The sequence below is a fragment of the Caulobacter sp. CCG-8 genome (assembly GCF_037402475.1).
Taxonomy (GTDB): Bacteria; Pseudomonadota; Alphaproteobacteria; order Caulobacterales; family Caulobacteraceae; genus Caulobacter.
Window position 1 is genome coordinate 223,895 of record NZ_JBBEUD010000003.1, and the last position, 57,671, is coordinate 281,565.

Consider the following 57,671-nt stretch of genomic DNA (forward strand, 5'->3'; position numbering starts at 1 on the left):
GCGGCCAAACGCAGGATCTTCATCGTCGTGTCCCCGAATTGCCGGGGGAGGTTAGTGGGGGAGCGCTGGAGAGGGAAGGGCAGTAAGGGGTTTGTGGCTAACCCACTTTGCCCCCGCCTGGCGGCTTCGCCGCCTGTCCGCCCCCGTAGGGGGCGGAGCCTTGCGCTCTTCCCCCTCCGGGGGAAGACGACCGCGTAGCGGTCCGTAGGGGGCAAGTATTCACCGGCACGAAGGCGCTACTTCCGCGCCAGCCAGCGATTCACCTTGGCGTACAGCACCTCGCGCTGCACCGGCTTGGCGACGTGATCGACCATGCCGGCGGCGTAGCAGCGCTCGACCTGCTGGGGCAGGGCGTCGGCGCTCATGGCGATGATCGGCACCTCGCCGGCCCCGCCGTCCAGCGCCTTGATGGCCCGGGTGGCGGCCAGGCCGTCCATCTCGGGCATGTGGATGTCCATCAGGATGATGTCGAAGCCGCCGCGCGCGGCCTTGGCCACGGCCTGCTCGCCGTTGTCGGCGGTCTCGACCTCGCACCCGACCAGGGTCAGCAGGGCCGCGCCGATCTCGCGGTTCATCGGGTGATCGTCGACCAGCAGGATGCGCGCTGCGCCCGGCGCGGCGGCGGGCTCGGGCTGGCCGGCGTCATAGGACTCGACCTGGGGCGCCTGCAGTTCCACCCAGAAGGCCGAGCCGTGGCCCTGGGCGCTGTCGACGCCGATCCGGCCGCCCATCAGCTCGACCAGCGCCTTGCTGATCGCCAGCCCCAGGCCCGCGCCGCCGTAGGGGCGGCTGGCCGAGCTGTCGACCTGGCTGAAGCGCTGGAACAGCCGGCCCTGGTGTTCGATGGGAATCCCGACACCGGTGTCGATGATCTCGAATTTCAGCCGGTCCTCCAGCTCGCCGGGCTCCACGGTCAGGCAGGCGCGGATGCGGCCGGCCTCGGTGAACTTCACGGCGTTGTTCAGCAGGTTCAGCAGCACCTGGCGCAGGCGCAGGCCGTCCAGGTCGTGCAGGCCGCCCACCGGGGCGTTGACCTCGACCTCCAGGGTCAGCCGCTTGTTCTCGGCCTCGGGGCGGATGATGCCGACCGCGTCATGCAACACCGCCGCCGCCGAAGTCGGCTGGAACAGCAGCTCCACCTGGCCCGCCTCGACCCGCGAGAAGTCGAGGATGTCGTTGACGACGGTCAGCAGGGCGGTGCCGGCGCTGTCGATCAGGCCCAGCTGGCGGCGGACGTCGGGCGGCAGGTCCTTGCGTTCGACCAGCAGCTGCGAGAAGCCCAGCATGCTGTTCAGGGGCGTGCGGATCTCGTGGCTCATGGTGGCCAGGAACTCGGTCTTGGCCTCGTTGGCGGCCAGGGCCCGGGCGCGGGCGGCGCGGGTCAGCTGCTCGCGGCGCACCAGCAGCCGGCGCAGGCGCTCCTGCTGAGCCAGGGCCAGGCCGGTGGCCAGGCTGGTGACGAACAGCACCCCGACGAAGATCTGCACCAGGCGGTTCTGGTGGGCCTGGGACCAGTCGGTCGAGATCTGCGGTCCCCACAGGCCGTGGACCGTCAGCGGGATGGCGACGCAGGCGACGATCAGCGAGGCCTGGGCCGCGCCGCGCGGGCCCAGGCGGAAGGCCGTCAGCAGGGCGACGGGGAACAGCAGGAACGGCGCGGGGATGCCCCGGGCGTGGAACACCAGCGCGGTCAGGGCGGCCATCAGCAGGCCCAGGCCCCACGGCTCCAGCGGCGAGCGCTGGAAGGTGCGGCGGTGCTCGCTGTCCAGCAGGACCAGCACGGCCGGCAGCACGATCGACATGCCCAGCACGCCGCACAGGAACCAGTCGGTCAGGACGGACACGAACGGCATGCCGTAGCCCAGGGCCAGCACCGCGGCGGCGACCGCGGCCATCAGCAGCGTCACGGGCGCGGTCAGGGTGGTCAGCAGGGCCAGCTGCCGCATGGTCCGCACGCGCGGCGTTCCGCCGAAGAAGCGTCGGGTCACGCGCCAGACCAGCAGGGCCTCGCCGACGTCGACCACGGTGGAGAGGATCGAGCGGCCGATCCCGTCGCCGACCAGCAGGTCGATGATCATGTGGCCGACCACGGCGATGACCGTCAGGAGGGTCCGCCGCCGCGGGTTCAGCACCAGCAGGCCGCCGGCCAGCAGGGCGTTGGTCGGCCAGAGGGTGGCGACGCCGAGCGCGTTGCGGGTCAGGAAGTCGCTGAAGGCCTGGCTGGCCAGCAACGCCACGGCCAGGACGAACAGGATCCGGTCCTGCCGCCGCTGTTCCTGATGGGCGACGTTAGCCTGCATGGTTTTCCCGTTCCCCGGACGGGAGGAATACGCGAACAGGGCCTTTGCGTTTCCTCGATACGAGGCGCTGTGACGCTTTGCCGCATCCTAAGGTGAAGTTCAATCCCGTTGAGGTTGCGGGTCGTCCCGATGCAAGACTTCTCGCCGCCGCCAGGCGTCGATGCGGGTCATCAGCGGGGTGGCGGTGACGCCGTGGACCAGGATCGAACACAGCACCACGAAGCCGGTGATCGCCCACAGCCGGTCCCAGCCGTGGAAGTCGCCGTGGTTGAGGCCGTAGGCCAGGTAGTAGAACGACCCGATCCCGCGGATGCCGAAGAAGGCCACGACCGCGCGCTCGCGCATGGAGTGGGGCGCGCCGATCAGGCCGATCCAGCCGGCCAGCGGCCGGATCACGAACACCAGCGCCAGGCCGAAGGCCGCCTCCTTCCAGGTCAGGCCGTCCAGCAGGCCGCCCGCCACCGCCCCGCCCAGCAGCACCAGGACCAGCATCATCAGCAGGCGCTCCACCTGCTCGGCGAAGTCGTGCATGGCCTCGTGGAATTCGTGGTCGCGCTCGGTCGCCCTCAGGGCCAGGGCGGCGACGAACACGGCCAGGAAGCCGTAGCCGTGGGCGGCCTCGGCGACGCCGTAGGCCACCAGGGTCGCGCCCAGGGCCACCAGCCCGTCGCCGGTGCCCGAGATCCGGGCGTGCGGCGCCTTGAAGGTGGCCCAGCCCAGGACCTTGCCGACCGCCCAGCCCACGCCCGCCCCGGCCGCCACGCGCCACAGCACGTCGACGGCCAGCCACTGGGTCAGCAGGGGCGCGCCGACCGTTCCTCCGGCCAGGGCGATGGCCACGGCCAGGTGCACGAAGGGGAAGGCGAAGCCGTCGTTGAGCCCGGCCTCCGAGGTCAGGGCGAAGCGGGCCTCGCCGTCCTCGCCCGAGCGCGGCGGCCCCACCTGGACGTCGGAGGCCAGCACCGGGTCGGTGGGGGCCAGGGCGCCGCCCAGCAACAGGGCCGAGGCCAGGCCGAGGCCCAGGCCGTGCACGCCCATCAGGGTCACCGCCACGATGCTCAGCGGCATGGTGATCGCGATCAGCCGCCAGGACGAGCCCCAGCGCCGCCAGCCGATCCGCCGATCGATCTTCAACCCGGCCCCCATCAGCGAGACGATGACCACGACCTCGGTCAGCCGCTGGGTCAGGGTCGAGAACCGTACGGGATCGGAACGGAACGGCAGGACGCCGCCGTGGAACACCGCCACCCCGATCAGCACGCAGAGGATGGCCAGGGACAAGGGCAGGCGGCTCAGCGCCATCGGCAGCCAGGCGACCAGCAGAACGACGACGCCCAGGCCCAGCAGGAACAGCAGATACGGATCGAACATCCGTCCCTAACGCGTGGGGCGGGGAACCGGGGCCGTCGCCGTCCGAACCCAGCGGCGCCGTCGGGCGTTATGACCTCGGGCCCTCGCGCCTGAAAGCTGGGAGCGTCATGGACAAGCTGTTCGCCAAATTCGCCAACGCCACGGCGCGGATCACCGGCAGCCCGCCGGCCTTCATCGTCTGCGTGGCGCTGGTCGTCGCCTGGGCCGCCAGCGGGCCGATCTTCAAGTTCTCCGAGACCTGGCAGCTGGTGATCAACACCGGCACCACGATCATCACCTTCCTGATGGTGTTCCTGATCCAGAACACCCAGAACCGCGACGGCGCGGCGGTCCAGACCAAGCTGGACGAGCTGATCCTGACCTCGGCCGCCGAGAACGACTTCATGGGCATCGAGAAGCTGACCGAGAAGGAGTTGGCGGCCATGCACGCGCGCTGCACCGAGCACGCCCAGATCGCCCGGGACCGTCTGGACAAGATCGAAGCCGAACGCGAGGCCCGCAAGGGCGCCAAGGCGTCGCCCAAGGCCAAGGCCTCGCCCAAGACCAAGCGCGCCCGGGCCAAGCGTCCGCCGGCCAAGAACGCCCCGCCGCGGCGGGTGAGGGCCTAGCCTCGAAGCCGCTCATCCCGGCGAATGCCGGGACCCAGATGCAAGGGCTTTGAGGCTGACGCCAAGAACTCAGAGCTTATCCAGTCATCCACACCGTTATGGGATCTGGGTCCCGGCGTTCGCCGGGATGAGCGGATGTTGGGGAGCGTGACCGCTACTTCTTCTCCAGCAGCAACTGGCCCTGCTTCTTCACCGCCCCGGTGATCTTGCCGGCGATCATGCCCAGCAGGCCGGGCAGGACGATCTCCATCCGCACCGAGTCCGCGAACACCGTCAGCACGCCCGAGATCGGCTGGCCCATGGCCTGGGCCGAGAAGGTCAGGGCGTCGCCGGCCCAGCTCTTGTTGACGTCCTTGACCATGCCGCCGGTCTGGCTGAGCAGCTGGCCGAACCCTTCGTCGATCCGGCGGCGCGCCTCGGCGACGCCCAGCTGGTGGGGCAGGGTGATGGTGACCGGCTTGCTCATGCGCGGGATGCTCCTTGGCTACGGGGTCTAACGCCCGTCGGCGACATATGGTGGCGAGCGGCTTTCGATCATACGTCCGGATTTGACGCATCGCCCGGCGAAGGTCTCCTCATCCACGGAGGACGCCATGACCGACATCGCCATGCCCAGCCTGTTCCAGCCCCAGCCCCGCTCGGTCCGTTTCACGCGTCCGGGCCGTCCGGCGGGCGTGCTGGGCGCCCTCAACTACGCCGGGGTGCTGCTGGTGTGGGCCGGGCTGTTCGTGTGGGACCCGCGCCTGGCCATGCAGGTCTTCCGCGAGCGCCGCGCCGACTCGCCGATCCGTCGTCGCCCCTAGCCAAATCCCGCTGACGGTGGGATGGCAGGGACATGCAGCGCACCGTCTCGATCGCCCATGTCAGCCACCGCCTGAAGGCCCCGTTCCGCATCTCGCGCGGGGTCAAGACCGCCGCCGAGGTGGTGGTCGTCGAGATCGTCGAGGATGGGCTGATCGGGCGGGGCGAGAGCGTGCCCTACGCCCGCTACGATGAGACCGTCGACAGCGTGATCGCCCAGCTCCAGCCCGCCGCCCAGGCCCTGCGCGACGGCGCCCGGCCGCATGACGCCGTGGCGCTGCTGACGGCCGGCGCGGCCCGCAACGCGCTGGACTGCGCCCTGTGGGACCTGCGGGCCAAGCGCGAGGGCCTCAGCGTCGAGGCCCTGACCGCCCTGCGCGTCCCCGACAGCCTGGTCACCGCCGTCACCGTCAGCCTGGACAGCCCCGAGGCGATGGGCCTGGCCGCCCAGGCCGTGGCCTCCGCCCCGCTGATCAAGGTCAAGCTGTCGGCCGAGGACCCCGCCGCCCGCCTGCTGGCCGTGGCCAAGGCCGCGCCGCGCGCCCGGCTGATCGTCGACCCCAACGAGGGCTGGGACTTCGCCATCCTCGACGGCCTCAAGCCCATTCTGTCGGACCTCAACATCGCCCTGGTCGAACAGCCCCTGCCGGCCGGCGCGGACCAGGCGCTGGAGGGCTACGACCCGCCGTATCCGATCTGCGCCGACGAGTCGGTGCACGTGGCCGAGGACCTGGCCGGGCTGAAGGGCCGCTACCGCGCCGTGAACCTCAAGCTCGACAAGGCCGGCGGCCTGTCCGAGGCCCTGCTGATGCTGGAGGAGGCCCGCAACCACGGCTTCGAACTGATGGTCGGCTGCATGGTGGCCTCGTCCCTGGCCATCGCCCCGGCCCTGCACCTGGCTGGCTCGTGCGCCTTCGCCGACCTGGACGGGCCGTGGTGGCTGGCCGAAGACCATCCGGGCGGCTGCCGCGTGGCGGACGGGCGGATGACGCGTCCGGCCGAAGGGTTCTGGGGCGACGGCGTGACGGCGACGGGGCTGTGGCTCTAGGCGGGAAGCCGCGTCGACTTCACGTCCACCGCCCCGTGGCACGCCTCGCAGCGCGCCTTCGTCTCCAGCGGCGATCCGCAGGGCTTGTGGATCAGCACCTCCGGCGGCCCGGCCTCGCCTGACAGCCAGCGGTCGCCCCAGGCCATCAGGGCCACGATCAGCGGGAACAGGTCGCGGGCCTCTTCCGTCAGCCGGTATTCCCAGCGCTCGGGCCGGGCCTGGTAGAGCCGCTTCTCCAGCATGCCCAGGGCGGTCAGCCGCGCCAGCCGGTCGGCCAGGATGTTGGTCGCCGCGCCCAGCTCGGCCTGCAGGTCGTTGAACCGCCGCCGGCCGTAGAAGCACGCCGCCAGCAGGTGGGCCGTCCAGCGGTCGCCCAGCACGGCGATCGAGCGCTCCAGCATCGGCGTCAGCGGCTGGGCGGCCTCGGCGGTCGAGCGGCGCTGCAGGCGGGCGCGGGGCGCGGGCTCCAGGCCGGCGCCCGGACCGGGAACCAGCTCGACGTCGCGCGCCTCGACCGGCCGCTCGCAGGCCTTGCAGACCAGCTCGGCCACCAGCGGCTCGCCGCAGGTGGCGTGCCGGATCCGGTGCGAGGGGCTGGTCTCGTCATAGTGCCAGCGGGTCTCCCAGCGCAGGATCATCAGGGCCGCGTCGTAGAGATCCTTGCCCATGGCCGTCAGGTGATAGCCGTGGCGGACGGGGCGCTCCTGGTAGGGCCGCTTCTCCAGCACCCCGGCCGTCTCCAGCCGGCCCAGCCGGTCGGCCAGCAGCGAGCGGGCCATGCCGGTCAGCTTCACGAAGCCGTCGAACCGGGTCTGGCCCATGAAGGCGGCGTACAGGGTCAGCAGGGTCCAGCGGTCGCCGATCAGGTTCAGGGCCCGCGCGGCCGAGCTGGCGCGGACCATCTGAGGGGCGGCGACGACCTGGCTGGGAGCCTCTGGGATCATGACCTCTGGTTCGGATGTTTCGCGGCGGGCTGTCAACGCGGAGCATTGCCTCGCGACAAGTCACTTGTATAGTCGGACTGACTAAGCCGGGGCACATCGGCGAGGACGGCGAGCGGGAGGGAAACGGCGATGGTCTACATCCTGGGCGGCTGGCAGAGCGACTATTCGGCCAACTGGGCGCGGCAGGGCATGGACCTGGCGGGCGCCTTCGCCGAGGCGGTGGGCGAGGGCCTGGCCGCCGTCGACCTGGACCCCGCGGACATCGAGACCGGCCATGTCGGCAATTTCGCCGGCGAGCTGTTCGCCGGGCAGGGGCTGCTGGGCGGCTTCTTCGGCCAGGTGCATCCGGCCCTGGACGGCCTGCCCACGGCGCGCCACGAGGCAGCCTGCGCCTCGGGCAGCGTGGCGATCCTGGCGGCCACCGCCGAGATCGAGGCCGGCCGCTACGACCTGGCCTGCGTGGTCGGGATAGAGCAGATGCGCAACGTCGCCGGCCAGGTCGCCGCCGAGAACCTGGGCTCGGCCGCGTGGGTCGGGCACGAGTTCCAGGACGCCCGCTTCCTGTGGCCGCGCGCCTTCTCCGACCTCGCCGACGAGTACGACCGGCGGCACGGCCTGAAGTACGAGCACCTGATGGCGATCGCCGAGAACAACTTCAACAATGCTCGCCGCAACCCCGACGCCCAGACCCGCGACTGGCGGTTCGGGCCGGGGGCCTTCACCGCCGACGACGTGGCCAATCCCGTGGTCGAGGGCCGCACGCGCAAGCAGGACTGCGGCCAGGTGACGGACGGGACGGCGGTGGTGTTCCTGGCTTCGGAGCGCCGGGCCAAGGCCTACGCCTTCCTCCGCGGCGTGCCGCTGGAGAGCCTGCCGCGCATCAAGGGCTGGGGCCATCGCTCGGCCCCGATCAGCTACGCCCGCAAGGTCGAGGTCAGCCGCGACCAGCCCTACGTCTTCCCGCAGGTGCGCCGGGCCATCGAGGACGCCCGGGCCCGGGCCGGCATCACGGACGTCTCCCAGATCGACGCCGTCGAGGTCCACGACTGCTTCACCGCCACCGAATACATGGCCATCGACCATCTGGGCCTGACCGCGCCGGGCGAGAGCTGGAAGGCGGTCGAGGACGGCTCCATCGCGATGGGCGGCCGCCTGCCGGTCAACCCCTCCGGCGGCCTGATCGGCGCCGGCCACCCGGTGGGCGCCACCGGCGTGCGCATGGCCCTGGACGCCTTCAAGCAGGTGACCGGCGCGGCCGGCGACTGCCAGGTCGAGGGGGCCCGGACGGTGCAGACCCTGAACATCGGCGGCTCGACCACCACGACGGTCAGCCTGGTGGTGGGGGTGTAGATCCTACCCCCTCGGGGGAGGGGGCCTGAAAGGCCGGAGGGGGCAGCTCCGCCGGCTCGGAAGTCCCCCTCCGTCGGCTTCGCCGACACCTCCCCCAGAGGGGGAGGATTTTCTGTTCGACATCTCCAAGGCTTCGCGATGCCCCTCCTGACCCTCCTCCTGATCAACGCCGCCGTCTCCGCCGTCGCCTTCGTGGCCCTGTGGCTGATCGGGCTTCGCCTGAAGGACGTCAGCTTCGTCGACGCCTGGTGGGGCGTGGGCATGGCGCTGATCGCCTGGGCGACGCTGGTCCAGTCCGGCGCCACCCCGCACGGCGTGCTGCTGACCGGCCTCTGCACCGTCTGGGCCGCGCGGCTGGGCGGCTACCTGCTGTGGCGCTGGCGCAGGCAGGGACCCGACCGGCGCTACGTCACGATGATGCACTACGCCGAGACCCAGCGCGGCTGGGGCTTCGCCAAGGCCTCGGCCCTGCTGGTGTTCGCCCTGCAGTACCTGCTGCAGTTCGTGGTGGCCCTGCCGGTGCAGCTGGGCCAGCCGATCGCCGCGCCGCTGGGCGGGCTGGCGATCGCCGGGACCGTGCTGGCCCTGGTCGGGATCGGCTTCGAGAGCCTGGGCGACTGGCAGCTGGTCCGCTTCAAGGCCCAGCCCGCCAACGCCGGCAAGGTGCTGGACACGGGCCTGTGGCGCTACACCCGCCACCCGAACTATTTCGGCGACGCCTGCGTATGGTGGGGCCTCTACCTGATCGCCGCCGAGACGGGCCTGGGCGCCTGGGCCCTGCCGGGGCCGGTGCTGATCACCGTGCTGCTGACCCGCTGGAGCGGCGTGCCGACGGTCGAGGGGCGCATGCGCCGGAAACGTCCGGACTACGAGGCCTATGTCGCCCGCACCTCGGGCTTCGTCCCGTGGTTCCCCAAGGCCTGAGCCGCCGCTGTACTTTGGCGCGCGCGGGCGTAACCTTCGATTGAAAAATCATGGAGGTCGCGTCATGCGTAAGCGTTCGGCAGCTTTGGCGGTCGTCGCCGCTTCGATCCTGTTCGCGCCCCAGGCGCTGGTCCCCCAGGCCCAGGCCTTCGGCACCATCCGCAGCTTCGGCCAGAACGCCGAGCATGAGCGCATCACCCGCAGCGGCCTGGCCGGGTTCGGCTTCGGTCCGGATTCCCTCAGCGAGATCGCCGGCAAGAACGGCACCTGGGGCGCGGTCGGGGCGCCCGACAACCCGACCCGGGGTCTTGGCGGCAACAAGGCGGCCCATTGCGACGGCGGCGACTTCTTCGCCAGCCCCGGCTATCCCCAGAGCTCGGTCGCCGCCGCGACCGAACTGACCCGCTGCCGCAACTACATCTACAACAACATCAACGCCGCGGTGACCGACGCCGCGGGCCTGGTGAAGGCGAACCTGGCGCTGGACAGCACCAGCACCTTCGGCGGCTGCAACTACAACGGCGCCAAGGGCCGGGCCAAGTGCAACGTGTTCGAGGACATGGGCATGGCCTTCCACGCGGCCCAGGACTTCTATTCCCACACCAACTGGATCGACGCGCCGCGCGCCACGCCCTCGATCGCCAATCCCCAGGGGCTGAACAACACCGTGCCCGCGACCTGGCTGTCGCCGACGCCGGTGACCTTCCCGACCGGCCTGATCAGCGGCTGCTACGACGGCTTCCCGGAGGCGTTCCATTGCGGCGGGCGGATCAAGCACGCGACGCTGAACAAGGACACCGCCGGCGCCGCGCGCGGCGGGGGCGGGGCCTATGCCCGCGCCATGAATGTCGCCGCCCTCGATACGCGGGCCAAGTGGGCCTATTTCGAAAGCCGCCTGATCGCGGTGTACGGCGCCCCGCGCGGCAACAAGATGATCTGCGTGCTGAAGCGGGACAATCCGGGTAGTTGCTAGGCGCCGAGCGCCGCCCGTCCCGCCCACACCGCATGCGTGCCGCTGCTGATCTTGTGGGGCAGGGCGATGCGGCAGGCCGGCTGCATGGTCTTGGCGTCGACCACCAGGCACTCGGACGTCCCCCGGTTCTCGTCGATGATGAAGCTGACCAGGTAGCCGTCGTCCTCGTCGACCGCGCCCACGCGCGGCGCGAACGGGGCCTCGCTGGCGTAGCGGCCGGGCTCCAGCGGCAGGGTCCAGCTGACGCCGGTCTCCAGGTCGTGCTTGACGAAGCCGTTGAACAGGAACCAGCCCGGCTTGGCGGTGGTGGAATAGGCGTAGCGGTAGGGCCGCCCGGCATAGGCCTGGTTGAACATGCCGAACTCCAGGATGCGGTCGTCCAGCCGCTGTTCGACGGTCTCGCCGGTGGCCAGGTTGAAGCGCCAGCGGTGCAGCTTCGGCCGGAAGCTGTGCTCGTCCAGATAGGCCATCAGGTGGCCGTGGCCCTCGGGCGCGTCCTCCAGCGGGCGCGGCGTGGGGTTCTCCTGGAAGTAGCCGTCCAGCACGATCTCGTCGCCGTCCTCGTACGCATTGAGCCAGTGCAGGACGTAGGTCGGCGCGGCCTCGAACCAGCGGACCTCGCCGCCGTGGCGCGGCACGATCCCGAACCGCGACGGCACGCCCTTGTGCAGGCGCACGGCGTGGATGTCGCGCTCCAGCAGGGCCTGGTCCCAGAACACCGGCAGGTCGTTGAGGATCGAGTAGTTGGCCGTGAACGCCATGTCGTGCGGCAGGCGCGGGCCGGGCAGGTCGATGGCCTGGTAGACGGTCCGCTTCCCCGACGCGTCGACCACGCCGTAGTGCATATAGGGCGCGTGCTTGGAGTAGTTGAAGAACATCAACTCGCCCGTGGCCTCGTCCACCTTCGGGTGGGCCGACACGCCGTCCAGCGGCGCCCATGACGCCACGCCCAGGTTCTCCAGGGTCAGGGGATCCAGGCGATAGGCCTCGCCGCACTGGTAGAAGGTGGCGATCGCCTCGCCGCGATGGACCAGGATGTCGGTGCTGGCGGTGTCCTTCAGGCTTCCGTGCGCGCCGAAGCCGGGGCGCTTGCTGGTGCCTGGTCCGTCGGCCAGCCCGCCCCAGAGGCTCTCGCCCGCCTCCTGCTCGGCCTCGAAGCCGCGGGTGCGGATGAAGCGATTGCGGTAGCTGGCCGCCCCGTTCCTGAACTCGATCTGGTGGACCATGCCGTCGCCGTCGAACGGATGGTAGCGGCCCAGCGGCTGGTGGACGGGGTTCTCGGTGTTGCGCAGGTAGACGCCGTCCAGGTCGGCCGGGATCGCACCCTCCAGCACCTCCAGGTCGACCGCGTCCACCTCCTCGTGCAGCGGCGTCCAGGCCCCAGTCATGTACGGATGGTTGGTCGGCTGGAGCGAGGTGCGGACCGGCGGCAGGCGCCTAATCTGCGTGGCGATCTTCATGACGGGCTCCCTGGCGTCTTGGCGCGAGCTTAGGAATGTAAGTCTCGTTGTGCAAGTGACCGAAAAGGGGATTGCGCCGACGCGGGCCGCCGTTCTTTCGTCACGCCGGCGGTCCAGCTGATACAAGACGCCGCCGAGTGAGATTGACCATGCCCCTGGACGCCCCGCCCGCCCTTGAAGCGCCCGCCCCCGAAGCGCCCGCCGTCGAGCAGGTGATCGTCACCGCCGCCCGCCTGCCGCCCGCCGCCGCCGAGGCGGCCTTCTCGTCGGTGCATCTGGGCGAGCGCGACCTAGCCCGGACCCAGCGGGTGGACGAGGCGGTGGGCCAGACGCCGGGCGTCTCGCTGTTCCGCCGCACCTCCAGCCTGTCGGCCAATCCGACCACCCAGGGGATCAGCCTGCGCGCCATCGCCCCGTCGGGCGCGGGGCGGGCCCTGGTCACCCTGGACGGCGTGCCGCTGAACGACCCGTTCGGCGGCTGGGTGATCTGGTCGCAGCTGGCGCCGGAGTCGCTGAGCGGCGTGGACATCGTGCGCGGGGCGGGGGCGGGGCCCTACGGCGCCGGCGCCCTGACCGGCGTCATCGACCTGAAGGAGCGCGACGCGGGCATCGCCGGCGACGTCTCGCTGGGCGAGCTGGGCAGCCAGCGCGCCTCGGCCGCCGCCACCTCGACCTTCGGACGGTTCGAGTTCACGGGCGCGGCCTTCTACGACAAGTCCGACGGCTACGTGCCTGTGCGCGGGCCCCAGCGGGGCGCGGCCGACACCCGGACCGACCTGGAGGCCAAGAGCATCTCCGGCCGTATCGACCTGGCCACCGGCCTGGGCCTGCTGTCGCTGCGCGGCGGCTTCTTCGAGGAGGACCGCGGGGCGGGCCTCGCGGGAGCGCGGGCCAACGCCTCGGGCAACGTGTTCAGCGCCACCCTGGTGCAGGCCCCGCGCGGCGAGGCCCTGGGCTGGAAGCTGCAGGCCTGGCGGCGGACCAGCGACCTGTTCAACAGCTCGGTCGCCGTGGCGGCCGACCGCTCGTCCACCACGCCGGCCAACAGCCAGGACAAGACCCCGGCCACCGGCTGGGGCCTGAACGGCGCCCTGCGCCAGAAGGTCGGCGGGCTGGAGTGGGAGCTGGGCGCCGACGCCCGCCTGAACGACGGCGAGGAGCGCGAGCGCTACAGCTATTCGGGCGGGACCTACACCCGCAACCGCGTGGCGGGCGGCAAGACCTCGGTGGTCGGCGCCTATGCCGACGGCTCGTGGACCACCGGCCCGTGGCTGGTGGCCGGCGGCCTGCGGCTGGACCACTGGGAGACCACCGACGGCTTCCGCGTCGAGCGCAACGCCCTGACCGGCGCGGTGCTGCTGGACCAGCGCCCGGCCGACCGCGACGGCGAGGTGGTCAGCGGGCGCCTGGGCGTGACGCGCGACCTGGGCCACGACGTGACGGCGCGCGTGGCCGGCTACACCGGCTTCCGCCCGGCCAGCCTGAACGAGCTCTACCGCCCCTTCCGAGTGGGCAACGACGTTACCGAGGCCAATGCCGGCCTCAAGCCCGAGCGGCTGGGGGGGCTGGAGGCGGGCCTGTCGCGCAAGGGCGCAAAAGGCTTGATCGAGGCCACGGCGTTCTGGAACCGGATCGACGACCCGATCGTCAATGTCACCCTGGGCGTGGGGCCGGGGACCTTCCCGATCGGCGGCTTCATCCCGGCCGGCGGCGTGCTGCGCCAGCGCCAGAACGCCGGCTCGATCGACGCCGTCGGGCTGGAGGGCCGGGCCGAACGCAAGGTCGGGGTCGTGACCCTGACCTCGGCCTTGTCGGTCACCGACGCCCGGGTGGACGGCGGTTCGACCGCGCCCCAGCTGACCGGCAAGCGCCCGGCCCAGGCCCCGGTCTGGAGCGCCACGGCGGGCCTCTCGGCCGACCTGACCGAGACCCTGGTCCTGGCCACCGACCTGACCTGGGAGGGCAAGCGCTTCGAGGACGACCTCAACAGCCGCGTGCTCGACCCGGCCTACCGCCTGGACGCGCGTCTGGACTGGCGCGTGCGGCCGCTGGTGACGGCCTACGTCGCGGGCGACAACCTGCTGGACGCGGATATCCAGACCTCGCGGACGGCCGACGGGGTCCCAGGCTATGCGGCGCCGCGGATCGTGCGGGTGGGGCTGCGGGTGGCGATCTGAGGCTCACCCACTTGCCCCCACCTGACCGCTACGCGGTCTGTCCGCCCCCATAGGGGGCGGAGCCTCGCGCGGCGCCGGCTACAGCGCTCTTCCCCCTCTGGGGGAAGACGACCGCGAAGCGGTCCGTAGGGGGGCAAGTATTCAGCGCACCGGCTTGCCCCGGAACACCACCTTCGCCCCTTTCTGCACGGCCGCGCCCAGCTCCGCCGCGTCCCAGTTCGTCAGCCGCACGCAGCCGTGCGAGGCCCGCTTGTTGACCAGGCGCGGGTCGGGCGTGCCGTGGATGCCGTAGGTGTCCTTGGTCAGGTCGATCCAGGTGGAGCCCACCGGATTGTTCGGCCCGGCCTTGATGGTCAGCTTGCCCGTCGGCTTGCCGAAGGTCAGGCGGGTGGGGTCGTAGGTGTAGGTCGGGCGCGGGGCCACGGTGTTGACCGCCCATTCGCCGACCGGGGCCGGGCGCTCGGTGCTGCCCACCGTGGCCGGATAGACCGCCAGCAGCTGGTCGCCGTCGGCATAGGCCTTCAGCGTGCCCTTGGCGTTGTCGATCTCGATGCGGGTGACCTTGCCGTCCAGGCCGTCGGGACCCAGGGCCGCGACGACGATGGTGGTCCCGGCCTTCGCGAAGTCCACGCCGGGATTGAGGGCCTGCAGCAGCGGCTCGTCCATGTGGAACTTCTCGGCCAGCAGCTCCAGCGGCGTGCCGTAGCCGAGGGCCGGCAGCTTGGCCATGGCCTCGTAGTCGTCCTTGGGGATGTCGGGCGTGAACGGGCCGGCCACGTCCTCGGCGGTGATCACATAGTCGGTCAGGGCCGGCGCGCTGTCGGCGACCAGGGCGTCCCAGGTGGCGGGGCTCAGCTTGCCGTCGACCGTCAGGCGGTGGGCCTCCTGGAAGGCGCTGAGCGCCAGGGTCAGGTTGCCGCCCTCCTGGCCGTCGATGACGCCGGGCGAGAAGTGGGCGCGGTCCAGCAGCACCTGGGCGCGGGCCAGATAGGCCTGCTTGGCCTCCGGCGTCGTGGCGGCGGGGTCGAAGGCGGCGGCGTTCACGGCCTGGGCCAGGGGCGAGGGGGCGGCCGGGGCCGGGGCGGACGGGGCGGCCACCAGCGGCGGCGGCGTCTGCGGCGCGGGCGCGGCGGCGGGCTTGGATGCGGCCGGCTTCTGCTGCTGCGGGGCGGGGTCGGAACAGGCCGTCGTGGCCGCCAGGCAGCCGATCAGAAGGACGACGGGACGCAAGGGCAGGGGCATGTAACAACTCCGAGGCGGGAACGCCTTGCCCCTCTCAAGCCTTGAGCCATGGCGAAGTTCCACTGCTGCCCCACCGGGGCGAGGAGCCCCGATTGAAGATTCTGCGTCGGCTGATCTGGGTGCTGGGCGTCCTGCTGGTGCTGGTCGTCGCCTTCTCGGTGTGGGTGATGTGGCCCAATCAGCGGCCCGCGCCCGCCATGCCGCCGCCGTCGGTATCGGCCGCCCGCGAGCCTCTGCAGTACGAGCCGCCGACCTACCTGCCGTCCAACGATCCGCCGGCCAGCCCGAGTTTCGCGCCGACCGGCGGGACGCCCGAGGCCTGCGACGCCGGCGGCGCCTCGGCCAGCGCCGCCCCGGTCAACGCCGCCTCGCTGACCACGCTGGCCTGGACGCCGTTCGGCCGTCCCGAGACCGGCTGGGAGATCTACGCCCCCCGCGTCGCCCACGAGATCCAGACGGGCTGCGCGCCCGGCTCGCCCCGCTTCGCCGCCGCCCTGGCGCGCTGGCAGGGCGGCCATGGCCTGAAGTCGACCGGGACGTTCGATCCGGAAACCTTCCAGGCGATGCTGGTGCGCTGGCACCGGGCGCGGCCGTTCGTGAAGGTCAACGGCGAGGGGATCTGCCCCGGCGCGCCGGCCGTGAGCCTGCTGTCCACCGCCGGTCCCCAGGAGAGCTACGGCGGCAAGACGATCCAGCTGCGCCCCGGCGCGTTGGACGCCTATCGCCGGATGGTCGCCGAGGCCAAGGCGGCGGGCGTGGCCCGCGACCCGCGCGCCCTGACCATCTTCTCGGGCTTCCGCGACCCGCTGGCCGACGCCGCCCGCTGCGCCCGCGACAACAATTGCCAGGGCGTGTCGCGCACCATCTGCTCGGCCCACCGCACGGGCCTGGCCCTGGACATGTTCATCGCCGCCGCCCCGGGTTTCGGACCGGACTCCAGCGCCGACGCCAACCGCCTGGCGATGGCCCGGTCGGACCTCTATCGCTGGCTGGTGGCCAACGCGGGGCGGTTCGGCTTCGTCAACTATGCGTTCGAGCCCTGGCACTGGGAATGGACGGGCGAGCCGATGCTGCCGGGCGTGCCGATCGCCAGCCTGCCCCTGGCCGGTTCGGGCCGTCCGGGCGATCCGCTGCTGACGCCGCCCGCGCCGACGCCGCCGCCCGCGACGGCGCCCAAGCCGCCGCCGAAAGGGTCTCCGCCGTCCAAGACCCCGAAACAGGGCGCGGCGAAACCCCGGTCATGAAACCTCCCGAATTCGTGGACATTGTCTGGACGACAGCCAGCGTACACAGGGAGTCATGAGCTTCACCGCACCGCGTTTGCCCGATCGCCGCGCGTTCCTGGCCGGCCTGCTGCTGGCCGGCCAGGCCGCTGCCGCGCCGCGAATCCAGCCGAGGCTGCCGCCGAAGCCCCCGGTCGTGACGGTGCTGGGCGACTCCATCACCTCGGGGTTGGGCGTTCCGGCCCAGGCCGCCATGCCGGCCCAGCTGCAGGCGGCCCTGACCCGGATGGGCGTGGTCGCCCAAGTGCGCGCCGCCGGCGTGCCGGGCGACACCAGCGGCGGCGGCCTGGCGCGGGTCAACCGCAGCGTCCCGCCGGACACCGCCCTGTGCGTCGTGGCCCTGGGCGGCAACGACCTGTTGCAGGGGATCGAGCCCCGGGTGACCAAGGCCAATCTGCGCGCCATCCTGCAGAGCCTGCGCGACCGGCGGATCGGGGTGGTGCTGGTCGGCGTCGGCGCCCCGACCCTGTTCGGCGCGGGCTACGCGCGCGAGTTCAACGCCGTCTATCCGGCCCTGGCGCGGGAGTTCTCGGCGCCGCTCTATCCCAACATCCTGGCCGGGGTGGGCGGCTCGCGGCAGCTGATGCAGGGCGACGGCATCCACCCCAACGCCGCGGGCGCGCGGGTCATCGGCGACCGGCTGGCGCCGCTGGTGGCCCAGGCGCTGCGGTCGATCCAGACCGCCGCTAGGTGAAGAACTCCACCGCCGCCAGCACCACGCCGGCGATCCACACCGTCTCCAACACCATCAGGGCCACGGGCCGCCAGCCGGCGGTCATCAGGTCCTTGAACGAGGTCTTCATGCCCAGGCCCGCGATGGCGGTGACCAGGCACCAGCGCGAGACCTCGTTGGCGGCGTCGGTGACCGGCTTGGCCAGCCAGCCCAGGCTGTTGATGACGACCAGGGCCGCGAAGCCGATCAGGAACAGCGGCACGGTCGGCTTGGCGCCGCCGCTCGCGCCGGGACCCATCCGCGCCACGACGAAGGCGATGGTGAAGACCACCGGCAGCAGCATGGTCACCCGCAGCAGCTTCACATAGGTGGCCACGTCGCCGGTGTGCGGCGAGATCATGTAGCCGGCGCCGACCACCTGGGCCACGTCGTGGATCGTGCCGCCCAGGAAGACCCCCGCCCGGGTGTGGTCCAGATGCAGGGCCGCCGTCAGCAGCGGATAGGTGATCATGGCGATGGTCGACAGGGCCGTGACCGTGACGACCGCCAGGATGGTGTCGCGTTCGGCGTCCTTGCCGCGCGGCAGGACCGAGGCGATGGCCAGGGCCGCCGAGGCCCCGCAGATGCCGACGGCCCCGCCCGACAGCACGCCGAAGCTGGAGCGCAGGCCCATGCGCTTGGCCACGAACGCGCCCAGGGCGATGGTCGAGCCGATGCCGACGATGACCATGATGATCGGGGTCAGGCCCAGGCCCAGGATCTGGCTGGCGGTGATCCGCGCGCCCAGCAGGGCCACGCCGAAGCGCAGGACGGCCTTGGACGAGAACTCGATGCCGGGGATGCAGCGGCCTTCCTGGTGCAGGAAGTGGAAGGTCATGCCGAACAGCAGGGCGAACAGCATGACCGGCGCGCCGTAGTGCTGGGCCAGCCACTGCGAGGCCAGGGCGATGGTCACCGCCACCAGCACGCCGGGATAGAGCTTCAGCAAGGCCGCCTGGCCGGGGAAGCCGGCCTTGGTCTTCGTCGCGACGGCGGGCTCGGGCCGCGACAGCCCCTCCATGCCTTCGAGCGACTGGAAGAGCGCCCGCGCCGCGGCGGTGTCGGTGTCGAGGTCGGAATTCATCGTCTGGCCCTGGAGCGGCGAGTCGCGCCGGTCGGATGATCGAGACCACGATGCGGAAGACGGGTACAGGCCAAAAATAAACCCCTCGCCGCTGGGGCGAGGGGTTTGGCTTGGCCTTCAAGGGCGAAGACGAGGGTTAAAGCTCCCGCCCGCCGCTGACGATCGGTTCCGGCTGGTGGCCGTGACCGGGGACCGCGTGGCTGGGCGCGCGCTTCTGGTGCTGGAACAGCTTGTCGATGATCTTGCCCGACCAGTTCTTCAGCATGTCCATGAACACGAACACCACGGGGATGTAGAGCAGGGACAGGAAGGTCGAGGTGATCAGGCCGCCGATCACCGCGATGGCCATCGGGGCCCGGAACTCGACGTCGGCGCCGAAGCCGACCGCCACCGGCATCATGCCCGCGCCCATGGCGACGGTGGTCATGATGATCGGCCGGGCCCGCTTGTGGGCAGCGTCCAGCAGGGCCTCGCGGCGGGTCATGCCGCCCTTCATCGCCATGATCGCGTACTCGACCAGCAGGATCGAGTTCTTCGCGGCGATGCCCATCAGCATCAGGATGCCGATCAGGGTCGACATCGAGAAGCTGGAGTGCGCCAGGACCAGCAGGGCGAAGGCGCCGCCGATGGCCAGGGGCAGGGCGGCCATGATGGTCACCGGATGGGCGAAGCTGCGGAACAGCAGCACCAGCACGACGTACATCAGCAGGATGCCGGTGATGAAGGCGGCGGCGAAGCCGGTCAGCATCTCGGCGATGAACTCGGCGTCGCCGGCCGGAGCCTCCTTCACGCCGGGCGACAGGTTCTTGACCGACGGCAGGGCGTGGACGGCCTTGGCCGCGTCGCCGACGACGATGCCGTCCAGCTCGGCGGTGATCTCGGCCACCCGCGAGCGGTCCTGGCGCGAGATCTGCGACGGACCGGCGCCGAAGCGCACGTCCGCCACCGCGTTCAGCGGCACGGCGCCGCCGTGGCTGGACGGGACCTTGAGGGTCTCCAGCACCGACATGTTCTCGCGCGCGTCGTCGGTCAGGCGCAGACGGATCGGCACCTGGCGGTCGCCCAGATTGTACTTGGGCAGGGACTGGTCGATGTCGCCGATCGTGGCCACGCGCACGGCCTGCGAGATCGCGCCGGCCGAGACCCCGGCCCGGGCGGCCTGGTCGGGCTTGGGCGTGACGATGATCTCGGGACGGGCGATGGCCGCGGTGTTGACCACGTTGGCCAGGCCCTTGACGCCGCGCATCTGGGCCTCGACGGCGCGGGCCGCCGCTTCGAGCTGCGGGCCGTTGTCGCCGATCAGGCGCAGGGTGTAGCTGGAGCCGTCGCTGGGACCGCCGCCGTTGTTGCTGCCCGCGCCAATCCGCGCGCCGGGGATGGCCTTGAACTGGTCGACCATCTGGCGGCTGAAGTCGCGCTGGCTGATCCGCTGGCCTTTCGGCACCAGGTCGGCCGTGACGCGGGCCTGGTTGACGCCGTCGCTGCCGACCGAGGCGTAGACCCCGGTCACTTCGGGACGGGCCTCCAGCTCGCGGGTCATCTGCATGACGACCGCGTCGGTCTCGTCCAGGGTCGCGCCCGGGGGCAGCTCGACGCTGAACGGCGCGCGGCCGCGGTCGGCCGCCGGCTGGAACTCGAACGGCAGCTTCCCGGCCAGCAGGAACGAGCCGACCAGGATCGGCAGGGCCAGCAGGGCCACCTTGATCTTGTTGCCCAGGGCCCAGTTCAGGGCCTTGAGGTAGGGCGCCATCCAGAACGGATCGGTGTCGGGCTTGTTGTGGGCCTTCAGCATGTAGGCGCCCATCAGCGGCGTCAGCATGCGGGCGACCAGCAGCGAGAACAGCACCGAGATGCAGGCCGCGAGCGCGAAGGCCTTGAAGAACTGGCCGACGATGCCAGGCATGAAGCCGACCGGCGCGAACACCGCCACGATGGTGAAGGTGGTGGCCACGACGGCCAGGCCGATCTCGTCGGCCGCCTCCATGGCCGCGTCGTAGGGTGATTTGCCCCCGCGCATGTGCCGGACGATGTTCTCGATCTCGACGATGGCGTCGTCGACCAGGATGCCGACGGTCAGCGACAGGGCCAGCAGGGTCACGCCGTTCAGCGATTGGCCCAGCGGCGCCATGACCGCGAAGGTCGGCAGCAGCGACAGCGGGATGGCCACGGCCGCCAGGAACGTCGCCCGCCAGTCGCGCAGGAACAGCAGCACCACCAGCACGGCCAGCAGGGCGCCCAGGCCCAGGGCCTCGAGCGAGGCGTAGTAGCTCTGCTCGATGTACTTCACGTTCGAGGTCAGCTCGACGATCTTGATCTCGGGATGGGCCTTGTCGAGCTTCTCGACTTCCTTGCGGACCTTCTCGGCGACCTTGACCTCGCTGGCGCCGCGCGAGCGGACCATGTTGAAGGTCACGACTTCCTGGTTGTCGAAGCGCGCGCGATTGCGCGGCTCGGCCCAGCGGTCCTCGACGTCGCCCAGGTCGCCCAGGCGCACGGTCTCGCCATTGCCCAGCTGGACGCGGGTCTCGCGCAGCTGATCGACCGAGCCGGCCGCGCCCAGGGTGCGGATGGCGCGCTCGGAGCCGGAGACGGTGACGCGGCCGCCGGGCAGGTCGGCGTTGGCCGACTGCAGGGCCTGGCTGACCTGGGCGGCGGTGACGCCGCGCGCGGCCAGGCGGTCGGGGTCGAGGGCCACCTGGATCTCGCGGCTGACGCCGCCCTGGCGGTTGACCTGGCCGACGCCCTTGATGGCCAGCAGGGCGCGGCTGACGTCGTTGTCGACGAACCAGCTGCGCTGCTCCGGCGTCAGGGTGGGGGCCTGGACCACGTAGGTGATCAGGGCGTCGCCCGAGATGTCGATCCGGGTGACGTTGGGGATCTGCATGTCCTGGGGCAGGGAGCTCTGCAGATTGGCCATGGCGTTGCGGACGTCGTTGGTCACCCGCTCGTGGTCGACGCCCAGCTCGAACTCGATGAAGGTCGAGGAATAGCCGTCGCCGACGGTGGAGCTGATGTGGCGCACCTGGCCCAGGCCGGCGATCGAGTCCTCGATCAGGCGGGTGACCTGGGTCTCCAGCTCGGTCGGGGCCGCGCCGGGGCGCGAGGCGTTGACCACCACGAAGGGCAGGTCGACGTCCGGATTGTCGTTGATCCGCATGCTGGTGAAGCCGCCGATCCCCGCCAGGGTCAGCAGCAGGAACAGCAGCATCACGGGGATCGGGTTCTTGATCGCCCAGCGGGAGATGTTGTTCATCGCCGGCCCCTAGCGCTTGGCCGCGACGGCCACGGCGGGCGGTGCGGCGTGGGCGGACGAGCCGGCGACGCGCACGGCGTCGCCTTCGCCCAGGAAGCCGGCGCCCTCGACCACGACCCGCTCGCCGGGGTTCAGCCCGTTGGCGGCCGTACGGTCGGTGTTGCGGGCCAGGATCTCGATGCGGCGGAACTGCACGTGGTTGCGGGCGTCGACCACGAACACGCCGGGCTGGTTCTGGCGATACAGGATCGCGGCGGTCGGGATGGTCGGGGCCGGTTGGGCGCCGGCGGCGATCTGGGCGCGGGCGAACATGCCCGAGCGGAAGCCGCTGCCGGGCGCCAGGCTGATCCGGGCCAGGCCGACGCGGGTCTGGGTGTTCACCTCGGAGGTGACGATGCGGATCGTCCCGGTGGTCTGGCCCACCTGGTCGGAGGTGACCGTGGCCGGCATGCCGGCGCGCAGGGCCAGCAGGTCGGCTTCGGGGATCTCGGCGTCCAGCTCCAGGCGGCCGTCGCGGACGATGCGGAACAGCTCGGTCCCGGGCGAGATGATCTGGCCCTTGGTGACGCTGCGTCGGCTGATCAGGCCGGAGACCGGCGCGCGGACCACGGCCTGGCCCAGGCGGGCGACGGTCTCGCCGTAGGCGGCTTGGGCCGCGGCGACCTGGGCGATCGCGGTCTGCTGGCGCATGGTCGCGGTGTCGAGCGCCGAGGCGGCCAGATAGCCCTTGGCCTGCAGTTCGCGCGAGCGGTTCAGGGCGGCCTGGGCCTCGGCCAGGGTGGCCTTGGCGGAGGCCACCGAGGCCTCCTGCTGGCGGGCCTGGGCGCGCAGCATGGTGTCGTTCATCGCCACCAGGACTTGGCCCTGGCGCACGACCTGGCCTTCTTCGGCGTTGACCGACACGGCGGTCAGGCCGCCGGTCTCGGCGCCGACGGGCACTTCTTCCCAGGGCGTGACGGTGCCCGAGGCGTTGATGATGCGCGGCAGGGCCTGGACGTTCACCACGGCGACGCTGACGGTCTGGCTGGCGGCCTGCGAGGGCTTGGGCGTCTTGGCCTTGGCCTTGTCGCCATGGTCGCACGCGGACAGCCCCAGGGCGCCGATGCAGAGCACCACGGGTAACGCAGTCGAACCCACGCCGCGTTGTTTGATCCGTTGATGCACGACCACTTCAGCTCCGATTATTTGAACAGCCAGACGCCTTCTAACCGAGAAACGCTGTTCACCGGATTAAATGATCGTAAGGCGACGCCTGGAGGTCAGGCCAAACCGTCCGGACGAGGCTTTTCCCGCCGGCCGGCGTTCCAGGCGCCGACCAGAAGGGCGCCCATCACCAGATAGCTGAGCAGGCTGCCGGCCACGTAGTAGGCGCGGGGGATGATCTGCTTGTCGATCGCGGCGGCCAGGTGGACCAGGGCGGCGACGCCCTGAAAGGCCGCGGCGGCCATGGTCCACCAGCGGTCGGAGGTCAGGGCCAGATACAGCAGGACCAGCAGCAGCAGGACGTCGACCATCAACACGCCGCCTTGGGCGCCGAGGGTCTGGCTGTCGTCCTGGACGAGGGGGCTGGCGAACCAGGCGGCGGCCATCGCCGCGGCGGCGACCCGTTCGACCCAGCGACCGCGCCAGACGGCGAGCCCGCAACAGGTCAGCAGCACGGCGAGGCTGAACAGCTGGTCGAGGGTCTGGACGTACATTCGGGGGCGTTTCTTGGCGGGTTCCGGCGGCCGTCGGACCGCCAGCTTAACCTGATCCGGGATCGAAGCCGATCCGGCCGGAAACAATCTGCCAGTTCGCGGGCCCGATCACATGTGGGGGTGCATGATCGGGCCCGCGGCGCGAGGCCTGAGGGGGGAGGGTTCAGGCGACTTCGCGCGCGGTCGGCACCGCCCGCAGGCTGCCGATCAGGCTGGGGGGCGGCTTCTTGCCGCCGCCGCCGAAGGAAACGGCCGACAGGCCGATGTCGTGCTGGGCCTTGCTGAGGCCCTGGTGGGTTTCGAGGATGTTCTGACGGGCCACGCCCAGGGCGCGCATGGTCTCGATCGCGCTGATCAGGGCGTCCTGGCCGACCATCACCGACAGGTTCGCGGCTTCCCGCGAGGCCGGCATCAGGGTGGTCAGGGCGGCGGTGCTGGCGATGGCCGCGTCGATCGCCTTCTCGGCGGCGAACAGGGCTTCGGCCACGGCTTCGGCGGCGTGACGACGTTCCTTGAGCATGACGGTTCTCCTCGCGCCGCGGGAGGGCGGCGCGTCATCTGGGGTGGAGGCGTGGAGAGCGCTCGGAAGCGGCGGTCTAGAACAGGCCCCGGAGGGCGTGCAGGCCGGCCAGCAGGGAGCCGAACGCGAAGGCGGTCGCGAGCATCATGGCGGCGATCAGGGCCAGCCGTTGGCCGACGGTCAGGTCATTGGGGCCTCCCCAATTTCCGAATGGCCGAAGCTCTCGTCCATCAGCGCGCCGGCCACGCAGAGGATCTCCCTCAGCACCATTTCCGGCGGCTTGAAATTGGCCTGCTTCCGCGTCGCGCTGACCAGGTCCGAGGCCATCAGCGCGCTCTGGGCGGTCGCCGCCAGGCTGGCGAGCTGACGTTCCAGTTCGGACCAGGTGAAGGCCGGGACCCGCTCGTCCTGCGAGTTCAGGGTCGGCCAGGCCTTGTGGAAGTTCAGGGCGTCGCGGCGCAGGCTCAGCGCCTGGTCGATCGCGTCCTTCTGGGAGTCCGTGAGTGGCGGCACGTGCTGTTCCTTCCTCGATGTCGCGGCGGTCGCGGTCGGACCGCGGGACCTCGACGGGGTCGAAAGATCTGGAGGAAGGATGGGCGGGGGGCGGCGACGGAGCTAGCCCCGCCGCGTCGGACCCTGACGCGATCGGAGGGGGGGAGGTCCCCACGGAGGCCTGGTTCCGGGGGGAGAGCAGGCGGGCCGCCTCGTAGCGGTCGGCGGCGCCCAGGCGGCGCCGCGCCTTGTCCAGGTGCCAGTCGACGGTGTGCTTGGACAGGCCCAGACGACGAGCGATCTCCTTGGAGCTGAGATGCTCGTCCACGAGGCGCAGGCAATCGCGCTCACGCGGCGTCAGTCGGTCCATACCGCTTACTGTCCGGTCCAAGCCGTCGGCCCCCGAGTTCATGGACTGATTGTATTCCGAAACCACTCTACCGCAAGGCGCGGTCAGCCCTTGGGCAGGTCCGCCGCCTCGAGGTTAGACGAAATCTTCCACAGATCGATGGCGCCCTCGGTGGCGTGGCGGTCGATTTGCGCCAGCTCCTCGGCGGTGAAGCCCAGGGTGTTCAGCGCCGCCAGCGAGTCCTCCAGCTGGGCCACGGTGCGCGCGCCGATCAGGGCCGAGGTGACGCGCGGATCGCGCAGCACCCAGGCCAAGGCCATCTGGGCCAAGCTCTGGCCGCGGGCCTTGGCGATCTCGTTCAAGGTCTTGATGCGGGCGATGTTGTCGTCGCTCAGCAGATGGCCGCCCAGCGAGCCGGCCTTGGCCGCGCGGGAGTCCTGCGGCACGCCGCCCAGGTACTTGTTGGTCAGCATGCCTTGGGCCAGCGGCGAGAAGGCGATGCAGCCCACGCCCAGGTCCTCCAGGGTGTCCAGCAGGCTGTCCTCGATCCAGCGGTTCAGCATCGAATAGGACGGCTGGTGGATCAGCAGCGGCACGCCCTCGCTCTTGAGGATGGCGTGGGCCTGGCGGGTCAGCTCGGGCGAGTACGAGGAGATGCCGACGTACAGCGCCTTGCCCTGTCGGTGCAGGTGGGCCAGGGCGCCCATGGTCTCCTCCAGCGGCGTCGTGGGGTCGACCCGGTGCGAATAGAAGATGTCGACATAGTCCAGGCCCATGCGCTTGAGGCTCTGGTCGCAGCTGGCGATCAGGTACTTGCGCGAGCCGCCGATCCCGCCGTACGGCCCCGGCCACATGTCCCAGCCGGCCTTGGTCGAGATCACAAGCTCGTCGCGGTGGGCGGCGAAGTCGGCGGCCATGACCTTGCCGAAGTTCTCCTCGGCCGAGCCGTAGGGCGGGCCGTAGTTGTTGGCCAGGTCGAAGTGGGTGACGCCCAGGTCGAAAGCGCGGCGCAGGATCGCGCGGCCGGTCTCGAACACGTCGGCGCCGCCGAAGTTCTGCCACAGCCCCAGCGAGATCGCCGGCAGGTCCAGGCCGCTGCGGCCGGTGCGGCGATAGGGCATGGCGTCATAGCGGGTGTCGGCGGCGACGTAGGGCTTCTGCACGGCGAGGGTCCTGGGGAGAGGATACGGAAGCGGGATGGATGGCGCGAAACGGGGTCCTTGTCATCCGTCACGATCCGTTGTCGCGCCCCTCGCTTTCCGGGATGACAACGTTAGTGGTTATTTCGGAACCAGCGCGTCGTGGATCGGCGCCACCCAGGCGTCGGCCTTGATGTCGTAGGCGATGAAGTCGCTGTCGAACTGCCAGTAGGACCAGGCCCAGCCGCGCGCCTCGGCCTCGCGGGCGGCGGCGGCGGTGTAGGCGGCGCGCGAGGCCATGTCGCCCTTGTCGTAGGCCCCGAACTCGCCCAGCAGCATCGGCCGGTCGTTGGCCTTGGCCCAGGCCTGGACGCCGTCGAAGTCGGCCTTCATCCGCGCGCGCTCGGCGGGCGTCCCCCAGGTGACGCCGGTCTTGGGCGTGTCGGGATTCCACGACGCGCCCTGGTGGGTGAACTCCATGGGCAGGTAGTAGTGGACCGTCGCGATCAGGTGGCGGTCGCCCTGCGGCAGCTTCAGCTGATCCAGGTGGCTGATGTTGTTCCAGAAGGCCGGGCCGACGATCACGTTGCGGGTCGGGTTGCTGGCGCGGACCACCGGCAGCAGCTCGGCGATCCAGCTGTTCCACAGTTCGTCGGTCAGGCCCTTGTTCGGCTCGTTCAGCAGCTCGAACACCACGCCGTCGGGCGCGTCCTTGTAGCGTTCGCCGACCTGCTTCCAGAAGGCGACCAGCTTGGGCTTGCAGGTGGCCGGATCGTTGCCGCAGTCGCCGAAATTGTGCTCGTCCAGGATGACGGTCAGCTTCTGGTCCAGGGCGGCTTTCACGACCTGGTCCAGGGTGGCCAGCCAGGCCGGGTCGATCCGGTTGTCGGCGTCCATGTGCGAGAAGGCGTGCAGGTTCAGCCGCACCGCGTCGAAGCCGCCGTCCTTGATCACCTTGAAGTGGCGCATCTGGAAGCGGGCCTTGGCCGGGTCCTTCCAGATCGGGTCGTAGCCCAGGACGTTGATCCCGCGGGTCATGGCCTTGACCTGGTCCCGGGCCGAGATTTCGCGCGCGGCGGCGGGCGTGACGGCCAGGGCGGATAGCAGGGCGCTGGCGGTCAGGACGCTGGCGAGCGCCTTGAGGGACTTGGACATGGCGTTTCCTCGAGCCTCTGCGGGCTTTGACGTGACAACGCTGTCAACATCGCCCGGAAAACGCCGGCGCGCAACGCCCGAACGGCCTTCGATGTCAGGCGTCGCGGCGGGCTTCGACCGACTCGGTGTCGGGCGAAGCGGCGCGGATCAGCTCCAGCACGTCGACGATGATCACCTGCATCGCCTTCTGGGCCGCCACGGCGTCGCGGGCCATGATGGCGTCGGCCACGTCCTCGTGCGAGGGGATCGAGGCGGTGCGGCCCTTGATGCGGTTGGTGAAGCGGATCGAGATCCGCAGGGCGGTGTTCACCAGCTCGTGCAGGTCGCGATAGAACGGGTTCTTGGTGGCGTTGAGGATGGCCACGTGGAAGGCGATGTCGGCCGACAGCGGGTCGTCCTCGCCGCCGGCGGCGGCCTTCATGCGGTTCAGCGCCTTGCGGATGCCTTCCAGCCCGGTCTCGTCGGCGTTGCGGGCGGCCAGCGCGGCGGCGGCGGGCTCGATGCCCAGACGCATCTCGGTGAACTCGGCCAGCAGGCGCAGGCTGAACTTGCGCTCCAGCATCCAGCGCAGGACGTCGGGGTCCAGCAGGTTCCACTCGGTCTCGGGCTCGACCACGGTGCCGTGGCGGGGGCGGGCGCTGAGCAGGCCCTTGGCCGTCAGCATCTTGACCGCCTCGCGGGTCACGGTGCGGCTGGCGCCGAACTGCTTGGACAGTTCGCCTTCGGTGGGGAAGCCGATCGTGGCGTATTCGCCGGTGACGATGGCCTGGCCCAAGGACTCGACGAGTCCATAGGTCAGACTGAGGCCCGGCTGCGTACGGATCACCAAGTTGTCGCCCCCAAAACGCTTCTTGAAATCGGTCGTCGTCTAAATAGGTCTGACCTTGTGTAGCGTGCTTCGTTCACGCCCGGAACAATCATGTCAAAGACGAAAGCCCCGCCACGCTCGCGTGACGGGGCTTTGCGCTTCAGACATGCGTGGACACCGGTGGACACGCCGTCCGCGACGTCACCACCAGGTGGCGTAGAGCGCGATCAGGATCACGATCACGCCCAGTCCGGCGATGTTGAAGCCGGTGGTGGTCTTGTAGCTGACGCCCTCCAGCGACACGACGTTGACCTCCTTCTTCTGGGGCGCGACCAGCGAGACGAGGACGGCGGCGGCCAGGGCCAGGAGGAAGACCAGACCGACGCGGTTCATGAAGGGCATGTCGGGCATGCCGAACTTCAGGGCCAGCGACAGGATCACCGAGCCGGCCGTAGCCACCAGGGCGCTGGCGGTGGTGGCGCGCTTCCAGAACAGGCCCAGCATGAAGATCACCACGATGCCCGGGGTGAAGAAGCCCGTGTACTCTTGGATCCGCTGGAACACCTGGTCGGCGCCGCCCAGCAGGGGTCCCGCCGACATGATGCCGACGAGCACGGCGACCACGGCGGTGATGCGGCCCACCAGCACCAGGTGCTGTTCCGACGCGTCCTTCTTGGCCTTGGCGTAGATGTCCAGGGTGAAGATGGTGGCGATCGAGTTGATCTTGGCGGCCAGCGACGCGACGATCGCCGCGACCAGGGCCGAGAACACCAGGCCCAGCAGGCCCGGCGGCAGCAGCTTCATCATCTCCGGATAGGCTTGGTCGGGCTTGGCGAGACCCGGCGCCAGGACCAGGGCGGCCAGGCCCGGAACGACCACGATCACCGGCATCAGCAGCTTCAGATAGGCGGCGAAGGCGATGCCCTTCTGGGCCTCCGCGATGTCCTTGGCGCCGAGCGCGCGCTGGATGATGTACTGGTTGAAGCCCCAATAGCTGACGTTCATCACCCACAGGCCGCCGATCAGCACCGACAGGCCGGGCAGTTCCTTGTAGTGCGGGCTCGACTTGTCGAGGATCATCTTGAAGTGGTCGGGGAACTGGGTGGTCAGATGGGTGAAGCCAGCCACCGCGCCGCCTTCGCCGCCGATCTTGGTCAGCGACAGGTAGACGATGATCAGGCCGCCCATGACCAGCAGGGCCACCTGGACGATGTCGGTCAGGGCCACGGCCTTCAGGCCGCCCCACAGCTGATAGGCCAGGGCGAAGACGCCGATGATGATCAGGGCCTGCATCTGGTCGATGCCGGTCACCGTGTGCACGGCGATCGACCCCAGCCACAGGATCGAGGTCAGGTTCACGAAGATGTAGAGGCCCAGCCAGAACCAGGCCATCAGGTTGCGCACGCTGGGTCCGTACCGCTGCTCCAGGAACTGCGGCATGGTGCTGATGTTGTTCTTCAGGAAAATCGGCAGGAAGAACTTCCCGACGATCAGCAGGGTCAGGGCCGCCATCCATTCGTAGGAGGCGATGGCCAGGCCCAGGGCGTAGCCCGAGCCGCTCATGCCGATGATCTGCTCGGCCGAGATGTTGGCGGCGATCAGCGAGGCGCCGATCGCCCACCAGGGCAGGGCCTTGCCGGCCAGGAAGTAGTCGGTGGAGTCCTTCTTGTGGCCGCCCTTGTCGCGGGAGACCCACTGGGCCAGGCCGAAGATGGCGACGGCGTAGATCGCCAGGATGACGAAATCGATGGTTCTCACTGGGGTCCCCCCTTTGGGCCGTGTTCTTGTTCCGACGCGGACGCTCGTTACTGGGTGGTCTGTTCGGTCCAGGCGGCCACCAGGGCCTTGGCGCGGGCCCCGACCTCTTCGGCCGTGTAGCCCGGACGATAGAGCTCGCCGCCCACGCCGATGCCGGCGACGCCGGCCTTGATCCAGGGCTCCAGATTGGCCGCGCCGACGCCGCCCACGGCGTAGACGCTGACGTCCTTGGGCAGCACGTCGCGCACGGCCTTGATGTGGCCCGGGCCGAAGGTGCCGGCTGGGAACAGCTTCAGCGAGCGGGCGCCGGCCTTGACGGCGGCGAAGGCCTCGCTGGGCGTGGCGAAGCCGGGCATGACGGTCAGGCCCCGCTTCACGGCGTGGCGGATGACCTCGACGTCGATATTGGGCGTGACGATCAGCTTGCCGCCCACGCCGGCCACCTGGTCCACGACCTCGGGCGACAGCACCGTGCCGGCCCCGCACAGGGCCTTGTCGCCGAACGCGGCGCACAGCTTGCCGATGCTGACCAGCGGCTCGGGCGAGTTCATCGGCACCTCGATGGCCTCGATCCCGGCCTCGACCAGGGCGGCGGCGACGTCGAGGACCTCGTCGGGCTTCACGCCGCGCAGGATGGCGACGATGGGGGGCGTGCTAGGCAACGACGTGTACTCCACGGGTGGGCGACAGGACCGAAAGACCGGCCAGGACGGCGGAGTCGCCGTCGACCGCCACGCTGGTCCCGCCGAAGGCGGCGATGGCCTGGGCGTAGAGGCTGCTCAGGGCCGGGGCTCCGATCAGCGAGACCTGGCCCAGGGCGCCGAACCAGTCGGCCGTGGCCGCCACGTCGGCGGCCAGCAGCAGGCCCGACAGGAAGCCCATGGCGTCGGCCTTGGGCAGGCCGTTGATCAGCTGGCGGCTGCGGGTCTCGAAGATCAGGTGGGGCAGGCGCGCCGAGCCCTGCTCGACGATGCGGGCCACGCCCAGGGCGAAGCCTTCGGCCGACTCCGGGTCGTCGCCCGGCGCGGCCTTGGCCAGGATCGAGTGCTCACGCAGCAGGGCGTAGAGTTCGCCGACGGGCGCGGTGACGAAGTGGACGATACGGCCGTCCTCGACCGCGACCCACTTGGTGTGGGTGCCGGGCAGGGCCAGCAGATGGCGGCCATGCTTGAGGGCGGGGTCCAGTTCGAGGGCGCCCAGGATCTGGGTCTCCTCGCCGCGCATCACGTCCGGACCGCCCAGGGCGTTGCGGCACGACAGGCCCGGCACGATGGCCACCGGCAGGCCGTCGGCGTCGAGGTGCAGCAGCCGCTCGCGGACGTCGGCGGCGCCGGCCGGGCAGGGGGCGTAGGCCGCCTCTTGCCAGCCGTTGCGCGAGCCGACCATGCCGCACAGCAGGGCCAGCGAGGGACCGGCCTCGCGCCAGTCGCCGACCAGGTCCAGGAACGCCTCGCGCGGCGAGGCGCCGTTCAGCGCCCCGATGCCCGGTCCGTCGCGGCGGTCCAGCACGCTCTTGCCCTGGCGCAGATAGAGCCGAAGGCGCGAGGTGCCCCAGTCGCCGAAGATCGTGACCGAGCTGTCCATCGGATTCATCTAGTGCGACTCGCGCGTGACGACCGAGCCGCTGGCGCCGACCAGGAAGTCCAGGTCCGCGCCCTTGTCGGCGCCCAGCACGTGGTCGATGTAGAGTTTGGCGTAGCCGCGCGTCGCCTTGGGCGCGGGCGGATTGGCCTTCCATTCGGCCAGACGGGCCGCCAGCTCCTCGTCGGAGATCAGCAGGTTCAGCGCGCGGGCCGGGCCGTTCAGCTCGATCTCGTCGCCGCTGCGGACCACGGCCAGCGGGCCGCCGGCGTCGGACTCGGGCGAGACGTGCAGGATCACCGTGCCGAAGGCCGTGCCGCTCATCCGCGCGTCGCTGATACGGACCATGTCCTTGACGCCCTTCTCCAGCAGCTTGGTCGGCAGGGGCATGTTGCCCACTTCCGGCATGCCCGGATAGCCCTTGGGACCACAGCCCTTGAGCACCAGGATCGAGGTCTCGTCGACCTCCAGGTCGGGCGAGTCGATGCGGGCCTTGAAGTCCTCGATGGTCTCGAACACCACGGCCTTGCCCTTGTGGCTCAAGAGCTCGGGGCTGGCGGCGCTGGGCTTGATCACCGCCCCGCCGGGCGCGAGGTTGCCGCGCAGCACCCAGATGCCGCTGTCGGGCTTCACCGGGGCTTCCAGGCCGCGGATGACCTCGGCGTTGAACACCTCGGCCTTCTCGTACTGCTCGCCGATCCGCGTACCGGAGACCGTCAGGGCCTCGGGGTTCAGGAACGGCGCCATCTGCTTCATCACCGCCGGCAGGCCGCCGGCGTAGTGCAGGTCTTCCATCAGGAAGCGGCCCGACGGCTGCAGGTCGACCAGCAGGGGCACGTCGCGCGACAGGTTGTCGAAGTCCTCCAGCGCCAGCTCGACGCCCAGGCGGCCGGCCAGGGCCAGCAGGTGGACCACGGCGTTGGTCGAGCCGCCGATCGCGGCGTGCACGCGCAGGGCGTTCTCGAAGGCGGCGCGGGTGGCCACCTGCGACATGGTCAGCCCGTCGTGCACCATGCGCACGATGGTCCGGCCGGTGTGGTGGGCCATGGCGGCGCGGCGGGCGTCCACGGCCGGGATCGAGGCGTTGTAGGGCAGGCTCATGCCCATGGCCTCGACGATGGCGGCCATGGTCGAGGCGGTGCCCATGGTCATGCAGGTGCCGGGCGAGCGGCTCATGCCGCTCTCGGCCGACATGAATTCCGGCAGGGTCATCTCGCCGGCCCGCACGGCCTCGGAGAACTTCCACACGTCGGTGCCCGAGCCGATGTCCTTGCCGCGGAACTTGCCGTTCAGCATCGGGCCGGTCGAGACGACGATGGTGGGCAGGTCGACGCTGGCCGCGCCCATCATCTGGCCCGGGGTGGTCTTGTCGCAGCCGCCCAGCAGCACGACGCCGTCGATCGGGTTGCCGCGGATCGACTCCTCGACGTCCATGGCCAGCAGGTTGCGGAACAGCATGGCGGTGGGCCGCATCTGGGTCTCGCCCAGCGACATGGCGGGGAATTCCAGCGGCAGGCCGCCGGCTTCCCACACGCCGCGCTTCACGTGCTCGGCGATGTCGCGCAGGCCCGCGTTGCAGGGGGTGATTTCCGACCACGTGTTGCAGATGCCGATCACCGGCCGCCCGTCGAACACGTCGTCCGGCAGGCCCTGGCTCTTCATCCAGCTGCGATGGATAAAGCCGTCACGATCCAGCTTCCCGTAGCTGTGACCGCTGCGGAACCTGCCGCCCCCGTTTCCCTGACCCATGTTCTTCCCTGACGCCACGGACAGCGCTACTCGCGTCCGATGGAGCTTCATTTATAATATAATAATGATGGTTGCAAACGTCGTGGATTCACAGGGGTTTGAGGCCAGCGTGGCGCAAAAGTCGCGCCCTTCGGCTCAAATTGATAGCGCTATCAATTTGGTATTGTAAGTCTCAATTATATGACTAAAGCTCCCCTCAGATCGTGTGACCGCTACCCGTGCGGCGCACGTCACCGGCGCCCTTAGAGCGCTGGGACGGATCTCATCTGGGGGAAGGAAACCGGAATGCCGCCTCGTAATTCTCGTCGCAACGTCATGTTCATGGGCGCCTCGGCGCTTGTCCTTTGCGGCGCCCTGCCCGCGGTCGCCTTCGCCCAGGCGGCTCCCGCCCCGGCCGCCGACACGGTCGAGGAAGTCGTCGTCACCGGCCAGCGCGCCGCCCTGCAATCGGCCCAGAAGCTGAAGCAGAACGCCGAGCAGCTGGTCGACTCGATCACCGCCACCGACATCGGCGCCCTTCCTGACCGTTCGGTCACCGAAGCCCTGCAGCGCGTCTCGGGCGTCACCATCGGCCGCACCGCCGACGGTCGCGACGCCGACCGCATCTCGGTCGAAGGCAGCGGCGTGCAGGTTCGCGGCCTGAGCTGGGTTCGCGGCGAACTGAACGGCCGCGACAGCTTCTCGGCCAAGGCCGGTCGCACCCTGAGCTTCGAGGACGTGCCGCCCGAACTGATGTCCGGCGTCGACGTCTACAAGAACCCCTCGGCCGACATCATCGAAGGCGGCGTCGGCGGCACCGTCAATCTGCGCACCCGCCTGCCGTTCGACAGCGGCAAGCGCATCCTGGCCTATTCGCTCGACAGCAGCTGGGGCGACCTGTCCAAGAACTGGCAGCCCAGCGGCTCGGTGCTCTACAGCAACCGTTGGGACACCAACGTCGGCGAGGTCGGCTTCCTGATCGACCTGTCGGACTCCAAGCTGTCCAGCCGCACCGACACCATCTCGGTCGACCCGTTCTTCGCCCGGACCGACCTGCAGCCCGGCAAGACGGTCTACGTCCCCGGCGGCTTCGGCTACCGCACCCTGGACTACGAGCGCGAGCGCAAGGGCATCGCGGCCGCCCTGCAATGGCGCCCGAACGACCAGTGGGACGCCAGCCTGCAGTTCCTGCGCTCGTCGGCCTCGCAGGCCTCGACCGAGCACGCGGTCGGCTTCAACGTCGGCTCGACCAACTGGCCCGCCGCCGGCACGGACTTCACCTACGATTCGAACGGCCATTTCATCAAGGGCACGCTGGCCCAGAGCCAGACGGACAACACCAGCCTCGGCTCGTCGACGATCGACACCCGCTACGCCGACCGCAGCTCGGTGACCTCCGACTACGCTCTGAACGTGAAGTACACGCCGAACGACAAGTGGACGTTCTCGGGCGACATCCAGTACGTCTACGCCAAGACCAAGACCGTCGATAACACCGCGTTCAACTCGCTGAACGGCAACGCCGCCCCGGCCAGCCTGGACCTCACCGGCAGCCTGCCGGTGATCACCATGAACAACGACGCGGCCTTCACGTCCAACCCGGCCAGCTACTACCTGGTCGCGGCGATGGACCACCACGACCGCAACGAAGCGGCCGAATGGGCCGAGCGCTTCGACGGCGACTACCGCTTCGACGACGGCGGTTGGCTGAAGTCGTTCCGCTTCGGCGTGCGTCACACCTTCCGTCAGGCCACCACCCGCGAAACCTCGTATCGCTGGGACACGGTGGCCCCCAGCTGGTCGGCTCCGTCGATCAACCAGCTGGACGGCTATCAGGGCTATTACGGCCTGTATCCGTTCGACAACTACTTCCGTGGCAAGGCCCATCTGCCGGCGACCTTCGTCATGCCGAGCGCGGCCTTCGTGAACAACTACGGCGACACGTCGAAGCTGCTGTACCGGATCGCCCAGGCGAACGGCGGAAGCTGGTGCCCCTTCAACGGCGACTTCGAGGACCAGAGCTCGTGCGGCGGCAAGGGCAGCACCAACCACCAGAAGGAAGAGACCCTGGCGGCCTTCGGCCTGCTGCGGTTCGGCCATGACGTCTCGCTGTGGGGCGACGATCGCGAGATCGACGGCAACTTCGGCGTCCGCGTCGTCAAGACCGAAAGCGCCAGCCAGGGCCTGCAGGTCTTCGCGCCGAACAGCAGCACCAGCGTTCCGGCCGCCGACCAGGCGTTCTCGAACGGCGGCAAGAGCCCGTACAAGGGCGGTCGGGACTATGTGAACGTCCTGCCCAGCCTGAACGTGCGCCTGAAGATCACGCCGGACATGTTCGTGCGCTTCGCGGCGGCCAAGGCCATCGTCCGTCCGGACTTCCAGCAGCTGCAACCGAACTACACGATCGCGCCCACCAACGGGTTCATCACCGGCGGAACTTGCTCGAGCTTCATCCCGGGCGGTTCGCAGGCCAACTGCGTCTACCAGTACACCGCCAACGCCGGTAACCCGGACCTGAAGCCCACGCGCTCGACCCAGTTCGATCTGTCGTACGAGTGGTATTTCAACTCGACCGGCAGCCTGACGGCGACGCTGTTCTACAAGGACATCTACAACTTCATCACCAACGGCTCGACCGTCATCAACTTCACCAACAACGGGGTGACCCGTCCGGTGCAGGTGATCCAGCCGTACAACGCCGGCCACGGCACCATCAAAGGCTTCGAAGTCGCCTACCAGCAGTACTTCGACTTCCTGCCGGGCGCCCTGCGCGGCCTGGGCGTGCAGGCCAACTACACCCACGTCGACAGCAAGGGCACGCGCAACGCGGCGTCCAACCCGTACGACACCAACCAGACCGGCAACATCTCGTCGCACGACGACGAGATGCCGCTCGAGGGCCTGTCGCCCAACAGCTACAACGTCGCCGGCCTGTACGACCTGGGCAAGGTTTCGGCCCGCCTGGCCTACAACTGGCGTGAACGCTACCTGCTGACGACCACGGCCGCGAACATCAACATCCCGGCCTGGTACGACGACTACGGCCAGCTGGACGGCTCGGTCTTCTACACCGTCAACGACGCGCTGAAGATCGGCTTCCAAGCGGCCAACCTGACGAACTCCGAGACCCGGATCCTGGTCAGCTATCCCGGCCGTCCCGAGGAAGGCCTGACCAAGCACAACTGGGTCGTTGCCGATCGTCGCTACTCGATCGTCCTGCGCGGCACCTTCTAAGGTCCTGATCGCGAGACCCTGAGCGGCCCCCGTTCCGGCCCGGTCATCCGGGAAGGGGCGGGGGCCTTTTTATACGTCGCGCCGGCCGCGGAACCCGCTAGCCTGCGCGAGCACGCAACGACGGAAAATCCGCGCCATGACCGAGCAGCCGCTCAAGTTCGTCATCGTCGGGGGAGGCACGGCCGGCTGGATGGCGGCCGCCGCCCTGGCCCACGCCCTGAAGGGCCGGGTGGGCGAGATCGAGCTGGTGGAGTCCGACGAGATCGGCACGGTCGGCGTCGGCGAGGCCACCATCCCGCCGATCCAGTTCCTCAACAGCCTACTGGGCATCGACGAGATCGACTTCGTCAAGAAGACCCAGGCGACCTTCAAGCTGGGCATCGAGTTCCGCGACTGGCGGCGGCTGGGGCACAGCTACATCCACCCGTTCGGCCCCATCGGCATGGCGATCGAGGGCGTGGGGTTCCATCACTACTGGGGGCGGCTGCGCCGTCACGGCGACACCAGCGACATCTGCGACTACGCCATGTCGGCGGTCGCGGCGCGCAAGGGCAAGTTCGTCATCGCGCCCAGCGAGCTGCCGCCCGGCGTGCCGCCGCTGGCCTACGCCTACCATTTCGACGCCGGCCTCTACGCCCGCTTCCTGCGCGACTACGCCGAGAAGCGCGGCGTCCGGCGCACCGAGGGCAAGATCGTCGAGGTCAAGCAGCGCCAGTCCGACGGCTTCATCGAGGCGGTCGAGCTGGAGGGCGGCAAGCGGATCGAGGGCGACTTCTTCATCGACTGCTCGGGCTTCCGCGGGCTGCTGATCGAGCAGACGCTGAAGACCGGCTACGAGGACTGGACGCACTGGCTGCCCTGCGACCGCGCCCTGGCCGTGCCCTGCGAGAGCGTCGCGCCGCTGACGCCCTATACGCGCTCGACCGCCCGGACCGCCGGCTGGCTGTGGCGCATCCCGCTGCAGCACCGCACGGGCAACGGCTACGTCTATTCCAGCCCGTTCATCAGCGACGACGAGGCCGCCGCCACCCTGATGGCCAATCTCGACGGCGCGCCGCGCGCCGAGCCCCGGCTGCTGCGCTTCGTCACCGGCCGGCGCAAGCAGGCCTGGAACAGGAACGTCGTGGCCCTGGGCCTGGCCAGCGGCTTCATGGAGCCGTTGGAGTCGACCAGCATCCACCTGATCCAGACGGGCGTGATGCGCCTGATCTCGCTGCTGCCCACCCGGAACCACGACTCGGCGGCGGTCGAGGAGTACAATCGCCTGTCGAAGCTCGAATACGAGCAGATCCGCGACTTCATCGTCCTGCACTACCGCGCCACCGAGCGCGACGATTCCGAGCTGTGGCGCTACTGCCGGCGGATGGCGCTGCCCGACAGCCTGACCCACAAGATCGAGCTGTTCCGCGAGCGCGGCAAGGTCGCCCGCTTCGACGACCAGCTGTTCGCCGAGCCCAGCTGGGTGTCGGTGTTCCTGGGGCAGGGCGTCGAGCCCCGCGACTACGACCGCCTGGCCGACGTGCCGCCGCTGGCCGACGTCCAGCGGGCCCTGGCCAATGTGCGGGACAAGATGAACCACATCGCCGACCGGCTGCTGACGCACGACGAGTTCATCGCCCGGCACTGCAAGGCCGATCCTATCTAGCCAGGCCTGGCGGCCGGAAGGCTTGCCAGTCAATTATCATACTTATACTTCTGATAACGGTAACAGCGCTGTCGCGCCGAGGTTCGCCTCGCGGAAGACGGCCCAGCGGGAGGCGACACTTGCGGATCCAGCATCGAGTCCGGACCGAGGGGGCGACCCGCCCTCGGCTCTTCCTGTCGGCCCTGGTCGCGGCCACGGCGCTGTGCGGCGTTCTGGCCGCCACGCCGGGCGCCGCCGCCGACCTGCCCAAACTGGTCGCCAAGGACGGCCGCCACGCCCTGATGGTGGACGGCGCGCCGTTCCTGATGCTGGGCGTCCAGGCCAACAACGCCGCCAACTACCCCTCGCAACTGCCCAAGGTGTGGCCGGCGGTGAAGGCGATGCACGCCAACACCCTGGAGATCCCGGTCGCCTGGGAGCAGATCGAGCCGGTCGAGGGCCAGTTCGACTTCTCGTATGTCGACGTGCTGCTGAAGCAGGCCCGCGACAACGACACCAAGCTGGTCCTGCTGTGGTTCGCCACCTGGAAGAACAACGGCCCGCAGTACGCGCCCGAATGGGTCAAGCTGGACAACAAGCGCTTCCCCCGGGTGATCACCGCCAAGGGCGAGACCCGCAACTCGCTGTCGCCGCACTTCCCCGCCACGCTGGAGGCCGACAAGAAGGCCTTCGTCGCGTTGATGCGCCACCTGAAGGCCGTCGATCCGGACCACACCGTGATCATGGTCCAGCCCGAGAACGAGACGGGCACCTACAACGCCGTCCGCGACTATTCGGCGACCGCCCAGAAGCTGTTCGAAGGCCCCGTACCCGCCCAGTTGGTCAAGGCTCTGGGCAAGAAGCCGGGGACCTGGAGCCAGGTGTTCGGCAAGGACGCCGACGAGTTCTTCCACGCCTGGTCGATCGGCCGGTTCGTCGACGAGGTGGCGGCCGCCGGTAAGCGCGAGCTGCCGCTGCCGATGTACGTCAACGCGGCCCTGCGCGACCCCTTCAACGACCAGGACCCCTACACCTACTCGTCGGGCGGCCCGACCTGGAACGTGCTGGACGTCTGGAAGGCCGCGGCCCCGTCGATCGACGCCATCGCGCCCGACATCTACCAGCGCGAAAGCGCCAATGTCCGCAAGACGCTGGAGCAGTACGGCCGCCCCGACAACGCCCTGCTCGTGCCCGAGATCGGCAGCGACAAGGGCTTCGCCCGCCACGTCTACGACGTGCTGGGCCGCCACGGGATCGGCTTCTCGCCGTTCGGCCTGGATTACACCGGCTATTCCAACTACCCGCTGGGCGCCAAGCAGGTCGACGCCGAGGCGCTGGAGAACTTCGGCGTCCACTACCGCCTGCTGGCCCCGATGGCCCGCGAGTGGGCCAGGCTGTCGTTCACGGGCGACGTCTGGGGCGCCGGCGAGGCCGACGACCGCAAGGCCGAGACCCTGAAGCTGGGCGATCGCTGGACCGCCACCGTCTCGTACGGCGAATGGCAGTTCGGCTCGATCGAGGCCCCCTGGATGTCCAAGGCCGAGAAGCAGCCCAATCGCGCGGTCCCCGACGGCGGCGCCCTGATCGCCCGGCTGTCGGCCGACGAATTCCTGGTCACCGGCTATCGCGCCCGCATCACCTTCGGCTCGGCCAAGGGCGAGCGGTTCATGATGTCCCGGGTCGAGGAAGGCCACTTCGACGAGAAGGGCCAGTGGGTGTTCGACCGCCTGTGGAACGGCGACCAGGTCGACTACGGCCTGAACCTGACCACCCTGCCGCAGGTGCTAAAAGTAAAGCTCGCGACCTACTGAACCCAACTTTTCAACCGCTCATCCCGGCGAATGCCGGGACCCAGATGGAATGGCTCTGGGGATGACGCCAAGAGCTCCGAGCCCTTCCAATCGGCCACTCGGCCTTAGGATCTGGGTCCCGGCATTCGCCGGGATGAGCGGAGATAAAAAATAGAAATCATAGGGAAGAACATGCGCATGCTGCCGAAGACCCTCGCCGCCGGCTTCGCTCTGGCCCTCCTGGCCTCGACCAGCGCCTTGGCCCTGGACGGCGCCTTCGAGAAGACCGCCGACGGGGTGATCGTCACCCCCGCCTCGGGGCCGGCCAAGAAGGTGCGGCTGCAGGTGATGGGCGAGCGGGTGATCCACGTCACCGCCACCCCGACCGACAGCCTGGACGTCCCGGCCAGCCTGATGGTCACCGCCAGGCCCACCGGCGCCTTCACGGTCGAGGAGGCGGCCGGCAAGGTCGTGGTCAAGGCCGGCAAGGCCACCGCCGAGGTCTCCCTGGCCAGCGGCGCGGTCAGCTTCCGCGACGAGACCGGCAAGCTGGTGCTCAGCGAGAACGGCCGCCGCCCGTTCAAGACCGAGACGATCGACGGCAAGACCTTCTACGGCGTCAGCCAGCAGTTCAATCCGGGTACGGACGAAGCCTTCTACGGCCTGGGCCAGCACCAGAACGGCCAGATGAACTACAATGGCCAGGACGTCGAACTGGCCCAGTACAACCGCGACATCGCCATCCCGTTCGTGCTGTCCACCCGGAACTACGGCCTGCTGTGGGAGAACAACGGGATCACCCGCTTCGGCGACCCGACGCCCTACGAACTCGCCTCGCGCGACCTGAAGATCTTCGACGCGGCCGGCAAGCCGGGCGGCTTCACCGCCAGGTACTATGTGGGGAACGACCTGAAGTTCACCCGCGTCGAGCCCGACATCAACTACCGCTACCTGAAGGACCTGCCCAACTGGCCGGCCGAGCTGACCGGTCCGGACAAGAAGCCGCTCAAGGGCGCGCGCGTGGTCTGGGAGGGCTCGGTCGAGGCCTCGGTGGCCGGGGTCCAGAAGTTCAAGCTCTACTCGTCCAGCTACGCCAAGCTCTCCATCGACGGCAAGGTGGCGATCGACCGCTGGCGGCAGAACTGGAACCCGTGGTTCCACAACTTCACCGCCCCGATGAAGCCGGGGGCGCGCCACAAGGTCCGCGTCGAGTGGGAGCCCAACGACGGCTATATCGGCCTCTTGCACAACAACCCGATCCCGGCGGCCGACCAGCACTCGCTGACCTTCACCTCCGAGGTCGCCCACGCCGTCGACTACTACTATGTGGGCGGCTCGGACCTGGACCAGGTGGTGGCCGGCTATCGCGGCCTGACGGGCGACGCGGTGCTGATGCCGCGCTGGGCCTACGGCCTGTGGCAGAGCCGCCAGCGCTACGAGACCGCCGACCAGCTGCTGGACGTGGTCAAGCAGTACCGGGCCCGCAAGCTGCCGCTGGACAACATCGTCGAGGACTGGCGCTACTGGAAGGACGACGCCTGGGGCAGCCACAAGTTCGACGAGACGCGCTTCCCCGACCCCAAGGGCATGATCGACCAGGTCCACGACCTGAACGCCCACTTCATGATCTCGATCTGGCCGAAGTTCTATCCGACCACGGAGCACTTCAAGGAGCTGGACGCCAAGGGCCACATGTATCACCGCAACCTCGAGCAGGGCGCGGTGGACTGGGTGGGGCCGGGCTACGCCAACTCGTTCTACGACCCCTATTCCAAGGAGGCGCGCGACATCTACTGGCGCCAAGTCAAGGACAGCCTGAAGGGCTTCGGCGTCGACGCCTGGTGGATGGACAGCGACGAGCCGGACATGCACTCCAACCTCGACATCCCCGAGCGCACCCTGCGCATGGGCCCGACGGCGATGGGACCGGGGGCCGAGTTCTTCAACTCCTACCCGCTGATCCACACCACCGGCGTGTTCGAGGGCGAGCGCGCGCTGAACCCCGACAAGCGCAGCTTCATCCTGTCGCGCTCGGGCTTCGGCGGCATCCAGCGCAACGGCGTGGCCCTGTGGAGCGGCGACGTGGTGGCCCGCTGGGACGACCTGAAGGACCAGATCTCGGCCGGCGTGAACCTGTCGATGTCGGGCGTGCCCAACTGGACCACCGACATCGGCGGCTTCTCGGTCGAGGATCGCTACACCAACAAGGACCCGGCCCACTGGGCCGAGTGGCAGGAGCTGAACCTGCGCTGGTTCCAGTTCGGCGCCTTCAGCCCGCTGTTCCGCAGCCACGGGGAGTTCCCGTACCGCGAGATCTACAACCTCGCCGACGAGGGGACCGAGGTCTACAAGGCCCTGGCCTGGTACGACGAGCTCCGCTACCGGCTGATGCCCTACGTCTACACCCTGGCGGCCGATACCTATCAGCGCGACGGCAGCATCATGCGCGGCCTGGTCATGGACTTCCCGTCCGACCTGAAGGCGCGCGACGTCAACGACGAGTACCTGTTCGGCAAGGCGTTCCTGGTCGCCCCGGTCACCGCGTTCAAGGCCCGCTCGCGCGAGGTCTACCTGCCGGCGGGGGCGTCCTGGTACGACTTCGAGACCGGCAAGGCCTTCAAGGGCGGCCAGACGATCAAGGCCGACGCGCCGCTGGCGCGCATGCCGCTGTTCGTGAAGGCCGGCTCGATCGTGCCGACCACGGTGGTCCAGCAGTACGTGGGCGAAAAGCCCGACGCCCCGCTGACCGTGGTGGTCTACACGGGGGCCGACGGGACGTTCGAGCTCTACGAGGACGACGGCCTGACCAACGGCTACGCCCGCGGGGCGTGGAGCCGCATTCCGATGAGCTTCGACAACGCCTCGGGAAGGCTGACGATCGGCGCGCGGTCGGGGAGCTTCAAGGGGATGGTCGAGAACCGGACGATCAAGGTGCGGTTCATCGGCGGCGGGGCGAAGCCGGTGGACTTCGAGGCGGTGGACCAGACGGTGGCGTACTCGGGGCAGCCGGTGGTGGTGACGCGGAAGTAGGTCAGTGGCTCACTGACTTGCCCCCACCTGACCGCTTCGCGGTCTGTCCGCTCCCGTAGGGGGCGGAGCCTTTGGCGCGGCGTCGGCGGTCGAGGCTCTTCCCCCTCTGGGGGAAGACGGTCGCGAAGCGACCCGTAGGGGCAAGTGTTCGCCGCCGAGGCTTAAGCCTCCACCACCAGCTTCTTCACGATCAGCTCGGCCGCGTTCACCCGCTCGCCGCCCGGCTCCATCACCTCCAGGTGCACGTGGTTGGTGATGCCCGGATAGTGCTTCTGCAGGCTCTGGTCCTTGCCGATCACCTCGCCCAGGCGCACGGCCTGGCCGACCTCGACCCCGGGGGTCACGTAGAAGGCGCGGGCGATGTAGCCGAGGGCCGGGTTGCTGATCTCGACGAACTTCAGGTCGCTGGAGCCGGCGTAGGCGTAGCCGATCTTGGTCACGTAGCCGGAGATCGGGGCCATCACGTCCTGGCCGGCCTTGGCCACGTAGTCGACGCCCTCGTGGTCGCGCGAGCCGCCGTCGCGGCGGGCGCCGAACCGGCCGTCGCCGAACTCGTCGTGGCCGCGCGGGGCGCCGCCGGTCGGGTTGGCGAAGTCGGGCGCGCCGTCGCCGTCGATGTCCGAACCGCTCCAGACCAGCTCCTTGCGGACCGGCTTCTGCGGCTTGGCGGCCAGGTCGGCCAGCAGGCGCTGCACGGCCGGCGTGGCGTGCGGGGCGTTGTGCGGATTCTCCATCGCCGCCACCATCATCGGAGCGAAGACCAGGGCCAGACCCAGCGCGCCGCGCGCCAGAGGGGCGAGTTTCTTCGCTGTCGATGCGTGCATGAAATCTTCCTGGATTTGTTTTGGGGATCGTTTCGGAGCGTTGAGCGTTGGCCCGGTTAACGATCAGATAAGGCAAAGACGTGGCGAACTCAGTGCGGCGCGAGGTCGCGCGCGCATTCGCCTATATCGGGATCTATTCCAAGCTTTACTGTTGGATGTGCTCGGGATCGACCGTGATTTCGCAGATCAATGTTCGGCCTCGGCCTTCCAGGCTTAGGCGCGAGTGGCCGTGCTCCAGCACGACCGCATCCAGCGGCGACAGGTCGATCGCGCCGCCGGGCCTCACGATGCGTAAGGGGTCCAGGGCCAGGACCAGGGTCACTCTGGCCTTGGCCGCCACGTCGCTGGCTCCGGTCACGGTCAGCCGACGGGTCCGCGCCCGCCAGGCGCCCCGCCGCACCATCACGTTCAGGTCGCTGATCGGACCGTCGGTCAGGCGGGCGGCGACCCGCGCCTCGCCGGGGAAGTCCAGGGGCGGGGAGGCGGCGTCCAGGGCCAGCATGCGGTCGTCGACCGTCAGCAGCAGGCCCTCGCCCTGGATCACCGTCAGCACACGGTCCACGCCCGGGAAGGTCGAGAACGGGCCGTCGGCGGCGATCTCGGCCAGGCTGATCCGCCACTCGAAGCCGTCCAGGTCGGCGCCCGACGGCCAGGCGGCCACCTCGCGCGTGACGCCGCCGCCGTTCTTCCACGGCGTGGCGATCCGGTCGGCGGCTCTCAGGACGCGCATCTAATTGATCCGATGAGCGGAGGAAGGGGGAGTATGGCTTACAAAATCCCCGGCAGGTCCAGCCCGTGCTCCCGCGCACAGTCCCTGGCGATCTCGTAGCCCGCGTCGGCGTGGCGCATGACGCCGCTGGCCGGGTCGTTCCACAGCACGCGCTCGATCCGCTTGGCCGCCGCCTCGGTGCCGTCGCAGACGATGACCATGCCGGCGTGCTGCGAGAAGCCCATGCCCACCCCGCCGCCGTGGTGCAGCGACACCCAGGTGGCGCCCGAGGCTGTGTTGAGCAGGGCGTTCAGCAGCGGCCAGTCCGACACCGCGTCCGACCCGTCCATCATCCCCTCGGTCTCGCGGTTGGGCGAGGCGACCGAGCCGCTGTCCAGGTGGTCGCGGCCGATCACCAAGGGAGCCTTCAACTCGCCCGAGGCGACCATCTCGTTGAAGGCCAGGCCCAGCCGGTGGCGATCGCCCAGGCCCACCCAGCAGATGCGGGCCGGCAGGCCCTGGAACTTGATCTTCTCGGCGGCCATGTCCAGCCAGTGGTGCAGGTGAGGATTGTCGGGGATCAGTTCCTTGACCTTGGCGTCGGTCTTGCGGATGTCCTCCGGATCGCCCGACAGCGCCGCCCAGCGGAACGGCCCGATCCCCCGGCAGAACAGCGGGCGGATATAGGCCGGCACGAAGCCGGGGAAGTCGAAGGCGTTCTCGACGCCTTCCTCCAGCGCCATCTGGCGGATGTTGTTGCCATAGTCGACCGTGGGCACGCCGGCGGCCTGGAAGTCGAGCATGGCCTTGACGTGCACGGCCATCGAGGCGCGGGCGGCCTTGTTGACCGAAGCCGGGTCGCGCTCCTTGGCGGTCGCCCACTGCTCCAGCGTCCAGCCCGCCGGCAGGTAGCCGTTGATCGGGTCGTGGGCGCTGGTCTGGTCGGTCAGCAGGTCGGGGCGGACGCCACGCTCGAACAGCGCCGGCAGCAACTCGGCGGCGTTGCCCAGCAGGCCCACCGAGATCGGGGTCTTGGCGGCGCGGGACTCTTCGATCCAGGCCAGGGCCTGGTCGACGCTGTCGGTCGAGCGGTCCAGATAGCCGGTGCGCAGGCGCATCTCGATCCGCGAGGGCTGGCACTCGATGGCCAGGCACGAGGCCCCGGCCATCACCGCCGCCAGGGGCTGGGCCCCGCCCATGCCGCCCAGGCCGGCGGTCAGCAGCCACTTGCCCGACAGGTCGCCGGCGTAGTGCTGGCGGCCCATCTCGACGAAGGTCTCGTAGGTGCCCTGCACGATGCCCTGGGCGCCGATATAGATCCACGAGCCGGCGGTCATCTGACCGTACATGGCCAGGCCCTTCCTATCGAGCTCGTTGAAGTGCTCCCAGTTGGCCCAGCGTGGCACCAGGTTGGAGTTGGCGATCAGCACGCGGGGCGCGTCGGGGTGGGTGCGGAACACGCCCACCGGCTTGCCCGACTGGACCAGCAGGGTCTGGTCGTCCTCCAGCCGGCGCAGGGTCTCGACGATCTTGTCGTAGCTCTCCCAGTCGCGGGCGGCGCGGCCGATGCCGCCGTAAACCACCAGCTCCTCGGGCCGCTCGGCGACGTCGGGATGCAGGTTGTTCATCAGCATCCGCAGCGGGGCTTCGGTCAGCCAGGACTTGGCGGTGAGCTCGGTCCCGGTGGCGGGGCGGATGACGCGGGTGTTGTCGAGACGGGTCATGCAGGGACTCAGGCTTGGGCGAAGGCGAGGCAGGCCTTCAGCACGTCGGAGAGGGCGGCGCGCAGCGGGGCGGCGCGGGCGGCGGCGTAGGGCGTGGGCCAAGTCTCGGCGGTCAGCGCCGCCGGCTCGTCGATGTAGCCGCGGCAGGCCAGTTCCATCTGGACGGCGTGGACGCCTTGGTCCGGCCGGCCGTAGCGGCGGGTGATCCAGCCGCCCTTGAAGCGGCCGTCGGTGACGCGGGGCAGGCCGGTGGCGTCGCAGGCGGCCTCGACCCGGGCGGCCAGGCCGGGATCGCAGGCCGCGCCGCTGTTCGTGCCGATGTTGAACTGCGGCAGCTCGCCGTCGAACAGCCGGGGCGCGCGCGAGCGGATCGAGTGGGCGTCGTACAGCACCACCTTGCCGTGGCGCGCGAGCAGACGGTCCAGCTCGGCCTCCAGCGCGTCGTGATAGGGATCGAAGAAGGTCATGCGCCGCCGGGCGATCTCGGCCGCGTCGGGCTCCTGGCCGGACTGGTACAGGGGTTCGCCGTCGAAAGTGTCGACCGGGCAGAGGCTGGTGGTCGCCTGGCCGGGATACAGCGACACGCCCGACGGGTCGCGGTTGACGTCGATCACCGTGCGCGAGACGCCGGTGCGCACCACCGTGGCGTCCAGGCCGTCGGCGAAGGCGTAGAGTTCGCCCAGCCACCAGTCGGCGTCCTTGCGGGCCAGCCACGGCGAGACCAGGCGGGCCTCGACGTCGGACGGGATGATGGTCCCGGCGTGCGGGATGCTGACGACCAGCGGGGCCTCGCCCCGGGTGAGGTGGAGCCAGTCGGTCGGGCTCAACGCACTCATGAGGTTGTCATCCCGGCCGAAGCGAAGCGTAGAGCCGGGACCCAGGTAAACCGCACCGCATTCGCCCAGTCCCCTGGGTCCCGGACAGCCCCTGCGGGGCTTCCGGGATGACAACGGTTTGGGGCAGAGCTCATCCCTCCACCCCCGGCAAGTCGATCGCCGAAGCCGCCGCGATCACCGCCCCTGACCGGACCAGCGCGTTGGCGGCCTCCATGTCCGGATGGAAGTGGCGGTCGTCCGACAGGTGCGGGACCTGGGCGCGCAGCACGCCGCGCGCGGCTTCCAGGGCCGGGCTCGACGTCAGGGGCGCGTGGAAGTCGCAGCCCTGGACGGCCGCCAGCAGCTCGATGCCGATCACCGCCTCGGCCGCCTCGACCATGGCCAGCAGGCGCCGCGCGCCGTGGGCGGCCATCGAGACGTGGTCCTCCTGGTTGGCCGAGGTCGGGATGGAGTCGACGCTGGCCGGATAGGCCTTCTGCTTGTTCTCCGACACCAGGGCGGCGGCGGTGACCTGCGGGATCATGAAGCCGGAGTTCAGGCCGGGCTTGGGCGTCAGGAAGGCCGGCAGGCCCGAGCAGGCGGGGTCAACCAGCATGGCGATCCGGCGCTCGGCGATCGAGCCGATCTCGCAGACCGCCAGGGCGATCATGTCGGCCGCGAAGGCCACCGGCTCGGCATGGAAATTGCCGCCCGACAGGGTCTCGTCCGTGTCGGGGAAGATCAGCGGGTTGTCGGAGACGCCGTTGGCCTCGGTGGCCAGCGTGACGGCGGCCTGGCGCAGCACGTCCAGGGCCGCGCCCATCACCTGGGGCTGGCAGCGCAGGCAGTAGGGGTCCTGCACCCGGGCGTCGCCCTGGCGGTGGGAGTCGCGGATCGCCGAGTCCGCCATCAGGGCGCGCAGGGCGGCGGCGGTCTCGATCTGGCCGGGCTGGCGGCGCAGGACGTGGATGCGCGGATCGAAGGGCGTGTCCGAACCCTTGGCCGCCTCGGTGGCCAGGGCGCCGGTGACCAGGGCCGACTGGAACAGCCGCTCGGCGTCGAACAGGGCGGCCAGGGCGTTGGCGGTCGAGAACTGGGTGCCGTTCAGCAGGGCCAGGCCCTCCTTGGGACCCAGGGTCAGGGGTTTGAGGCCGGCTTCCATCAGGGCCTGGACCGCCGGCAACCGCTGGCCTCCGACGAAAATCTCGCCGACCCCGATCATGGTCGCGGCCATGTGCGACAGCGGCGCCAGGTCGCCCGAGGCGCCGACCGAGCCCTGGCACGGCACGACCGGCGTCAGGCCCTTCACGAGCATCGCTTCCAGCAGGTCGGTCGTCGCCGGCCGCACGCCCGAGGCGCCTTGCGCCAGGCTGGCCAGCTTCAGGGCCATCATCAGCCGGATCACCGGGACCGGCGACGGCGCGCCCGTGCCGGCGGCGTGGGACAGGACGATGTTGCGCTGGAGCGTCTCCAGATCGGCGTCGCCGATGCGCACGCTGGCCAGCTTCCCGAAGCCGGTGTTGATCCCGTAGACCGGCGCGCCCTTGGCCAGGATGCGCTCGACCGCCGCCGCGCTCTCGGCGATCACCGGAGCGGCGCTGGGATGTAGCCGCGCGGGCGCGCCGCGGTAGACGGCCTTCCAGTCGGCGAGGCTGACTTCACCGGGGTTGAGAACGACTTCGGTCACGCGATTTCACCCTTCCAGACGCGCGCATGGAGCGGATTGAACCCCATGCGGTAGACAAGTTCGGCGGGACGCTCGATGTCCCAGACGGCCAGGTCGCAGGCCTTGCCGACCTCCAGCGTGCCGACGCTTTCGAGGCGGCCGATCGCCCGCGCGGCCTCGCGCGTGACGCCGGCCAGGCACTCGTCGACGGTCATCCGGAACAGGGTGGCGGCCATGTTCATCGTCAGCAGCAGGCTGGTCAGGGGCGAGGTGCCGGGGTTGCAGTCGGTGGCCAGGGCCATCGGCACGCCGGCGGCGCGCAGGGCCTCGATGGGCGGAAGCCTGGTCTCGCGCACGAAGTAGAAGGCGCCGGGCAGCAGGACGGCGACGGTCCCGGCCTTGGCCATGGCGGCGATCCCGGCGGCGTCCAGATGCTCCAGGTGATCGGCCGACAGCGCCCCGAACTCGGCGGCCAGGGCCGCGCCGTTCAGGTTCGACAGCTGCTCGGCGTGCAGCTTGACCGGCAGGCCGTGGGCGTGGGCCGCCTCGAACACCCGGCGGGTCTGGGCGGGCGTGAAGCCGATGCCCTCGCAGAACGCGTCTACCGCATCGGCCAGGCCCTCGGCGGCGACGGCGGGGATCATCTCGCGGCAGACCAGGTCGACATAGCCGTCGGGATCGCCGGCGAATTCGGGGGGCAAGGCGTGGGCGCCCAGGAAGGTGGTGGTCACCGACACGTCGCGGACGTCGGCCAGGGCGCGGGCGGCGCGCAGGCTCTTCAGCTCGTCGTCCAGCGACAGGCCGTAGCCGGACTTGATCTCGACGGTGGTCAGGCCCTCGGCGATCAGGGCGTCCAGTCGAGGCAGGGCGGCGGCCACGAGGTCGGCGCGCGAGGCGGCGCGGGTGGCCTTCATGGTCGAGACGATGCCGCCGCCGGCCCGGGCGATCTCCTCGTACGACGCCCCGGCCAGCCGCAGTTCGAACTCGTGGGCGCGGTCGCCGCCGAACACCAGGTGGGTGTGGGGGTCGATCAGGCCCGGGGTGATCCAGCGGTCGGCGCAGTCGATCGTCTCGCGCGCCTCGAAGGCGGGGGCGTCGGCGGCGGGGCCGGCATAGACGATACGGCCGCCCCGCGCGGCCACGACGCCGTCCTCGATCGCGCCGATTCCGGAACGATCGGCGGCGAAAGTGGCCAGGCGGGCCTTGCTCCACACCCGATCGCAGCGCATGGCCTGGGGTCTCCCGAACGCCGGTCCGGTCTCTTGCCGTCGGCTTCAATATGTATAGACATATTCGCTCGACACGAGGATTGTCCAGTGACCGACGACGCGTTTCCGCCGGAAGCCGACCAGGACGACGACGCTCCGATCTACACGCCGCCTGAAGAGGCCGCGGCCGCGCCGCCGCGCGAGCCCGAGCCCGAGCGGGCTTCCCCGGTCGACGCGCCCGCCGGTCCCCAGACCCTGTGGTTCGAGCAGGCCCTGCTGGCCGACGGCTGGGCCAGGGACGTGCGGTTCACGATCAGCGAAGGCATGATCAGCCGGGTCGACACCGACGTGGCCCGCCAGTCCGGCGAGACGGCCCACGGCCCGTGCCTGCCCGGCCTGCCCAACCTGCACAGCCACGCCTTCCAGCGCGCCATGGCCGGCCTGACCGAGACGCGGGGACCCACCGGCGACAGCTTCTGGACCTGGCGCGAGCTGATGTACCGCTTCGTCGACCGGCTGGGTCCCGACGAGCTCCAGGCCATCGCCGCCCTGGCCTATCTGGAGATGCTGGAGACCGGCTCGACCCGCGTGGGCGAGTTCCACTACCTGCACCACGACAAGGACGGCGGCGCCTACGCCGACCCCGCCGAGATGGCGGGGCGGATCGCGGCGGCGGCGGACGAGACGGGGATCGGCCTGACCCTGCTGCCGGTGTTCTACGCCCATGCCGGCTTCGGCGGCGTCGCGCCGGGCGAGGGCCAGCGGCGGTTCATCCACGACGTCGACGGCTACGGCCGGCTGATCGAGGCCAGCCGCGCGGCGGTGGCCGGCCTGCCCGACGCGGTGGTCGGCATCGCGCCGCACAGCCTGCGGGCGGTGACCGGCGAAGAGCTGGCCGCGATCATCCCCCTGGCCGGCGCCAATCCGATCCACATCCACATCGCCGAGCAGACCCAGGAGGTCGACGACTGCCTGGCCGCCACCGGCGCGCGGCCGGTACGCTGGCTGATGAACAACGCGCCCGTCGACAAGCGCTGGTGCCTGGTCCACGCCACCCACCTGAACGCCATGGAGACCGAGCGCCTAGCCAAGAGCGGCGCGGTGGCCGGCCTGTGCCCGATCACCGAGGCCAATCTGGGCGACGGCGTCTTCCCGGCCCACGACTATCTGGCGGCCGGCGGGGCGTTCGGGATCGGCTCGGACAGCAACGTGCTGATCGACGCGGCCGAGGAGCTGCGCACCCTGGAATACGCCCAGCGCCTGACGCGGCGGGCCCGCAACGTGCTGGCCAAGGCGCCCAGGAGCTCGACGGGCGGCGACCTGTTCCGCGCGGCGGTGAACGGCGGCGCCCAGGCCCTGGGCGTGGCCGGCGGCCTGCGGCGCGGGCGTTCCGCCGACTTCGTGACCCTGGACCGCGCCCATCCGGCGATGATCGGCCGCGACGGCGACGCCCTGCTGGACAGCTGGGTGTTCGCCGGGCGACACGGGGCCATCGACGGCGTCTGGCGCGGCGGCCGCCAGGTCGTCAGCGGCGGCCGCCACCATGCGCGCGAGGCGATCCTGGCGCGCTACGCGACGGCGTTGAGGAGCGTGCTGGCTTGAGTGATCCGGGCGTGGAAGGGGGGACGCTGTATCGGCGCATCCGGGGCGAGATCGAGGACCTGATCCGCTCGGGCGCCTGGGCGCCGGGCCGCAAGATCCCCTCCGAGATCGAGTTGATGAGCCAGTTCGGCTGCTCGCGGATGACGGTCAACAAGGCCATGTCGACCCTGGCCAAGGAGGGGCTGATCGTCCGCCGCCGCCGCGCCGGCTCGTTCGTGGCCCGGCCGCGCGTGCACTCCACCGTGCTCGACATCCCCGACATCCAGGCCGAGATCGTGGCGCGGGGCGAGACCTATCGCTTCGACCTGCTGGAGCGGAAGCGGCGCAAACCCAAGGCGGGCGATGTCGAGGAGGTCGCCCTGGCCGCGGGCGGCGAACTGCTGGTGCTGCGCGGCCTGCATGTGGCGGGCGATCGACCCTTCGCCCTGGAGGACCGGCTGATCAGCCTGGTCGCCGTGCCCGAGGCCGCCGAGCAGGATTTCGCCGAGGAGGCGCCCGGGGCCTGGCTGCTGCACCACGTGCCGTGGACCGAGGCCGAGAACCGGATCAGCGCCGTCGGCGCCGAGGCCGACGTCGCCCGCCTGCTGGCGCTGGACGAAGGCGCGGCCCTGCTGGCGGTCGAGCGCCGCACCTGGCGGGCCGGCGAGCCGGTGACCTGGGTGCGCCAGCTGTTCCCGGGCGAGGCGTACGACCTGGTGGCGCGGTTCGGGCCGGCGCGGACCTGAATTCCGCTCATCCCGGCGAATGCCGGGACCCAGATGGAATAGCTCTGAGGCTGACGCCAAGAACGCCGAGCCCTTTCAGTCATCCGCTCAGCCATGGGATCTGGGTCCCGGCATTCGCCGGGATGAGCGGAGTTTAGAGGGACTGCCCGTCGTCCACCGTGAACACCGAGCCGGTCACGGCTCTGGCCGCATCGCTCGAGAGATACAGCGCCATGGCCTCCAGGTCGCTCGTCTCCATCAGCCGCTTCCTCGGGAAGCCCGCCACCAGCTTTTGGCCGCCTTCGCTGTCGAACCAGTCGTCGTTGATCTCGGTCCGGATATAGCCGGGGCACAGGACGTTGACGTTGATCCCCTTGCGCGCCCACTCGCGGGCCAGGCTCTTGCCCATGTGGGCCGTGGCGGCCTTCGAGGCGACATAGGCGGTGAGACCCGGCAGCACCTTGTGGGCGCCGATCGAGGCCACCAGCACGATGCGGCCGCGCTCGCTGGCCGGGCTGCCGGCCTTGATCATCCGCCGGGCGCCTTCGCGGGCGGTCAGGAAGACGCCTCGGGTGTTGACCGCCATCACCTTGTCGAAGTCCTCGATGGCGATATCGAGGGCCAGGCCCTCCATGTTGATCCCGGCGTTGGCGATCACCGAGTCCGGCGCGCCGAAGGCGGCCTCGACGGCGTCGTAGGCGGCGATCACCGAGGCCTCGTCCTCGACGTCCATGGCGAAGGCCCGGGCCGTCCCGCCGGCGGCGGCGATCTCGGCGACCAGGGCTTCCAGCTTGTCGGCCCGGCGGGCGGCGGCGGCCACCTCGGCCCCGGCCTTGGCGGCGGCCCGGGCCAGGGCGGCGCCGATGCCCGAGGAGGCGCCGGTGATCAGGACGGTGCGGCCGGCGAGGGAGGTCATGGGGGCGCTTCCTTTTTTCGGCAGTCTGGGGAACTGCCGTAAGGGGCGTCAATGCGCAGCGGCTCACCCGCTTGCCCCCACCTGACCGCTACGCGGTCTGTCCGCCCCCGTAGGGGGCGGAGCCTAAGGCGCGAGGCTCTTCCCCCTCCGGGGGAAGACGACCGCGCAGCGGTCCGTAGGGGGCAAGTGTTCAGACCAACCCAGGTCCGGAGATTTTCAAAACCGGCGTGAAAGCCGGCCGCGCGCTCGGTATCTCAACCCGCAGCCCCTTGCCGTCCCGCTTGAACGCCAGCGGCGCGGGCGAACCCACCAGCTCCACCCGCCGCACCTCGCCCCCACTCGTCGGCCCGCTCGTCGCCAGGCTCTCGATCACTAGCTCGCCCGACGGCCAGGCCATCGGCAGCGCATACAAATCCCCGCCCTTGGTGACGAACCGGATGTCGGCCGCCTCGAACGGCTTGGCCGCGCCTTCGTTCTGCATGCCCTCGACCAGCTTGGTCGGGCCCTCGCCGAAGATCCGCCAGGGGCGCGAGCCGTAGATGGCCGGACCGTTGACGGCGATCCAGCCGGCCATGCCCTCCAGCACCCTTTCCTCCTTGTCGTCGATCGTGCCGTCGCCGCGCTGGGGGATGGAGAGCATCAGGCAGCCGTTTTTGCTGACCACGTCGATCAGCCGCTGGATCACGTCCTGGGCGCTCTTGTAGCCGTCCCGGTCGTAGAGGGCGCGGTCGTAGTGCCAGTTGCCGATGCAGGTGTCGGTCTGCCAGGGCTCGGGTCGCAGGCGGTCGGAGAAGCCGCGCTCGACATCCTCGACGATGCCCCGGCGCTGCAGGGGGCTGAGCTTCTTGCCGGTGACGACCACTCCCGACGCGCCGCGCCAGGCGCGGGCCCGGTTGTAGTAGTGGGCCGTGGCCGAGAGCCCCGCCTGGCCCAGCGGCAGGCCGTAATTGTCGAAATAGACCATGTCGGGCCGGTAGCGGTCGACCAGGTCGTTCTGGCGCGCCAGCCAGTTCGCCGTGAAGGCGGGATTGTTCGGCGGCGGGGTCTCCAGCCACTCGCCGTCGTGCTTGTCGTGCCAGGCGTTGGCGGCGGCGATGCTGTCGATCCCGTCGGGGATCACCATGTTGCGGCCGGTATAGAGGTCCTGCGGGTCCAGGCCCTGCCACCACTTGCCCTTGCCGTCGGCCTTGGTCAGGCGGAAGGCGTCGTAGCGCCGGCCCTTCAGCGGGCCTTCGGCGTCGTAGCCGTAGGCGGTTTGCCACCAGTGCCAGGCGTGGGCCGAGTGGTTGGAGACGCCGAAGCGCAGGCCGTGCTGGCGGGCGACCTTCTCCCACGTCCCGACGATGTCGCGCCCCGGGCCTACGCGCAGGGTGTTCCAGGCATGGTGGCGGCTGTCGAACATGTCGAGGTTGTCGTGGTGGTTGGCCATCGACATGAAGTACTTGGCGCCGGCGGCCTTGTACTTGCGCATCAGGCCTTCCGGGTCCCAGCGGTCGGCCTTCCAGCGCGGGATGAACTCCATGAAGCCGAACTGGCTCGGGTGGCCGTAGGTCTTGACGTGGTGGTCGTAGAACGGGTTGCCCTGCTGGTACATCTGGCGGCCGTACCAGTCGCCGAACTCGGGCACGCACTGCGGACCCCAGTGCGACCAGATTCCCAGCTTGGCGTCGCGGAACCAGTCGGGGGTCTTGTAGCCGTCGGCCAGGGACTCCCAGCTGGGCTGGAAGCCCCGCTTCGAAGCGGCGAAAGCAGGCCCCCCCAGAGTGGATTGGGCCGAGGCGGCGGCCAGGCCGGCGCCGAGGTTCAGAAGGTCGCGGCGATTGAGGCTCATGCCTGTCCCTAGTTCTTGGCGGGCGACGGATCGCCGTAGAGGATGCCCCGGCCGTGGACGCCCAGATAGACGCGGCCGTAGCGGTTCGGATCGCCGGTCAGGGCGCGCAGTTCGGCGAAGCCCCAGCGCTGGTCGTGCAGCTTGACCCAGGTCTTGCCGACGTCGTCCGAGCGGAACACGCCCTCGACGCCGCCGACCTTGCCCCAGACGAACACCGCCGGATGGGTCTGGCCCGGGGCGGCCTTGCCGAAGCCGACCAGGCCGGCGTCGTCGACGCCCGCCACTGCCTTGAAGCCGGCGCCGCCGTCGGTCGAGCGCATCAGGCCCTGGGACGTGGGCAGCCAGACCTCGCCCTCGATCCCGGGCACGGCCTTCAGCGGGCCGCCGCCGGCCAGGCCCCGGGCCGTGACCTTGAAGGTCTCGCCGCCGTCGGCGCTGGCCAGGACCGCGCCCAACGCGGCGTCGTAGACGTAGAAGCGCAGCGGGTTCACGCGGTCCGAGGCCGGGGTGAAGTCGGGGCGCTCGCCCTTCGTGACGCCCTGCACCGGCCGCCAGGTCCTGCCGTCGTCGCTGGAGACGTAGGGGGCGGCGTTGCGCATGGCCCAGACCATCCGCGCGCCGTCGGCCGACAGGGCGATGCGGCCGGTGTGGATGTGGGCGTCGCGGGGCGGAGAGGCGGCGAAGGGCGTCCAGGTCTTGCCGCCGTCGGTCGAGCGGAAGCCGGCGGTGGGCGTCGGATCGCTGGTCCGCAGCAGGACCTGGGGCTTCAGGGCCGCGTAGTCCAGCCCGCGATTGGTGCCGCCGTGCGGGTCGAAATAGCGGCTGGCCGCGGCGTGATCGAGGTCGTCGTGGCGGAAGCCGCCGATGTCGCCGATCGTGCTGATCAGGGGCTCGCCGGGCGGGCTGACCAGTTCTAGGGCCACCGTCTCCTCCAGCCCCTCGTCGTCGAACCGCCAATGGGTGGCTCCCGAGCGGTCGGCCTCGGTCAGGTTCGTGGTCCGCCACAGGCCGTAGCCGGTGACATAGATCGCCTCGTCGGGATTGGTCGGGTCGATGTCGATGTCGCCGATCCAGTGACCCATGGCCCGGCCGGCCTTGGACTCCAGGCTGCGCACCCAGGGCGCGCCGCCGGTGTCGTGCTCGGATTCCTCGCGCAGGGCCTTCCAGCTCCTGCCGCCGTCGGTGCTGCGGAAGACGTCGTCGCCCGCCGCCCAGCGATCCAGGGTGGAGACCACGATCGTCCCCGGATGGGCGGGGTCGAGGCTGAGCCCGCCATAGCCGAAGACGTCCGTCCCCTGCGGCTTGACCGGGGTGATGTCGGTCCAGGCGCCGGTGTCGGGGTCCAGCTTCCAGACCGCGCCATCCGTGACGTCGTTGGGGCCCAGGCCGTTGCCGTAGGCGACGTGGACCACGCCCTTGGCGTCGATGGCCAGGTGGTGCGGGACCAGGCCCTTGGGCTGGCCGGTCACTAGGCCCCACGTCGCGCCGCCGTCGGTGCTGACCAGCAGGCCGCCGCCGCGCTCTCCCGCGACGCCCGCATAGAGGATCGCCGTCTCGCCGGTCTTGGTCTTCATCACCGGATCGAAGGCGACGAGGGTGACGTGCAGGCGCGGGAAGGCCTCGACCCGCGACCAGGTCGCCCCGTGGTCGGCGCTGCGGTAGAGGCCCTCCTTGGTCCCCAGGAACAGCACCGCGCCCTGGGCCGGATCGACCATCAGCCGCTCGCCGGTGTTGCGGCCGTCCTCGTTACCGCCGATGCCGACCGGCAGCTCGGTCTTGGCCCAGGTGGCGCCGCGGTCGGTGGAGCGCAGCACGGCCCCGCCGCGCGCGCCGGGACGGGTGTACTCGCCGGCCGCCATGTAGAGCCGGTCCGGATCGCGCGGATCGACCGCCAGGCTCAGGGCTCCGGCCAGCTGGCCGTCGGCGCGGGGCAGGGCGTCGTTCAGGGCGACCCAGCGGCCGGTCGTCCGGTCCAGGCGATAGGCCCCGCCGATGTCGGTGCGGGCATAGACCAGCCCCTTCTCGGTCGGGTGATAGACCACCCCGCTGACGAAGCCGCCGCCCAACACCTCGACGGTGTTCCAGCCGTAGGGCTGGACCTTGGGCGCGGCGGCGGGCGCGGTCCCGGCGAACGCCACGACGCCCGCCGCGACCGCCAGGGCCAGGATGCGTTGAAGGCGAGGCACTAGCGGGCCGGCGTCAGACGGACGGCCGCGCCGCCGCTGGGCGCCAGCTTCAGGGTCAGGACGTCGCCGGCCTTCACCGTCCGCGTCGAGGCGACGAGGTCGGTCGGCGCCGCCCCGTCCTGGCGGATGTCGGCGGTGAAGGCGCCCGCGCCGAGGAAGCCCAGCGGGATCTTCACGGTCCGGCCGGCGTCGTTGGTCATCGCCCCGATCCACCAGTCCGCGCCCTTGCGGCGGGCCAGCACGACCGACTGGCCGATCTCGCCCGTCACGAACCGCGTCTCGTCCCAGGTGGTGGGGGCGGCGGCGACGAAGTCCAGGCCCGCGGGGCTGTCCTTGTAGGTGTCGGGGCTGTCGGCGACGATCCCGAACGGGCTGTCATAGACCACGTACATGGCCAGGGCCTGGCCGCGCGTGGTCTGGACGAAGGGCAGGGTGTTGCGCGGATCGAACGTGGCCGGCGCCACGTTGCGGAAACCGCCGGGCGTGTAGTCCATCGGCCCCAGCAGCATGCGGGTGTAGGGCAGGGTGACGTTGTGGGCGGCGGTCACCCGCCGGCTCCACTTGTTGTACTCAGCGCCCATGACGCCTTCCTGGGTCAGGTAGTGCGGATAGGTGCGGATCAGGCCCGTCGGATGCTCGGCGCCGTGCAGGTCGACCATCAGATGGTGCTGGCCGGCCTTGGTCAGCAGGCGGTGGTAGTAGTCGACCATGGCCTGGTCGTCGCGGTCCATGAAGTCGACCTTGATCCCCTTGATCCCCCACTGCTCGTACAGCGGGACAGCCTCGTCCATCTGGGCGTCCAGGGCCTTCCAGTTCAGCCACAGCCACAGGCCGACCTTGCGCTCCTTGGCGTAGGCGATCAGGCCGGGCAGATCGAGTTCGGGGATCGGGCGGGTGACATCGACGCCCGGCTGGACCGCCCCGCCGCCGCCGGCGCCCGCGTGCCAGCCCTCGTCGATCAGCATGTAGTCCAGGCCGTTGGCGGCCGCGAAATCGATGTAGCGCTTGATGGTCTCGGCGTTCATGCCGGGCTTGGCCACGCCGCTGATCG

General features: G+C 70.2%; 44 protein-coding genes and 1 pseudogene (1 of these 45 cut by a window edge). 15 read left to right on the plus strand and 30 right to left on the minus strand.

All coding sequences use genetic code 11. The features are described from left to right. Window positions 1-236: 236 nt before the first annotated feature. Together WAE60_RS04075 and WAE60_RS04080 are read right to left on the minus strand one after the other, a co-directional pair. Complete coding sequence (locus tag WAE60_RS04075) at window positions 237-2,300, minus strand: ATP-binding protein (protein WP_337685128.1); 2,064 nt, start codon at window positions 2,298-2,300, stop codon at window positions 237-239. 99 nt (window positions 2,301-2,399) lie between these two features. Next, window positions 2,400-3,671 carry a cation:proton antiporter gene (locus WAE60_RS04080; RefSeq protein WP_029913667.1) on the minus strand — a complete coding sequence of 424 codons (1,272 nt, stop codon included), beginning with the start codon at window positions 3,669-3,671 and terminating at the stop codon, window positions 2,400-2,402. A gap of 107 nt (window positions 3,672-3,778) precedes the next feature. Here WAE60_RS04080 and WAE60_RS04085 point away from each other — a divergent pair, with 107 nt between their 5' ends. Beyond that, window positions 3,779-4,279, plus strand: coding sequence for a low affinity iron permease family protein (locus tag WAE60_RS04085; protein ID WP_337685129.1), 501 nt, complete (start codon window positions 3,779-3,781; stop codon window positions 4,277-4,279). A 154-nt stretch (window positions 4,280-4,433) separates the two neighbouring features. Here the strand turns inward: WAE60_RS04085 and WAE60_RS04090 are convergent, their stop codons facing one another. Beyond that, on the minus strand, window positions 4,434-4,745 hold the full coding sequence (locus WAE60_RS04090; protein ID WP_029913661.1) for a polyhydroxyalkanoic acid system family protein: 312 nt from the start codon (window positions 4,743-4,745) through the stop codon (window positions 4,434-4,436). A gap of 127 nt (window positions 4,746-4,872) precedes the next feature. Between WAE60_RS04090 and didA the strand changes: the two genes are divergently transcribed. Further along, entirely contained in the window at window positions 4,873-5,082 is a 210-nt protein-coding gene (gene didA / locus WAE60_RS04095; protein WP_337685130.1) for a DNA damage-induced SOS-independent cell division inhibitor A, read from the plus strand. A 32-nt stretch (window positions 5,083-5,114) separates the two neighbouring features. Then, window positions 5,115-6,128: an N-acetyl-D-Glu racemase DgcA gene (gene dgcA, locus WAE60_RS04100; RefSeq protein WP_337685131.1), complete on the plus strand. Its 1,014-nt coding sequence runs from the start codon at window positions 5,115-5,117 to the stop codon at window positions 6,126-6,128. On the opposite strand, the gene WAE60_RS04105 is transcribed toward dgcA, so the two are convergent. After that, on the minus strand, window positions 6,125-7,072 hold the full coding sequence (locus tag WAE60_RS04105) for a helix-turn-helix domain-containing protein (protein ID WP_337685132.1): 948 nt from the start codon (window positions 7,070-7,072) through the stop codon (window positions 6,125-6,127). The two genes, dgcA and WAE60_RS04105, sit on opposite strands and share 4 nt — an antisense overlap. 129 nt (window positions 7,073-7,201) lie before the next feature. Between WAE60_RS04105 and WAE60_RS04110 the strand changes: the two genes are divergently transcribed. The 3 genes from WAE60_RS04110 (at window position 7,202) to WAE60_RS04120 (ending at window position 10,319) form a co-directional block, all read left to right on the plus strand. After that, entirely contained in the window at window positions 7,202-8,422 is a 1,221-nt protein-coding gene (locus WAE60_RS04110; protein WP_337685133.1) for an acetyl-CoA acetyltransferase, read from the plus strand. 138 nt (window positions 8,423-8,560) lie between these two features. After that, a complete protein-coding gene (locus WAE60_RS04115; protein ID WP_337685134.1) occupies window positions 8,561-9,346 on the plus strand; it encodes a DUF1295 domain-containing protein in 786 nt (261 codons plus the stop codon). 64 nt (window positions 9,347-9,410) lie between these two features. Further along, on the plus strand, window positions 9,411-10,319 hold the full coding sequence (locus WAE60_RS04120; protein WP_337685135.1) for a hypothetical protein: 909 nt from the start codon (window positions 9,411-9,413) through the stop codon (window positions 10,317-10,319). Here the strand turns inward: WAE60_RS04120 and WAE60_RS04125 are convergent. Beyond that, complete coding sequence (locus WAE60_RS04125) at window positions 10,316-11,779, minus strand: carotenoid oxygenase family protein (RefSeq protein ID WP_337685136.1); 1,464 nt, start codon at window positions 11,777-11,779, stop codon at window positions 10,316-10,318. The genes WAE60_RS04120 and WAE60_RS04125 overlap by 4 nt on opposite strands. A 149-nt stretch (window positions 11,780-11,928) precedes the next feature. Here WAE60_RS04125 and WAE60_RS04130 point away from each other — a divergent pair, with 149 nt between their 5' ends. Continuing rightward, on the plus strand, window positions 11,929-13,956 hold the full coding sequence (locus WAE60_RS04130) for a TonB-dependent receptor (RefSeq protein WP_337685137.1): 2,028 nt from the start codon (window positions 11,929-11,931) through the stop codon (window positions 13,954-13,956). A gap of 141 nt (window positions 13,957-14,097) precedes the next feature. Here WAE60_RS04130 and WAE60_RS04135 read toward each other — a convergent pair whose 3' ends face one another. Beyond that, the gene (locus WAE60_RS04135) at window positions 14,098-15,198 is read right to left on the minus strand and encodes a L,D-transpeptidase (RefSeq protein WP_337685138.1); all 1,101 of its coding nucleotides are present in this window, start codon (window positions 15,196-15,198) and stop codon (window positions 14,098-14,100) included. 92 nt (window positions 15,199-15,290) lie between these two features. Between WAE60_RS04135 and WAE60_RS04140 the strand changes: the two genes are divergently transcribed. After that, on the plus strand, window positions 15,291-16,442 hold the full coding sequence (locus WAE60_RS04140; RefSeq protein WP_337685139.1) for a D-alanyl-D-alanine carboxypeptidase family protein: 1,152 nt from the start codon (window positions 15,291-15,293) through the stop codon (window positions 16,440-16,442). A 55-nt stretch (window positions 16,443-16,497) separates the two neighbouring features. Next, entirely contained in the window at window positions 16,498-17,175 is a 678-nt protein-coding gene (locus tag WAE60_RS04145) for an arylesterase (protein ID WP_337685140.1), read from the plus strand. On the opposite strand, the gene WAE60_RS04150 is transcribed toward WAE60_RS04145, so the two are convergent. The 14 genes and pseudogenes from WAE60_RS04150 to WAE60_RS04215 all read right to left on the minus strand — a co-directional run bounded on the left by WAE60_RS04150 (window position 17,168) and on the right by WAE60_RS04215 (window position 32,778). Further along, window positions 17,168-18,277, minus strand: coding sequence for a YeiH family protein (locus WAE60_RS04150; RefSeq protein WP_337685141.1), 1,110 nt, complete (start codon window positions 18,275-18,277; stop codon window positions 17,168-17,170). The genes WAE60_RS04145 and WAE60_RS04150 overlap by 8 nt on opposite strands. Window positions 18,278-18,413: 136 nt before the next feature. Then, window positions 18,414-21,530, minus strand: coding sequence for an efflux RND transporter permease subunit (locus tag WAE60_RS04155; protein ID WP_337685142.1), 3,117 nt, complete (start codon window positions 21,528-21,530; stop codon window positions 18,414-18,416). Window positions 21,531-21,539: 9 nt separating this feature from the next. Continuing rightward, a complete protein-coding gene (locus WAE60_RS04160) occupies window positions 21,540-22,646 on the minus strand; it encodes an efflux RND transporter periplasmic adaptor subunit (protein ID WP_337685143.1) in 1,107 nt (368 codons plus the stop codon). A 143-nt stretch (window positions 22,647-22,789) separates the two neighbouring features. After that, window positions 22,790-23,227 (minus strand): hypothetical protein, encoded by a 438-nt coding sequence (locus tag WAE60_RS04165; protein ID WP_029913616.1) that lies wholly within the window; start codon window positions 23,225-23,227, stop codon window positions 22,790-22,792. A 163-nt stretch (window positions 23,228-23,390) separates the two neighbouring features. Continuing rightward, window positions 23,391-23,747: a hypothetical protein gene (locus WAE60_RS04170; protein ID WP_029913614.1), complete on the minus strand. Its 357-nt coding sequence runs from the start codon at window positions 23,745-23,747 to the stop codon at window positions 23,391-23,393. A gap of 180 nt (window positions 23,748-23,927) precedes the next feature. Beyond that, window positions 23,928-24,260 (minus strand): hypothetical protein, encoded by a 333-nt coding sequence (locus WAE60_RS04175; protein ID WP_337685144.1) that lies wholly within the window; start codon window positions 24,258-24,260, stop codon window positions 23,928-23,930. Window positions 24,261-24,450: 190 nt separating this feature from the next. Next, window positions 24,451-24,651: pseudogene (locus WAE60_RS04180) on the minus strand (helix-turn-helix transcriptional regulator); the annotation flags it as partial. A 41-nt stretch (window positions 24,652-24,692) separates the two neighbouring features. Continuing rightward, the gene (mgrA, locus tag WAE60_RS04185; RefSeq protein ID WP_337685145.1) at window positions 24,693-25,751 is read right to left on the minus strand and encodes an L-glyceraldehyde 3-phosphate reductase; all 1,059 of its coding nucleotides are present in this window, start codon (window positions 25,749-25,751) and stop codon (window positions 24,693-24,695) included. Window positions 25,752-25,868: 117 nt separating this feature from the next. Continuing rightward, entirely contained in the window at window positions 25,869-26,882 is a 1,014-nt protein-coding gene (locus WAE60_RS04190; RefSeq protein ID WP_337685146.1) for a glycoside hydrolase family 5 protein, read from the minus strand. A gap of 94 nt (window positions 26,883-26,976) precedes the next feature. Then, on the minus strand, window positions 26,977-27,705 hold the full coding sequence (locus WAE60_RS04195) for a FadR/GntR family transcriptional regulator (RefSeq protein WP_029913603.1): 729 nt from the start codon (window positions 27,703-27,705) through the stop codon (window positions 26,977-26,979). A gap of 186 nt (window positions 27,706-27,891) precedes the next feature. Further along, window positions 27,892-29,448 (minus strand): sodium/sugar symporter, encoded by a 1,557-nt coding sequence (locus tag WAE60_RS04200; protein ID WP_337685147.1) that lies wholly within the window; start codon window positions 29,446-29,448, stop codon window positions 27,892-27,894. Between the two features lie 47 nt (window positions 29,449-29,495). Further along, a complete protein-coding gene (locus tag WAE60_RS04205) occupies window positions 29,496-30,110 on the minus strand; it encodes a 2-dehydro-3-deoxy-6-phosphogalactonate aldolase (RefSeq protein WP_337685148.1) in 615 nt (204 codons plus the stop codon). Further along, window positions 30,103-31,032 carry a 2-dehydro-3-deoxygalactonokinase gene (locus WAE60_RS04210; RefSeq protein WP_337685149.1) on the minus strand — a complete coding sequence of 310 codons (930 nt, stop codon included), beginning with the start codon at window positions 31,030-31,032 and terminating at the stop codon, window positions 30,103-30,105. The genes WAE60_RS04205 and WAE60_RS04210 overlap by 8 nt, the downstream gene beginning before the upstream one ends. A gap of 9 nt (window positions 31,033-31,041) precedes the next feature. Then, entirely contained in the window at window positions 31,042-32,778 is a 1,737-nt protein-coding gene (locus tag WAE60_RS04215; protein WP_337685150.1) for an IlvD/Edd family dehydratase, read from the minus strand. A gap of 285 nt (window positions 32,779-33,063) precedes the next feature. Between WAE60_RS04215 and WAE60_RS04220 the strand changes: the two genes are divergently transcribed. From WAE60_RS04220 to WAE60_RS04235, 4 genes are all read left to right on the plus strand, one after another. Continuing rightward, complete coding sequence (locus tag WAE60_RS04220; RefSeq protein ID WP_337685151.1) at window positions 33,064-35,991, plus strand: TonB-dependent receptor; 2,928 nt, start codon at window positions 33,064-33,066, stop codon at window positions 35,989-35,991. A 136-nt stretch (window positions 35,992-36,127) separates the two neighbouring features. Next, window positions 36,128-37,636, plus strand: a complete 1,509-nt coding sequence (locus WAE60_RS04225; protein ID WP_337685152.1) for a tryptophan halogenase family protein — start codon at window positions 36,128-36,130, stop codon at window positions 37,634-37,636. Window positions 37,637-37,755: 119 nt separating this feature from the next. After that, window positions 37,756-39,426 carry a DUF5597 domain-containing protein gene (locus WAE60_RS04230; protein ID WP_337685153.1) on the plus strand — a complete coding sequence of 557 codons (1,671 nt, stop codon included), beginning with the start codon at window positions 37,756-37,758 and terminating at the stop codon, window positions 39,424-39,426. Between the two features lie 177 nt (window positions 39,427-39,603). Further along, complete coding sequence (locus WAE60_RS04235; RefSeq protein ID WP_337685154.1) at window positions 39,604-42,435, plus strand: TIM-barrel domain-containing protein; 2,832 nt, start codon at window positions 39,604-39,606, stop codon at window positions 42,433-42,435. A gap of 161 nt (window positions 42,436-42,596) precedes the next feature. On the opposite strand, the gene WAE60_RS04240 is transcribed toward WAE60_RS04235, so the two are convergent. The 6 genes from WAE60_RS04240 to hutI all read right to left on the minus strand — a co-directional run bounded on the left by WAE60_RS04240 (window position 42,597) and on the right by hutI (window position 49,402). Beyond that, complete coding sequence (locus tag WAE60_RS04240) at window positions 42,597-43,259, minus strand: M23 family metallopeptidase (RefSeq protein WP_337685155.1); 663 nt, start codon at window positions 43,257-43,259, stop codon at window positions 42,597-42,599. A gap of 145 nt (window positions 43,260-43,404) precedes the next feature. Next, on the minus strand, window positions 43,405-43,989 hold the full coding sequence (locus tag WAE60_RS04245) for a HutD family protein (RefSeq protein WP_337685156.1): 585 nt from the start codon (window positions 43,987-43,989) through the stop codon (window positions 43,405-43,407). A 38-nt stretch (window positions 43,990-44,027) separates the two neighbouring features. Continuing rightward, the gene (gene hutU, locus WAE60_RS04250) at window positions 44,028-45,692 is read right to left on the minus strand and encodes a urocanate hydratase (protein ID WP_337685157.1); all 1,665 of its coding nucleotides are present in this window, start codon (window positions 45,690-45,692) and stop codon (window positions 44,028-44,030) included. An 8-nt stretch (window positions 45,693-45,700) separates the two neighbouring features. Beyond that, window positions 45,701-46,528, minus strand: coding sequence for an N-formylglutamate deformylase (gene hutG, locus WAE60_RS04255; RefSeq protein WP_337685158.1), 828 nt, complete (start codon window positions 46,526-46,528; stop codon window positions 45,701-45,703). Window positions 46,529-46,658: 130 nt separating this feature from the next. After that, entirely contained in the window at window positions 46,659-48,194 is a 1,536-nt protein-coding gene (gene hutH, locus WAE60_RS04260) for a histidine ammonia-lyase (protein WP_337685159.1), read from the minus strand. After that, window positions 48,191-49,402 carry an imidazolonepropionase gene (gene hutI / locus WAE60_RS04265; protein ID WP_337685160.1) on the minus strand — a complete coding sequence of 404 codons (1,212 nt, stop codon included), beginning with the start codon at window positions 49,400-49,402 and terminating at the stop codon, window positions 48,191-48,193. The genes hutH and hutI overlap by 4 nt, the downstream gene beginning before the upstream one ends. Window positions 49,403-49,636: 234 nt before the next feature. Here hutI and WAE60_RS04270 point away from each other — a divergent pair, with 234 nt between their 5' ends. Continuing rightward, window positions 49,637-50,983, plus strand: coding sequence for a formimidoylglutamate deiminase (locus WAE60_RS04270; RefSeq protein ID WP_337685181.1), 1,347 nt, complete (start codon window positions 49,637-49,639; stop codon window positions 50,981-50,983). Next, on the plus strand, window positions 50,980-51,708 hold the full coding sequence (gene hutC, locus WAE60_RS04275; RefSeq protein ID WP_231499477.1) for a histidine utilization repressor: 729 nt from the start codon (window positions 50,980-50,982) through the stop codon (window positions 51,706-51,708). Before WAE60_RS04270 ends, hutC begins: the two co-directional genes overlap by 4 nt. 133 nt (window positions 51,709-51,841) lie before the next feature. Here the strand turns inward: hutC and WAE60_RS04280 are convergent, their stop codons facing one another. The 4 genes from WAE60_RS04280 to WAE60_RS04295 form a co-directional block, all read right to left on the minus strand. After that, on the minus strand, window positions 51,842-52,603 hold the full coding sequence (locus WAE60_RS04280; RefSeq protein ID WP_029913549.1) for an SDR family oxidoreductase: 762 nt from the start codon (window positions 52,601-52,603) through the stop codon (window positions 51,842-51,844). Window positions 52,604-52,793: 190 nt separating this feature from the next. Then, the gene (locus tag WAE60_RS04285; RefSeq protein WP_337685161.1) at window positions 52,794-54,434 is read right to left on the minus strand and encodes an alpha-L-fucosidase; all 1,641 of its coding nucleotides are present in this window, start codon (window positions 54,432-54,434) and stop codon (window positions 52,794-52,796) included. Window positions 54,435-54,442: 8 nt separating this feature from the next. Beyond that, window positions 54,443-56,620, minus strand: coding sequence for an exo-alpha-sialidase (locus tag WAE60_RS04290; protein ID WP_337685162.1), 2,178 nt, complete (start codon window positions 56,618-56,620; stop codon window positions 54,443-54,445). Continuing rightward, on the minus strand, window positions 56,620-57,671 hold the 3' portion of the coding sequence (locus WAE60_RS04295) for a glycoside hydrolase family 97 protein (protein WP_337685163.1). It continues 922 nt past the right edge of the window; only the last 1,052 of its 1,974 coding nucleotides appear in the window; its start codon lies off the right edge, out of view — the gene reads right to left on this strand; it ends in the stop codon at window positions 56,620-56,622. The genes WAE60_RS04290 and WAE60_RS04295 overlap by 1 nt, the downstream gene beginning before the upstream one ends.

Excerpts from the sequence above, each read along its gene's own strand:
- didA (WP_337685130.1), top strand. The coding sequence starts at position 4,873 with ATGACCGACATCGCCATGCCCAGCCTGTTCCAGCCCCAGCCCCGCTCG.
- WAE60_RS04090 (WP_029913661.1), bottom strand. The coding sequence starts at position 4,745 with ATGAGCAAGCCGGTCACCATCACCCTGCCCCACCAGCTGGGCGTCGCC.
- WAE60_RS04080 (WP_029913667.1), bottom strand. The coding sequence starts at position 3,671 with ATGTTCGATCCGTATCTGCTGTTCCTGCTGGGCCTGGGCGTCGTCGTT.
- WAE60_RS04105 (WP_337685132.1), bottom strand. The coding sequence starts at position 7,072 with ATGATCCCAGAGGCTCCCAGCCAGGTCGTCGCCGCCCCTCAGATGGTC.
- hutI (WP_337685160.1), bottom strand. The coding sequence starts at position 49,402 with ATGCGCTGCGATCGGGTGTGGAGCAAGGCCCGCCTGGCCACTTTCGCC.
- WAE60_RS04120 (WP_337685135.1), top strand. The coding sequence starts at position 9,411 with ATGCGTAAGCGTTCGGCAGCTTTGGCGGTCGTCGCCGCTTCGATCCTG.
- WAE60_RS04220 (WP_337685151.1), top strand. The coding sequence starts at position 33,064 with ATGCCGCCTCGTAATTCTCGTCGCAACGTCATGTTCATGGGCGCCTCG.
- WAE60_RS04245 (WP_337685156.1), bottom strand. The coding sequence starts at position 43,989 with ATGCGCGTCCTGAGAGCCGCCGACCGGATCGCCACGCCGTGGAAGAAC.
- dgcA (WP_337685131.1), top strand. The coding sequence starts at position 5,115 with ATGCAGCGCACCGTCTCGATCGCCCATGTCAGCCACCGCCTGAAGGCC.
- hutU (WP_337685157.1), bottom strand. The coding sequence starts at position 45,692 with ATGACCCGTCTCGACAACACCCGCGTCATCCGCCCCGCCACCGGGACC.
- WAE60_RS04280 (WP_029913549.1), bottom strand. The coding sequence starts at position 52,603 with ATGACCTCCCTCGCCGGCCGCACCGTCCTGATCACCGGCGCCTCCTCG.
- WAE60_RS04215 (WP_337685150.1), bottom strand. The coding sequence starts at position 32,778 with ATGGGTCAGGGAAACGGGGGCGGCAGGTTCCGCAGCGGTCACAGCTAC.
- WAE60_RS04085 (WP_337685129.1), top strand. The coding sequence starts at position 3,779 with ATGGACAAGCTGTTCGCCAAATTCGCCAACGCCACGGCGCGGATCACC.
- WAE60_RS04110 (WP_337685133.1), top strand. The coding sequence starts at position 7,202 with ATGGTCTACATCCTGGGCGGCTGGCAGAGCGACTATTCGGCCAACTGG.
- WAE60_RS04285 (WP_337685161.1), bottom strand. The coding sequence starts at position 54,434 with ATGAGCCTCAATCGCCGCGACCTTCTGAACCTCGGCGCCGGCCTGGCC.
- WAE60_RS04165 (WP_029913616.1), bottom strand. The coding sequence starts at position 23,227 with ATGTACGTCCAGACCCTCGACCAGCTGTTCAGCCTCGCCGTGCTGCTG.
- WAE60_RS04115 (WP_337685134.1), top strand. The coding sequence starts at position 8,561 with ATGCCCCTCCTGACCCTCCTCCTGATCAACGCCGCCGTCTCCGCCGTC.
- WAE60_RS04240 (WP_337685155.1), bottom strand. The coding sequence starts at position 43,259 with ATGCACGCATCGACAGCGAAGAAACTCGCCCCTCTGGCGCGCGGCGCG.
- WAE60_RS04125 (WP_337685136.1), bottom strand. The coding sequence starts at position 11,779 with ATGAAGATCGCCACGCAGATTAGGCGCCTGCCGCCGGTCCGCACCTCG.
- WAE60_RS04155 (WP_337685142.1), bottom strand. The coding sequence starts at position 21,530 with ATGAACAACATCTCCCGCTGGGCGATCAAGAACCCGATCCCCGTGATG.
- WAE60_RS04190 (WP_337685146.1), bottom strand. The coding sequence starts at position 26,882 with ATGTCCAAGTCCCTCAAGGCGCTCGCCAGCGTCCTGACCGCCAGCGCC.
- WAE60_RS04225 (WP_337685152.1), top strand. The coding sequence starts at position 36,128 with ATGACCGAGCAGCCGCTCAAGTTCGTCATCGTCGGGGGAGGCACGGCC.
- WAE60_RS04145 (WP_337685140.1), top strand. The coding sequence starts at position 16,498 with ATGAGCTTCACCGCACCGCGTTTGCCCGATCGCCGCGCGTTCCTGGCC.
- WAE60_RS04235 (WP_337685154.1), top strand. The coding sequence starts at position 39,604 with ATGCTGCCGAAGACCCTCGCCGCCGGCTTCGCTCTGGCCCTCCTGGCC.
- WAE60_RS04130 (WP_337685137.1), top strand. The coding sequence starts at position 11,929 with ATGCCCCTGGACGCCCCGCCCGCCCTTGAAGCGCCCGCCCCCGAAGCG.
- hutG (WP_337685158.1), bottom strand. The coding sequence starts at position 46,528 with ATGAGTGCGTTGAGCCCGACCGACTGGCTCCACCTCACCCGGGGCGAG.
- WAE60_RS04210 (WP_337685149.1), bottom strand. The coding sequence starts at position 31,032 with ATGGACAGCTCGGTCACGATCTTCGGCGACTGGGGCACCTCGCGCCTT.
- WAE60_RS04150 (WP_337685141.1), bottom strand. The coding sequence starts at position 18,277 with ATGAATTCCGACCTCGACACCGACACCGCCGCGGCGCGGGCGCTCTTC.
- WAE60_RS04135 (WP_337685138.1), bottom strand. The coding sequence starts at position 15,198 with ATGCCCCTGCCCTTGCGTCCCGTCGTCCTTCTGATCGGCTGCCTGGCG.
- WAE60_RS04075 (WP_337685128.1), bottom strand. The coding sequence starts at position 2,300 with ATGCAGGCTAACGTCGCCCATCAGGAACAGCGGCGGCAGGACCGGATC.
- WAE60_RS04170 (WP_029913614.1), bottom strand. The coding sequence starts at position 23,747 with ATGCTCAAGGAACGTCGTCACGCCGCCGAAGCCGTGGCCGAAGCCCTG.